Origin of the sequence: Butyricimonas sp. Marseille-P2440, assembly GCF_900091675.1 — a bacterium.
Lineage (GTDB): Bacteria > Bacteroidota > Bacteroidia > Bacteroidales > Marinifilaceae > Butyricimonas > Butyricimonas synergistica.
The window spans coordinates 57,672-114,527 of sequence record NZ_LT594608.1 but is presented as its reverse complement, the minus strand read 5'-3'; the positions used below and the strand labels follow the sequence as shown (position 1 = coordinate 114,527).

Here is a 56,856-nt window from a genome sequence, read left to right as displayed (position 1 = left end):
TCCTGTGGGGCGCTCCGACGGCACAAGCCGGTATAACAACTGGCTTGATAGTATATCCGATTGATTCGAGGTCGAGTCTGATTTGTTCGATGACGTATCGTTGTCGTTTCTCGTAAAACGTGTAACTCTCTCCGCAAACGTCCGTGTAACTTCCCACTTTAACCTCCTCGCCGGGGAGTACCATCGAGATGATTCCAGTAACGTTTTCACCAATAAACCAAGTGGGTCTAACCTCGTCGATGACACGAAACACCTCGTTCCAGAGGTAGCGGTCATCTTCCGCTCCATTTCGCTTTCCTGCGTAGCTAAATGGCTGGCAGTTATGGACTGCGATTCCGTAAACATTGTATGAGTGTTCTTCATTTACTGCTAAATTATAAACGGCATTACTTTCTTTTTCTTTTCTGATGCTCTTTACATTACACCAAACAAATCCATTCTCATAGAAACCATATCTATCACTACGAGATATTGTAATGCAAAATTGAGGACGTTCATTAACAACCCTTCCATCTATTATGCAAGTACGTTTTGATGTTTTTTTACTTATACTTACTGGACAATGGTAAACATCTCTTGCTATTTGAGCCATATCTAAGGATAATTTCTCGCTTACAGTCGTTATTTTTATACTACCATTTTGACAAACATAACCATCCGCAAACCATCCTTTAAGCAATGACTTCTTTCTCGCATTATCAAGAATAAAACATTGTGGAGATAGGTGTTTCCCGTGAGCGTATTTCCCGAAATCATTTAAGAAATCACAAAGCCATTCATCACAGATTATAGCCTTGTAAATAGACTTATCTTCTGTTAAGGTATATTTATACCCTGATCTTTGAATAACATGATGAAGTCTTGTGATATTATGTTTCCCACAACATATTATGGTTTTGTGATTATAACTATTTTTTCTACCAGAACGTTTATTGTTATCACACCACCCATCGGCTATCCACGTGCCTACTAATTCCCAAAAAGCTGGAGTGAAGGAAGTATCATCACCTTCATGTATTGGATATCCTATTTTATCTCCCTTTTTTAAATCAGAAGCATGTATATATTCAGGAAGCATGAATTTTCTTCCTTTTCTTGTTCGAACATAAAATGGATGATTTGGTGTACATTTTAGTTCTTTGAACATTCCTTGGGCACGTAGATAAATTATTTCATCTGCATCATGTTTCATAGTACATTCTACTGGATGATATGTTCTATCTGTCGTGAGTACTTCATCGCCAACTTGAACGTCTTCAATAGGCAAGAATCCTTTTCTAGTCAGTACTGGTGTTCCCGCCACGAAACACGGAAACCCTGCCGTGAGGACGTCGATTTTTCCTCTCCATTCTCTAAAATCTTGCTCGAATATGTTTCCATAATGTGTAGTGTTAGGGTAATGATAACTTAATACTTTGTTGCAGAACTCGTCTATTTCGCAAGAGAAGGCATTCTCCCACCCCATCCAAGTGGCAGCGAGTTCGCAGGCACCGATCCCGGTGCATAAAGAAGCGTGTATCATGTTGTTTGTTTTAAATTATTCTCCCGGGAAGCATTTATCCATTCCCCTGTTTTTAAACTTATCCGTGTGTATAACGCTATTCTCCATTCTTTCTCTGGTTTTAAAGAAGAATATAGCATTCCCTTTCTTTACCCTGTATTTCCCGAGTTTGGGAGAGGTTATACCCTTTTGTTTAAGGGTGTTCTTGTCCATGTCAGCCTTGTTTTTGGGGCTGGCAAAGTCATAATTGTCGATTAAATGCATAAATTACTTTGTTACATTTTTTCCATACTTGTGTTGAATCTCTGAAATTCGATACATCCGGTCTTCATTTTTGCTTCTAGAGGAAATTCGTTCGCTCGTGTCTGTCATTTTTAGGCGGTCGTCAATAGACTCGCAATAACAATGTTTATCTTGTGCGTATTGAGAGATCCACCCGTAAATGATATTCCCATCCACCCTGTCGTAAATCTTGCCGTAAACGCCTCGTTTGGCGTTATTGAAGCAAAGTTTAAAGTCGTCAATGTTCAAGTAATAAAAATCGTCGATAATTAGTTGGATTGTCCCTAGCAATTGCATCGCCCCAATTGTCTTGCCAACCGAGAAGAAATCAAGTACATCTTTCACGATTAGATAGAACATGGATTTTAAAGCGGCTTCGTCGGTAAATTTCTTGAAACTCGCTAAAGTTGGAGTTACGCTTGCCAATGTATCGTCAAAATCCCTCGGGCATAGTGCGGTGAAGTACCTGTCGGGCAATCTCGCCAAGAGCATCACGCTCTGCTCTCTTGTTTTCGGCATCATTCCGGCGGGGATTATTCCCGTTTCCGACGACTCCTTCTCGACCGCTTGCAGGTAATTCCTTGCTAGTTCGATTTCTGTTGTCATATTTTCCTTCATACACTTTCACGAAATTTGTCGGTTTAAAAATCCAGTCAAAATCTGCTATCCATCCCCTTTGGTTGTCCCCCGAGAGAAAATTAGATAATCCGGCTTTCTCTATCATCTCGGCAACTTTTTCTTTGCCATACTGCCGAATTCTTGCCATTACGGTAGATACGCGTTTATCCGTTATCGTCTTCACCGGGGCAAGGGCGGGACATTTCTCGTGATAGTAATTCACGACTTTGCTCACTAGCTCTCTTTCGGATTCTTTTTCTTTTTTCGCGGAACTTTTTTCTTTTTCTCCTTCATGTTTTATGGGAGATTCAAAATTTTCATCGATAGGAAATTCAAGTTCCCCCTGGGGAATATCTCCGTTAGGAGATAAATAATTACTTTTTTCTTTACTTTCTTTTCCTTCTTTACTTTCTTTATATTCTTTATTTTGGTTTGTCGGTGGTTTGTCTCTGGTTTGTCGGTGGTTTGTCGGTGGTTTGTTTTCCACATCATCACTGGTTTGCCTTGTATTGTAAGTGTCGTAATTACAAAGCGTTATTATGGTTTGTCCGTTGGTTTGTCGCTGGTTTATCATGCCTTCTTTCTTTAAGAAATCTAAAAAGTTAGTAACCTTTGTACTTCCCCATAACCACCTATTTTCCAAGAATCTACGACTAGCAACTATCTCTCCTCTTTGGACTTCTATCGCCCGGTTGTTCAGTATATATTTCGAGTCTTCAAATCCTGCCATTTGAATTAAATCTATCCAGGCTTCGGAACGGGAATACTGACGGGGTTCTTTCCAGAGGGCGTTTTCAAAAAACTTTCTGCTTAATTTTATAAATCCTTGGTCACGCATATCACAATTCTTTTTTCTTCTTCTCGATAAATTCCAGTAGGTCTTCAATTTCTTTATAGTCGAGAAGTATAGAGGTAATAGTTTGATTATCGTTGTCCTTCATAGATATTTTTAAATATCCTTCATCAACTCCAACTTCTAAAGCCGAAGTTTCGCCTTCTATTTTCAAATATGTGTTTGCCATAGCTATTCGATTTCTTCTATCACAAACAAAACCTTAGAGGCATTGTTAGCCTCCTTTTGTAAAGCTCTATAAGCTTCCACGTCTTCAACGATTTTATTTGGCTTGATCGTTGTTTTACTGCCGTCCTCCATCACGAGAACGACTCTTGTTATCTTTACTTTCATGTCTTCTTATTTTACTTTTTTGCCATTTTCTAAAATAACGCTTCCCGCTATTTTACTTTTCTCTTGTTTTCTATCATAACGATTCATCCGGGGACATTTCCCATCACACCCGATAGATATATGCCACCCGTTTGCCCCGTGGCTCTTCATGCAACACATTCCAGACATGGGGAGAAAGTGTTTGCACTTCTCCCGGTAGATTCGTCTTTCGGTGGATTCTTTCATTGAAATTCATTTTTTAATTGTTTGCTCTCGGCGATTAAACGGGATAAGATAACCTTCATATTTTCCGAAAACTGTTTCCCGTTTATTTCACCATTCTCAATTTCCCCGATCAACTTTCCTATAACTTCAGATTCGGATTCGATTCTATTTTTAACCCGGAATATAATAGACTTGTAGGCTTCCATTTGGTCTTGCATTAAACGGGCGTTTAAATTCTCCATGAATTTCTCGTATCCTTTTCGCATTTCGTCGAATATCTCTCGGGTATTGTCACAGGATTTAGAAGCATGCTCGATAGAATTGTTTATCTCTCGCAATATTTCGTTCTCTTTTTCTAGCATCTCGTAAGCAGCTAGAGAAACAAACTCGTCTTTTTCTGCCGGAATGTTTACCGGCGTGGGTTCTCTATCGAAAATACTTACAAGCTTACCATTCAAGAACACCCCGGTACATGTTTTTATCTGAATATCTCCACGTTTGCCTCGTGTCGAATTCGGGGTGTCGGCAGTAACTTTGACCTGTCCCATGATCATTTTATCGCCTTTAAACGTGACCCCTAGCCGTTCAAGGTATTCTCTTTCAAGATTTAACTTATCCGTTCTCAGTTTCAAGTTTTCTAGATCCTCGAGGACACGACATTTACTCTCTTGTATACCTTTTATCTCGGGAATTATATTCATGAAACAAGCCTTCGTTTCTATGTGGAAGTGATCTTTGAAAGTGTCGATGATACAGAATAAATGATCACTTAAAAAATCCCCAACAGCATAATCCGTTCTTCGGCATTCCGCCTTGGGAAATTTATCGTTATACTCCTTGTTTTGCTTGTTTAGCACGTTTGCACCGTATTTGGTTAATACCACGGTTACTCTGTCTTGTAATTCCATCGTTGTTTATTTTTTTAATAGTTTCATATTCAGATTCCATGATCCAGTAACCGCAATGCTCGCACTGGTGAGTGAAGTCATTAAAGGGGAATGATTCTTTCACTTCCGCTTGACATGGTTCCCCGCAATTAGGGCAAATTATCGTGTCTACTTGGGGTACTTTTTCGAGAAAATGAAATTCTATCCCTTTTTCTGGACCGCATAGCTTCGTGAGCCCGTAAGCCTGTCGTAGAGTGAAAGTGTAAGCCTTCGTCTTGTCTTTCGTGTACCCGCTTAGTCCGATACAGTATAGTCCATGTTCACGGGAATAAATATGTACCATTCTATTCCCATGCGCTTCAATAATATCAGCGTCATTCGTGCAGTTAATATATTCCAATCGTATGTATGATTTTTTAATTTTCTTCATCGTATAATTTGTTAGTAAGCACGCCCCGGTAATTAGAAATTTGTCACATTTAAAATACCACAAGTGGGACGTGCTGTAATTATTATTAATTTTGTGTTGTCACATTTAAATTTTATAAATCATGGAATTATCACAAGAAGATCAATTAAAAATTGAAAAGAAATTAAAAGTAGGATCATGTCCAAATTGTGGATTTGTTGGGAACAAGGAACTCTGCATGGAAGAATTTCATTTAACAGGATTCAATAGACAAGAATTACATACTGTTGGATTGAAAAGTATGGCAACATTCCCTGTTGTAATGGCGTATTGTCCACAATGCGGGTATGTATCACTGTTTAACAAGAAATTTCTCTGTAACGATATGTGATGTCTTATTAAACCCTTTATTATCTCGTGTTGTTTCCCCGCTATTATTAATTTGCTGGCGGATTTTTTCTGTTTCTAAAATCGTTTCATGTAATTTACGAATTACACTGTCAACTTGATTTAATAAGTCTTCTTTCATAGTTGTTTATTCTTTATAGTTTATACATGTAATGTTATTATCCTTGCAATTCGGTTGCGGGCAAATCCTGTACTTGCATTCGATTAGATTGTATTTCCAAATAGAATGGTGAATACAGGTTAGGCAGTCTGAAGGAGGGGATGTAGCGATGATCACTATACCTCGATCCGGTGGGTTAGAGGGTGGTTTGGGCGGTCTTCTCATCATAGTAATGTAAAACAAGAGCGACATTCTATATTGAAGTGTCGAATTTCAATTTTATCAAGTGGATAAATAGAAATGTCGCTCGTTAATTATTAAATTTGTGATAGTCGAATTTCAAATTATATTTTATCATGGAATTAAATGAATTTATCAAGGATGTTATAACAAGTATCTATAATGGCATCGCAGAAGCTAAGAAAACAACAGGAAAATCTATTCTCCCGTCAGGTGGTCTAGTTTCAGAAGGAATCCCATACGTGAAAAACGGTATTGGGCCAACAGCCGAAGCCAAAATGATTTCAAATTTAGAATTTGAAGTTTCCTTGACTGAATCAAACAAGGATGGTGTTAGTTCTGGAATAGGTGTTTTGCTAGGGTCTATTAACTTGGGAGCAAAAGGGAACACAGAATATCAACAAGCATCCTTGTCTAAAATCAAATTTAACATCCCGATTGAATTGAAATGAATCACTTGCTTTTAATCCAATCGTAAATCCATTTGGCGGTGGAGACTAATTCTTCACCGCTCTTGCATGATTTTGCCGATTCTTTAACGCATAAGCGTTTGAGTCTCGCATCTTGTTTTCTTTTGAAGTATTCAATCAGTCGTTTCATGTCTATTAAAATATTCGTTCACAACCTTCATGAAATCGTCAAGCGACCAGCACACGGCACACTTGTAACCTCTCTCTTTCAGCTTACCAATCATGTCCTTTTGCGTTTCTTGTAACCGTCCACCCTTCACCTTCATTTCTACGAATAGACCGTGATATTGTCCGGACGGCTCCGGGATGAACAAATCCGGGACACCTGATACAACTCCTTCCGCTTTCAGCTTGGCTGCGGTGACGATATTTCTAGCCCCACCGTTAGGGATAGCGTGTATCAATTTGCCGGGATATTGTACCCGGAACCAGTTCACGCAAGCCACTTGCGTTTGATGTTCTCTGTCTTTCATAAATATTCATTCTTGATTCGAGAACGAGGCGGGAGTCGAACCCGCACAAGTATCGTCAGCTTTCTACGTTCGTTCGTGATATTGGCTATTCTCACGTCTTACCTACTAGATGTCTGCTGCTGCACGGTCTTGATGACATACATTGCTATGTACACTTGCAACTTCCGTTCATTTGGTCTTAGCACCCTATGACTATTCTCGTTCGTGTGCCCGTGAAACCGGGCAGTGTTTATAGTGTCATGCAAGGCATTATCAAGCCAACGCAATTTGTCGAATCGATATCGTTATCCTCGCAGAGGATACTTTCGTTAACTCCCTTGAAAGTGAATTTTAATTCTCGTTGATGATACAACGCCTTATTAATAATTTCTATCAGTTTGGCGTTGATGGATATTTGAGGAGTGGGAACGGTAGACAAAGCGTATTTCTCTTCAACCAGTTCTTTCGCCTTTGGATATTTTAATGATCCGTCTGTGTTGAAGTAGAAAAAAGTTGTATTATTCCCTTTTTTGCACTGGATGCCCTCTTCCGATATATCGATAACATCGTACTTGAGAATCTCTTTGTAAGCGTCTTTGTGAAGCAATTTGCCGTTAAGGATCTCGATCTGCTCTTGCGAGATAGACGAGCAAACGGATAAATCATTTTTCACCAACACGTGAGCGTTTGAAGCGTAAGCGAAACCGTCTTGAAAATAGATGTGCTCCATCACTACCCTAAGATCGTCAGTAGCGCAAGCGAGGTGCATCTGTAATGATTTGTTGAAGTTTACTCTTCTAGTGTCTTTATTAGCCATGATTATAGTGTTTATTGTTTTAAAATTTTAATCATTCCTATCACGTCCATGCCACGAAGGACATAGTATTCATTTTCTTCTTTTGGAGATTGCTCAAGCGTCCAGCAGGTAGTCAACACGTGCCGGTTAATCTCTCGCTGCAACGCTTGCTTGTCTGCCGGGTAAACAATCTTGTTAATGTTGTTCCTCCCGAGGTTGATTAACTGTACTTTCATGTATTATGTCCTTACATCTTTCAAGTTTCCTTTTTAATAACGTTGCCTTTCTTTTGAATTCAAGCTCCCGAACAGATACCCCCGTCACGTGATCGGGTAACGATTCAAGTAACTTGATCAAGTCGGCGTGTAGGGTGTTGGGGATGGATTTCATAAGTATTCCTTGTGTCGTTCCAATTCATTCTCGATGTAATCTAAAAATTCTTGTTCGTTCGGCTCCGGGAGATATATTCCAGCTTCTGCTGAGGACCAGTTACGAAAACGCTGAATAGCCGTTGTCATCTCCCCTGTGTCTATATCACGTGAACTTTTCAACACTTGTATATTACCGAGGTAAGGGTCATTTTTCGAGATAATAAAAATTCGTGGATTGCAAAGTCTTTTAAAATATTGCTTTTTCACGAATTCCAGAGTGTTTCCTGTTTCAATAGCGAAGAATCCAAGAATCAGGTGCAAATACGAGTTTTGTTTTAATGTCCGTTTCTTTTTCTTTTCTACTATCTCGAATCTCGCTTCCCTATTACATAATTCATCAAGTCGTTTTTTCGCGCTTTCCCGGTCTTCTTTTTTCTTGCCGTTATAAATCATTCCACTATGCTAGCCTCTGTTACGTCATCCTCGTTAAAACGATCTCTAACGTTTGTTTCTTGCTGCTTTTTCCAGTCTTCAAACTCTTCCCGGTCATATTGCCCGTCAATTTCCATCGCCTTTAACACGGCATCAGATATGCCGGACTTCGGCAAAGATTTAAACGCCCTGTTTATTATCGTTTTCTTCGCCATTTCCTCGTAGTCCGTGTTCCAAGGTGTTTGTCCTCCGGATTTTGCCGATTCGCTTCTTTGCTTGATTTGATCTATGTCGTTTTTCGACATCACCCCGAAAACCTTTAACCCGTTCGGCATGGTGGCAATCCAGTAACCTCCTTGTACACCTCCACGGTCAGAAGCGAATACATCGGGAAAATGCGTGATCTCTTCTTTGCTACCTTTAACCACGTTAAAGGTATCTTTCTCGTAAACTAGATTGGCTTCAATCCATTTAACGATACCGGAACGGATAAGAATATCAACCTTGCCCATGTAAGAACTGCGGAAAGTTATTTTCCCTTTATACGGGATAAGATAACCAAGTCGCAATTCGGGATTAAGCGTCAAGCCTGTTAGAGCGACATTCTTTATCGCTTCAATAAGAAATTCCGGGTTGCTTTTAGCGCAATTTAATAGAAACTCGTTGTTCATCAACGCCTGCATAGAGAAGTTTACTTCCCTCGCGAATTGTTCTTTGCTGCCACCTGCCGCCAAAAATGCTTGCTTAGGCGCAAGAAAACAGGTCGCTAATCCAGCATCAACCAGTTTCTTTGGAATAGCGGGAAGATTTTCTTTTTTCGCTACCGGAGCCTCTTGCTTGTTTTCTACTTTAACTACCTTGTTATCCGATCCTTGTTCAAACGACATTTGTGCTTGTTGTTCTTTTGCTTGTGTCATGTTATTCATTGTAATAAGTTAATGATTTTTGCTTCTCGTACCCCGGGGGAGTGGGAACCATGATTCTTTTATTTTGGAATCCGGGTTGAATGAATACTTGTGCCCCGTCATACACGCTGGATGTCATGGCGTAAATATGTTGGTCTAACAATGCTTGAAACTTTAACGCTCCCGGACCTAACAACGTCATGTCGTCGTTCTCCTTGTAATTATAGGCGTACTCTTCTGCGCTTACTAGAACGGTATCATACGGGGCTTTTTTTTGTTGGAAAATCCAGTAGAATTCTTTCCATTGTCCTGTTCTTTCATGCTCGAAAAACTGATAGAAAGCAGCCGATATGTCGTACTTGAACTTCAAGATTGTTTTATTAATCGTGTCCTCGTGTAAATCATCAACTGATACTGTCTTCCAATCAACAATCTTGCGTTTTGTTTCTATATCAGGTCTATACTTGAATTTAGCGCCTTTGTACTCTATAAAATGGCTCACTTCTGCCTTGCCCCACCGGATTATTTGCCTAATACTGTGGGATGTTTCACGACAATTATTCAAGGCTTCGTTTATCATCACGTGAATAAGGTCTAAATCCGATTGAGAAACCAGCCTTTTGTCTGGATAAGCTGCCGTGAAGTCTTTTAACGCTTCCCTGTAAGCCGCCGTGTCGTACCCGTAAGGATTTCCCGTTCGTGGATTGATCGGGGGATTAAACACGATCACAGATCTCTCGAATTCTCTCGTGTCACCCGTATTCACGATGCTTGCCATGCAATCGTGGTACAGGCTGCCTTTCTCGCTCGCCTCCATACTAATCTCAAATTCTAACGGGTGTTCCCGCTTGTATTTAGCGAACTTGGGCGATACAAGGTAATCCTTTAGCTGAGTGGAAGACGCGTATTGTCTATACGGTTCCCCACGGTGATACAACTCGTTATCCAAATTGTACACCGTTTCAGGAACTTGTGTAGCAACTAAATCTTTCATATCTTTGTATCTGAATTAATTAATATTTGTCCCCGGCTCGCATCGAAGCGCACGACTGAATCGACCGGGGGATTAAACTGGTTAATCACTAAACGGGATAATTGATGTCACCATCACAACCCGTCGTTAACTGTATATTTTGACGATTCTCTATTACCATCATCCCGATAGTTAAAGAGACCCCTAATTATTTCAAAGAACCCAACCGCTGCTTTCAAGGAGGCGGTTTCTTTTTTTTAGTGGGAGCGGAGGGGCTCGAACCCTCGTGGGTGTGTGTATGTGTGCGAAAGTGTAGAAAAGAATGCTTCTCCAAGCTGTGCGCTCCCGTGTGCCGGGACTTCCACCCGGCTGTTTTTAATACAAACAAATAAAAGAACTACAGAACTTTGCTTAGAGTATTTATCGGCACTCTTACAAGTGTTTTACAGCCCCTCTGCTTTAACAGGGCAAAACCGTTGTTTTTATCCAAACTATTAATCGTGAACACTCCTTCGATATAGGAGCTCGTTACTTTGTCGCCTTTTTTCATATCTCTTAATTTTATTCGTTTACTTCCGTGAATACCCCGTTGACTAACTTGTAATAAGTGTCTTCTTTTATCTCGATACCATCAACTTTTTTGGTTACCACGTTTACAGGCACCCATTCTCCATTTTCATATTTATATTCGGCAAGTGTTATCCAAGAGCCAATTTTTGCCTTCGCTATCGAATTACACCCAGCACACATCACCACGCTATTTTTACCCGACGACCCGATCTTTGCGTAATCACCCGACGACCCGATCTTTGCGTAATCACCCGACGACCCGATTTTTGCGTAATCACCCGACGACCCGATCTTTGCATCATTACCCGACGACCCGATCTTTGCGTAATCACCCGACGACCCGATCTGTACATTATAACCCGACGACCCGATTTTTGCGTAATCACCCGACGACCCGATCTTTGCGTAATCACCCGACGACCCGATTTTTGCGTAATCACCCGACGACCCGATCTTTGCGTAATCACCCGACGACCCGATCTTTGCATCATCACCCGACGACCCGATCTTTGCGTAATCACCCGACGACCCGATCTTTGCGTAATCACCCGACGACCCGATCTTTGCATCATTACCCGACGACCCGATCTTTGCATCATTACCCGACGACCCGATTTTTGCGTAATCACCCGACGACCCGATCTTTGCATCATTACCCGACGATTTTTCTAACTCCTCTATATCATTTTTCGAGAATATAGTTTGTTCCTTCAACCATTCTATCCCCATTTTGAATAATCCAATAAATCCGATTTCGGCGTTTATTTTTATACGCTTGCCGCAGATTTTAGAATCATTATATTTTTTGTCGTTTGATACCTCGTCAAGTTCTATTTCGCAATATCTGTTATCTATATCTTTATAATAGTTAAGTACATCAAGAGGGTTAATACAGGCGTGGAAACCTTTTTCACATAACACCGCCTCTTTTTCCTCGTATTCCTTGCCTTCCTCGAACTGAAATCCTCTACATGTAAAATCTTTTTTAAAACCTTTGTACGCTTTCATGTTTATATTAGTATTAAGAAGTTTCTAAAAATTCGCCCTTTCGAGTATCGCTACTTTGTCCGGGCTAACCTTACATAAATCATTGCTTGTCAGGAAATGTTTAATCTCTTCCTCTATCCCGTCCCCGTGCTCTTCTATAGCCTTCAAGCATTCGTTGCAGAAAACCAAACCGTGTATAACCTCGCAATCTTCATCATTCACCATCTCCTCGCAGAATACGCACTTGTCTTGCAAGGGGAGATCGCTTGCTCCCGAGTTACCATGCCAAGGGCAATATGGATGGCTTTCCGATCCGAAAGGGGCGTTATAACTCATTCGCTTTCTCTTTTTTCCACTCCTTGTATATTTCTTCCCACATGGGAATTGCCACGATCAAGCAAATTACAAACATTGCAAACTGATGAGTTTTCCCTAATAATCCTGCAAATAAAGCAGCGATTCCCAAGCAGGATAGAAGAGCCGCTAGTGTGATTCCAAATTTTTTCATGGCTTTTGAATAAATTGTTCATTAACTATTACATCTACTGCATCCATGTATTGCTCGTCTGTCAAGTTGTATTTTACCTTTAGCCGATCAGCAATACATTCGACGTACTTTTGTACTTTAGTCATGCCTATCAAATAAGCTGTCTTGAACTCCCTGAATGATTTGTCTTTAACGGGAATGCCCTCTTTATCGAAATTTATAGTCATGCTACTTTAATTAAATTCCAACGTGCTTGTACTCTTCTTGCTCCTCCCTGAATGCCTCCATGAATCGTTGCAATTCTTGCAACGAGTAAAAAACCTTTTTACCGATCACTCTTCTAGTAAGACCTAGTTTCCTCCATTCTTCAAGCGTGTCATCACTAACACGCAATGTTTCTTTTATAGCCTCTCTCGGGACGTACCCGATTTCGTCAGCTTTTATTATCCTGGGGTTGCGTTTGATTGCCATGATCGTGTTATTTTATAGGTTTTTCAATCATCTTATTCGTGAAACAATAATTCCACTATCTCTCTGTGATGACGTTGCCTCGAAAGAGTAACCTTTCTTGTTCAGCTTGCTCACGGTTCTCCTGATATGCTCCGGGGAATAATCAACGTATTTTACAAGTACATTTTTCCCCATTTCAACATTTAGAAGCTGGTCTTCTAAAGTTTTCGGTTTCGTGATTGTTTTTCCCATAATTACTTTTTATATTTGAACATTATTTAATTTTATGATATTGTGTCGGTCACTGTGTCATGATTTCGAATACAAATATATAGTGAAATTGCACTATGTCAAAATTAAACACAAATATTTTAGTGAAATAGCGATAATTTATAATGAATAAAAATAATAATACCAATATGAATGTAAATGAAAGAATAAAATGTATTGTAGATGAGTGTTTTGATGGAAATGTGAGTGCATTTGCAAGAGCAATCGATATAAGTCAATCGACATTAAAAGATATTGTTGGAGGAAGGTTTAGTAAGCCGGGATATGATGTTCTTGAAAAAATACTTAGTGCAGAATCGCTATTTATTTCTCCTGATTGGTTGATGAAAGGTAAAGGGGATATGATAATTCAAAACGTCAACCAAACAAACGAACACGGGGATAATATCAACACGGCAAGCGGGAATATCTCCGTGAATAAAACGAATGACGAAAACATCAAGGCGTTAAAGGATCGAATAGATGAACTAATTCAAGAGAGGGATGAGTATAAAGACAAGGTGATAGCATTGCAGGAAAAGATAATCGAAATAATGTCAGAGAAAAACTAGAAGATAAATAATTTAAATTAATAATTATGGATGGATTAATAATTTTCACTGGAATTGTAATAACCGTTTTCGGTATTTTACAAATCATTCTATTTTTTAAAATCTGGGGCATGACAAATGACGTCAAACAAATTAAAAACAAATATTTGTCGGAAAAAAGAAATATAACACAAAAAGCGATCGCAAACTTCTCTGTCGGCAGTATTGTCACCGAAAGAAAGACTGGACGAAAGGTTTCTATATCCGAAATAAATCCTGATGGCACATACAAATGCTATGCGGATGGGGGGATTTGTATTGGAAATCTAAAAGAAGAAGAACTTAGTTATTAAATACTCTCAACACAAAAGCTAATATGAAATTCAATAAAATACATTAATATAGAAACAGGGGAAATAATCGAAAAATAATGATATATGAAAAATCTATTGTACTTATTTTTAATTGGGATTCTTTTCTCTTGCGGAGGTGCGGGAGAAGAAGAATTGAATCCAGAGGAACCGGATGTAAATGGTGAGCCGAAAGAATATATTGTTTCTCTTGGGATGACAGGGGAAATAGAAATTAGCGAATCTCCGTTATTAGGGCGTGCATCTTCGGATGATTTGTACGGGATTCAAGTGTACTCAAAAACCAAAACTACTGATTATTCTGCTTATGCATATGGATTATTTAATGACAAATCAAAAATAAAAATAAAACTACTTGATGGGTATCAATACCATTTTGTTGTATCAATGATTGTGGATGGAGTAAATAAAGTATCTCATTTAAATGATAGTTATAAACTACCATTCTTGGGAGGAAAATTATGTAATGAATTTATATATAGTAACGAAGAATTTATAACCGGCATAAGTTCTGGAACATCCTCACTACCTCCATCAGGTATTGAATATGGATTGCCGAATTTAGATCGATATTATGGAGAAGTTACAGATTATACACCAATAGAAAACGGTAAAATATCCGTAGATATGAAACGTGTTGTTTTTGGTGCAAAATTTATTGCAGAAGGATTGACGAACGGAAAATTAAAAATAAAACTACTCGGTTCACCTGAATTGTATATTGAACATGGGGTCAATACTGAAGTCGAAGAGATTTTCACTTTGGGTAATCACCAAAGTATCCAATGGACGTCTGATACATATACAGAAGTATGCACGTTGTCTGTTTCATGGGAGAAAGCAGACGGGGCGATTGTTCCTTTGGTTAGTCAAGACATCACATTTAAACGCAAAACTCTTACAACAATAACCATTAAAGTGAAAGACTCTTCCGTGAACAATGGAGTTGAAATAAGCCAAGAAGGCGGCGATTTGATTGCCGGCGACAATATCACCATTGAAAGCGGAACCGGGGTTGATAATCCAGTTGAGCCTGATATTTAGAAATACTGGATATATGAATGATAAGAGATAATTGTATGATAAAACCCGCTCACAAGGATGAAGTATTGAATTATATCGTGGCTGCGAAGTCAAGGGCTGTGGATCTGATATATGACGATATTTTCCCGAATAAAGATATTACAAGTTGGGAATTTGCTCTCGTTGTCAAACAAATGAAAAGTATGGGGTTGCTTTCTTCTGTAATTGATTGTGGAGGCGGGGTGGTGGATGTTTGTGTTACGGCTGATTTGTTTGACTATTTTTCCCATGGAGGATTCACGGTTCAAGAAGAAATTCTTCGTGCGAATCTTGAAAAGTTGGGAAACGAACTTGAGTGGCTTAGCAAACAATTAAATCCTTCTTTTACGGAGAAGGCTAAAGAGTTCGCAGAACTTGCAACTTCTATCGCAAGTGTCCTCAAATTGATTACCGGTTAAACGTGAAATGAAATTAAAAATAAAATCATTTTTATCATGAATGAAATCGCTATTACAAGAGTCTTTATAAACAATATCTCCATTAATCGTGACAGTTCTTTCCCGGAAGCCTTCTCCCGATTTGGATATTGTTATTTCAATTTTGGATAAAATTTTGTTTTCCATGGCAAGTAATATTTAGCGTGAAGCGTTCTTTATTTTTCGCATTAGTTCTTTTTGGTCGAAATAATAGTCAATAATTTCACGAGCTTGCTCTGGAGAAAGATTGAATTTCTTTTGCAATTTCTCGGTTTTTGACATTCTATCCTTAGAACACTTGAACGCTTTAAGAAGCGTAAGATTGATGAAAAGAAAATAAGTATCGTCTTGAATCGGAGTTCCATCAGGGTTAAAATGTATTGTGTATCTTTTCCTTGGGAATAGTTTACTGATGATTGATGAAAATGTAATTGCTATTGATTTAAACATGATGTGGAGTTTAAGTTATTAACAATACAAATATATAATTTATTTAGAACAAATAAAAATACATGGCAATGAGGTAGAAACGTAAATATAGATGTAACAATTAGCTTATTTTATATGTATAATTACGGGGTACGGTAGTTACATGGCAGGAGGTAGAATATGTATATAAAGAGAATCGAAGAATATTAACCATTAACAATCGGCGTTATGAATGAATTATAGAAGTAATTAATCATCAACATGGATCACCTATCTCCGGAACGAAATATTGTACAGAATAATACTACCGGGGATAACGTTTTTTCCCAAAATGGAAATGTTTACATTGACAGGAGCGTGCATATTTCTTTCTCGGGAAAAGAATGTGAACAGATAAGATCCTTGTTGGGTAATAATAATGATAATTACGTGCGTGAATTAGAAGAAGAAAACAAGAAATTATTGGAGGATAACAAAAGATTGACAGATATGGTACTGGAATTGCAAAGGCAGTTGATCGAGTGTTTGAGTTCTGGAAATTTGTTTGAAAAATAGTTGGGAATATTTATAGTTAAATAAAAAATGTAGTATATGTTTTTGATATTTTTTGTAATAGGTATATTGCTTACTGTAATCATTACGGTTATGGTTAAGAATGCGGAGTACAAACAACAAGAAAAAAAAGAGCAGGAAGAATTAAAAAAAATAAATTGCGAATACGAGAACAGAAAAAATACAATAGATAATAGGAAAAAAGATCGAATTGCTAAATATGGTTCATTTTCGTATGAAAAGTGTATTACTTTGGATATTATCACTTTATTTTTTGAAGTATATGAAGAAAAATCTATCTTGATCATTGGTCGAATGTATAACGATGAACCTTTTAAGGAGATTATCAATGTGTTATCTTTTAAAGATATAATTGATGCTAAAATTATGGAACAAGGAAGAGTTATTAATTCAACATCTACGTTATGTGGGGACATAAAATCTAATACAGGTAGCATGATAGGTAGAGCTGTTGTGGGTGGAGTTGTAGCTGGTGGCGTAGGAGCTATAATAGGGGGTACGACAGGTAATAAATCAACTAATACTTATTGTAACACTAAAACGCATGAAATCGTCAATTATAAATTAACCATAACTATGAATGACCTAAAGAATCCTATCGTATCGATAGATTTCGATAACCAAAGAATCAATTTCATGCAAAATTTATATTCGGTATTACAGGTGATAATAAATAGAAATAAAGAACAAGCCGTGCTATCAAAATAATATTATTTAGTAAATCATGAATCAACTCGAATTAATACAAAGCAAGATTCACGAGATCCGGGGGGGCAAATGGTGATACTATATTTTGACCTTGCAGGTTACCCGTGATGAGCTTTCAAGATGTCAATTTGGCATCTTGAACCGTGCTACCCGAATGATACCATTCTTGTGTAGAACGAAAATGAATAAATGGTAAAATGAATTTATTTTGATTTCAGGTGTTCGCGTGCAAAATGCGTGCAAATTTTTTAGAAGTGTCTTGTAAATAATTGAAATACAATACTACAATTACGCCTGGAAAGCGTGTAATCCTCTAAAGGGATTCCGGGGTTCGAATCCCCGTCTTTCCGCTGAAAATGAGAAAAATGAGAGCCGGACAAGAATCTGGCTTTCTTTTTCTTTTGGGGAATTCGAACGAAGATGGGGGGGGAAACTTTTGTTTCTATATTTTTCTTACTTTTGAACTGCTATTATTGTTACTTTAAGTGGCTTGAGAGTCTGATTTAAATGTTTTGCGAAGATGATGATTGCGGAAAAAATACTTCATATGTTTACTGAAACTGAGGAGGAGGCGTTTCGGTTGTTGTACGATACGTATTACAAGACGTTGGTGCTTTTCGCAAATCAGGTAGTGAATGATAAGGAGGTTGCAAAAGATATCGTGCAAGATTATTTTGTGAAATTCTGGATATCTAAACCTTATAAGACGTTGAAATTCGGTTTGGATAAGTATATCTTTCAGGCTGTTAAATTTTCCGCACTAACCTATCTGAAGGAATTGCGGCGAAAAGAGGATTGTTTTCAATCTTTTTCCCATGAAATGGGTGATGAAAAAGATATGATACAGTTAGAAGGGCAAGTGGATATTATTAAGGTCGTTTATCAAATAATTGATTTGTTGCCCGAGGAGCGCCGTCAAGTATTTATGATGGTTTTCGTCGATGGCATGTCTTACCAAGAGGTGGCGGATCGGTTAGCAATCTCTAAAAACACGGTGAAAACCCAATTGGCACGAGCTTTAAAATTTCTTCGTAAGGAAATGAAAGATAATGATATACCATTCCTTTTTGTTTTTTTGATAAGAAAATAAATTCTTGCTTGTCACCCTTTTAGCTACTTTTTATATGGATGGTTGTTTGTCGTTTATATAGGGCTTACGACTACTTGAAGGGGCGGACTCCCAAGGCAAAAATGGTTGTGGCGATTATTGATGCCGATGGGGATGTTATGCACAAGGATTTGAAGAATAGCCCGATGGACGGAATATGGATGCAACCGATGTGATGGATTGGGAGTTTTATTCTTTGGGGGATGATGTGAATAGTTTGAAGGTACGTAGTTACGGAAACAATACATTGTGTTATGGCAGTTTGATGCACGGGACACATGTTGGCGGTATCATGGGGCGGTGCTGACGGATGAATCGGGGGCATGCGGAATCACAGATGTGGAATTGATGTTCGAGCATATTCTGGGAGCAAAAGGGGACGAGTTGGACGAGGAGGAGGTATCGGCTATATGTTACGCTGTGGACAATGAGGCTCGTGTGATAAACATGAGTTTTAACAATTTTTTTCTCCGAACAAGAAGTTGGTGGATAAGGCTATGCGCTATGCCGAGGAAAAGGGGGCGGCGCTTGTGAATTCTGCCGGGATAGCGGTTGCCCGATAGATAAGTATCCTTGTTACCCGAATAAATTTATCGGAAAGAAGCGGGCGTTGCGGAATTTCATTTGTGTCGGTTCGCTGGGACCTAGCGGGGATGTTTCCCGTTTCAGCGATTATGGAAAAGTTAACGTGGATATTTTTGCTCCCGGGGAGAATATTTATTCCACGGTGTTGGATAATAAATACCAGTGAAGTCCCCGGTCGTGAATTTCGAAGAGTTATGTGGCTCAGGTGGAGTGCTGAATGCCTTGAATGCCGTAAAGTTGGCAGAAAAAATGCAAGGGATGTTGAAGAGTAAACGATGATGTCAGATTGATATTTCTAAGGTAAGATTATTTTTTTTGAAAAAATGTGGTGTCGGCTGTCACCCTTTGGCCTTTTTTTTTAGATTATAATAAAAAAGACGGTTCATGAGAGAGATTGAAGATATATTAATTGACTATTTTGAAGGCGAGGAATTGTCTGAAAATGATTCTTTGGAGCTTGAAACGTGGTTTGGGCAAAAGAAGGGTGTAGAGCTTGTCCGCGTGTTGGAAAGCATGCGGGGAGGGAAAGCATTGCGGGAGGAATTGGAGTGGGATGCTGAGGCGGGGATGGAAATGATCAAGCGTAAGCTGAAAAAGACGAGGCGTCGTCGTTTGTTATGGTATGGCGGGGTGGCGGCTGCCGTGTTGTTTCTCTTGTGTGGTTTGGCGTTTTTGTTCGAGGAGCCTGTAGTGAATAGAAGCGAATTAGCGGGATCCGAGGTTTCTAAATGCTGTACATTGGTGAAGCTGAAATTGGATAACGGGGAAGTGCTCCCGTTACGCGGGGGGCAGGTAGGAGAAGTGCTCGTGAAAGACAGTTGTGTGCGTATCGAAAATGATAACAATACATTGATTTGCACGAACGAGGGGGTTAGGGAGAAGATTGGGTTTAACACCATTTCGGTTCCTGTGGGGGCAGAGTACCGAGTGGTTTTGCCTGACGGGACAAAAGTTTATCTGAATGCTGATTCGGAGCTCCGTTTTCCGGAGATGTTTTCGGGGGAAACCCGGGAAGTGTTTTTGAAAGGGGAAGGTTATTTCGAGGTGGCGAAGGATTCGACCAAGCGATTTATCGTTCATGCTTTAAATATGGATGCGACGGTGTTGGGTACTGCTTTTAATATCAAGGCTTACCCGGAACAAGACGAGGTGATCGCAACCTTGGAGGAAGGACGTTTGCAAGTGGATTGCGAAGGTAGTGAGGGGTACGATTTGAGGGCGGGGGATCAGGTCGTGTTTAGCAAGTTGAGGGGGAACGCTGTAAAGAAGCAGGTAACGACGTTTTACTACACTTCATGGAAAGACGGTTTTTACTGCTTTAACGGGGAGAATTTGGAATCGATTATGGCGGTTTTAGCCAAGTGGTATGGCTTGGAGGTGTTTTACATGGGTGAAAATTTGAAGAAGAATAAATTTTCCGGGCGGTTGAAACGATATGATGATTTCCTCTATTTATTGGACAAGTTCGAGGAAACTGGAAATGTTGAATTCATAGTAAAAGATAAAGTGATAACGATAAAAGAAAAAAAATAGGTTGGAAATGTGAGTTCCCAACCTGTAATTCATATACTTTCCTGATTTTGGACAGTCGAAAAGTATATTTTTTATTTACTAACAAACAAAAGTATGGGAAAAAATCGAATGAAAGTCAATCTAGTGCGATTGATTCTGTATCGTAAGATGTTAATGAGTATGAAATTACTGAGTGTGTTGATGTTAGGTTTTTGTATGACGGTTCATGCAGAAATCTTGTCACAAGAGGCAAAGATCTCTTTACATGTAGAAGAGGCTTCTTTGAATGATGTGTTACAAGAAGTGAGTAAGCAAGTTGCTTGCGATTTTCTTTATGACTTGAATTTAATGGAAGGGAAAGTCGTAAAGAATTTGGACGTGAAGAACAAGGAGTTCTTGATTTTTCTGAACGATTTGTTACCTCGTTACGGCTTGATGTATTCTTATGACAATAATATTGTTGTCATCAAGGTGAAGGAGGAACCCAAGGAGGAGGAAAAGAAGATGATTATCATCAAGGGAAAGGTCACGGATGAGAAAAAAGTTCCGCTTCCCGGAGTGACGGTTGTGTTGAAGGGCTCAAGCCGTGGAACAGCAACGGACATGGAGGGGAGATATACTCTGCCCGTGCCGAAAGCGGATGTTATCGAATTGATGTTTTCTTTCTTGGGAATGGAAACGCAGACCGTGAGGTACACGGGTAAGGATTCGATCAACGTGGTATTGAAAGAGTCAGTGAACCAGTTGGATGAGGTTGTCGTGGTGAACACTGGGTACGAGCAGGTGGACAAGCGTAAATTGACGAGTGCTATTACTTCTATTAAGGCAGACGATATTCGGGTTCCCGGGTTGAACACGATTGATATGATGTTGGAAGGACACGTGCCGGGTATGATGTTCCTGCAGAATTCCGGACAGTTAGGTGCCGCACCGCGGTTAAGAATCCGGGGAACTTCCACGCTGTTGGGAAATCAGGAACCGTTGTGGGTGGTTGACGGTATCATCCGTACAGATCCTGTGAACGTGGATCCTAAAGATTTGAACGATTTGGATTTCGTGAATTTATTGGGTAACGCGATTTCAGGGTTGGACCCGGAGAGTATCGAACAGATCGACGTGTTGAAGGATGCTTCGGCTACTGCTATTTACGGGGCTCGTGCTGCCAATGGAGTGATTGTGATCACAACGAAAAAAGGTCGGCAAGGTCCCCCGTCGGTATCTTATTCTTTGTCGGGAACTTTTGCAAGACGTCCGCATTATGGTGACCGGACCGTGTATATGATGAATTCCAAAGAGCGAATTGCTTATAGCCGGGAGTTGGATGCGGCTATGGTGAAGTATCCTTCTTTCAATAGTTGGGTTGGGTATGAAGGTGTGATGAGGGATTATTATCAGAATCGCATCGATTTCGACGAGATGAACAGGCAGATCGGTTATCTGGAACAATTGAACACGGATTGGTTCGGTTTATTGGGACAGAATTCTTTCTCACACAAGCACACGATCGGTATATCCGGTGGTGGTGAAAACATGACCTATTATGCTTCTATCGGTTACAACGATGCTAAAGGAACCACGAAACGGGAGGGGAATAAAACCTATACGGCTAACATGAGTTTAGCGGCTCATTTTAATCGGTTCTCAGTTCAGGCAGGCATGGACGCTAGCGTATTGGAAAGGGAATATACGCCTACCGCGGTGAACGTGATGAATTATGCTTACCACACGAGCCGTGCGGTACCAGCCACGAATCCGGACGGTTCTTATTGGTTTTATAAAAAAGGTAACTATGCTGGTTCTTATTATAATATTTTGAACGAGGTGGAAAACAGTTCGTACGATATCAATCAATATTCGTTTAATTTTAACACGACTGTAGGGTATCAGATTATCGATCCTTTGAAGTTGACTGCAACGTTGGCTTATGGTTTCTCGAATTCTAATCAAGAAACTTGGTATGGTGAAAATTCCTATTATATAGGAGTGTTGCGTCAGGAAACAGAGGGTATAACCGATAAGGAACTGCTGGCGCAGACTAATTATTGCCCGATGGGTGGTGAAATTTCGAAGCAAAGCGATCAAAAACACAACTATATGTTGCGTTTGCAGTTAGGGTATACTCAAACTTTTAAAGAGGACCACAATTTGAGTGCAATGGCGGGATTTGAAGTTTCTTCGTCCGAATCGGATCAATTCAAACATATTCAGCGAGGATATATGCGTGATCGAGGAGGTGTTGTCGCTCAAATTGATAATATAGAAAAATATTCCGCTTTTGTAAGATGGATGAATAATAATCCTTCCACTCGTAGGGTGTCGAAAACGAATTTGTTGTCCGGATACGGAAGTGTGTCTTATGCGTATAAAATGTGGTATGTGTTGAATGCCAATATTCGTTTCGACCAATCCAACCAATTCGGTAGCAGGGCTAACGAAAAGCTTGCCCCGATCTGGTCATTCTCCGGTCGATGGAATGCTAAAGAACATATTTTGGAAGGAGCGAATTGGATTAATGAGCTTTCTCTTTTGGCTTCTTATGGTTATCAAGGAAATATGTTGGACTCGGAGAGTTCAAGACTGGTAGTTTCGAAAGGGGGAGAGACCAATGCTGCGGGTGAACTTTATTCAACAATCGTGACCTATCCGAATCCCGATTTGAAGTGGGAAAAAACCTCTTCAACCAACGTGTCGTTGACATTTTCGCTCTTCAACAAGAAATTGAACGGTACGGTGTCTTATTTCTATAAAAAGACCAAAGATGCCTTCCTGTCGAAGACGATTTCAACCGTCAACGGACGTTCGTCATACACGATGAATAAAGGAACCGTGGAGAACAAGGGTACGGAAATTTCCTTGAAAATTGTGCCGCTTGATTTCCGTTCATCCGGAAACGTTCGGGGATTTCATTGGTCGATAGATCCTCAGCTCGGATCGGTGTTGAATCAATTGATTAACAAAAAGAAAGTAAAAGACAATACCTTACAGAATACGCCGACTTACGATAAATATTTGAATGGAAGCGTGCTTATCGTGGGGCGTCCGGTGAATACGTTTTATTCTTATCGTTTTGCTGGTCTGAGTGGTCAGGATGGGCGTCCGATGTTCTATAATACCGGATCGATGATAGGAGGTGAAGGTCGTTATGTGGATGCTAATGGTATGCCCTTGTTTGACGTTAATGGAGAAACGAAAGGTGCGGTGGATTTACGTGAAAAGTATCGTAATATGGATCCGGAGGAAGTGTTTATGGAAGTGATGGAACATTCCGGAACTCGCGTACCGACTATTCAAGGTGGAATCAGTAATACCTTCTCTTACAAAGGGGGCACGTTATCATTTAACTTGGCGTATAGCTTGGGGGCGAAGGTGCGTTTGTTGCAAATGTATCCTAACATGAATGATGTAAGCGGAACTATAGCTCCTGTTCCAACCGAGAATGTTCGAAAAGAATTCACGAATCGTTGGCGTCAGCCCGGTGACGAGAGGTTCACGAATATTCCCGGGGTGATATCCGGGGTGGCCTTTACCACATCGACAAAAAATCCGTGGTGTGATAATAATGATTACAAGTTCGCGGAGAATATCTGGGAAATGTATGACAACTCGAATATTCGGGTGGCAAGCGGAAATTTCCTGAAGATGCAATCGCTTTCTTTGCGTTACCAGTTTACGGATGCGTTTTGTCGGAAATTATTTATGAAATCGGCTTATGTCGGCTTTGCTTGTACGAATCTGTTTATGATTTGTGACAAGAAATTGAAAGGACAGGATCCTGCCACACAGTCGGGAAGTGCTCCTCAGTTGAATATGTCATTGCGTCCGACGTTTTCGTTTAATTTGAATGTTTCATTTTAGTTGATGATTATGAAGAAGATTTTATATTTAGTTGTATTTCTGGTATTCGGATGGTCTTGTAGCGACTTTCTGGAGGAGGATGCACAGAATTTGACCTATGTGAATTCGATCGATGATTTGGACCAGGTGTTGATAGGAGAAGGGTATGTGGTAGCATCTTATCAAGAGAGAGTTAAATGGAATAGCTCGGTACCTGCTTGGATACATCTTTTGGATGATGATGTGGAATTTGCAGGAGCGGGAGCGCTGTCGGATTATTCCTCATGTTCTGCAATTTATGCTTGGCAAAGGGATCCTTGGAAAGGTGGTTTAACAGATGATGACCTCGGTGCTAGGGATAATCAGGCATGGAGTGAATTGTATAGGCATATCAATGCATTGAATATCATACTGTATGAGGCGGAAGGGTTCAAGAATGAGCCTGATTATAATCGGATTAAAGGCGAGGCATATTTTTTGCGTGCCACGTATTACTGGTGGTTAGTCAATATCTATTCGAAGGCTTATGACATGAAGACGGCAGAGAAAGACCCGGGAGTACCTTTGAAGTTGAGTCCCTTTGTGGAGGATTACGAGGAAGAGGGCGGATTTTCCAGAGCCAGAGTGGCAGAGGTGTACGAGCAGATTGTTGCCGATTTGAAAGATGCCGTTCGATTGCTTGCTGGATACGAGAGAAAATCTGTTTATCGCGCATCGAAAGAGGCAGCCCGTTTGTTTTTAAGCCGGGTTTATTTGCATATGGAGAATTACGAGGGTGTGATTAACGAGTGTGATTCGTTATTGCAAAATAATTCTTATCATTTGGATGATTATACTTTACTTGATGATAATTCGCAAAGTCTTATAACGAGTTATTCGCCGGAGGTCATATTTTCTCAAGGCGGTTATCGGTTGCGTAATTTTTTCGGTAGTGGGACTACGAGAGGAGAAGAAATAGATTGGAGCATGGCTACCATGTTTTATATGCCATATGTGCCATATTATGGTGTTTCCGATAATTTGCAAGAAGCATTTAATAACTCTACCTTGGTTCCGGACCAGTCACAAGAAAGTGATACTCGTTATCAGTTTGGTTTTTATAGTGTTATGGATATAATGAATGGATCAAATACATTACCTGCCAAGTTAAAAAAATGGAGTGATGGTGGAGTCTCCGATTGCTTCACGTTACGTTTGGCAGAAGCCTATCTGAATAAAGCAGAAGCGTTAGCAGCCGTGGGACGTGAGGAGGAGGCAAACCAATTGTGGCAGGAATTACGTCAGTATAGAATATGGGAACAGGAACCGGTTGTGCTGCAAGGAGAGAACTTGATGACAGCTATTCGTGCGGAGCGTAGGTTGGAATTTAATTTTGAAGGATTCCGCTGGTTGGATTTACGTCGATATGCCGTGAATAGCAAATATCCGCAAAAGAAAGAAATTACTCATATTTGGTCTTGGCGAGAAAATGAAGAATTGGGAACAACCGGAGGACAAGAAACTTATGAATTAGCTCCTTATGGAGAAGATCCGGCTTGGGTGTTCCCTATTCCGGCTGACGAACATCGTTTGAATAGTCGATTGGAATTCAATGAAGAACGTAATGAAAGAGAAGCGGTAAAATAGATTAATATTAGGTTATGAAGATAGTATATTCTTTGTTATTAGGTGTTGCATTATGCTTTGCGGCGTGCAATGATGATGATAAGAATTTATCTCCCACGGGAGAAACGAATTGGTTTGCCTTGGAAGATTCGGATGATGAATTGGGGCATTTGGCTTATGAGATTTATAAAGAAACGGGTGTTACTATTTTTTATAACGATACAATTGCCAAAGTTCTGCGTGGGGTGAATCCCGAGGGAGAACCGGTGTATCGTTACGAGGTGTTGGGGGTTAATTATAACGTGACCGGTCTTTATGAATACTCGTATCCGCTACTTACGGATCGGGAACGGATAAAGAAGGGAATGGAGTTTTTACGTGATGAAGTGATACCGGGATTGTTGAATGGTTTTTTTCCTCGTAGTTTTTTGTTAGTGGATTCTTTGATAAATAGGGCTAATACTACTAATGTGGACATTTTGGGACTTTATTTGCGGGATGTATTTAAAGCTAGAAGAACAACTTGTGTCGCTTTGTACGAGAAAGAGGCGGCAATAGATGAGGAAAGCTTGAGAGCAACGGTATTGGCGGAAGAGTATGCGACTTATCTTCAGAAGGTAGAGTCAGATGAAATAAAAGTTTTTTATTCTTTTTCCACAGGGAAAGTAAATAAGGTGATGGGGCAACCGTTGTATGGTGAGAGATTGCTGTATAGTAATAGAAGTACTACTGCTTGGAGTGAGGATTGGCGGGAATTCGGTTTTTTATCGTATGATAGAGAAAAGAATTATACCCTGGATAGGAATGGTAAGGTATCGGGATACAATTGTCCTACAAAAATGCGGGATATTGCCGATTACGTGAAAGAAGTGTTGTTGGGAGATGATGCAGCGTTTGAAGAGAAGAATGGGAAATTTAAACGGTGCATGGAGAAATACAAAGTGATGAAATCGATTGTAGCGGAATTGCAAAAAACACTTGGAAAACGTTCGAATCAATGATGAGATTTGGAATAATTTTTTGGTTTATATTTTGGGCGGGATGTACTACTCCGGAGACTTGCCGGATAGATTTGACGGGTGAGATTGAAGGATGTAAATACGGAACGGCACTTCTAGTAAGTGCCGATTCCGCCCGGAATATTCTTTTTTCTTCCGAGATAGATGGCGGTAAGATTTCGTTGGAAGGAGATTTGCCAGAACCGGGAGAGTATATATTGAAAATAAATCACTTGGAATATCCTTTGCTATTGGAGGCAGGGAGGACGAAGGTCGCTCTTGACATCGCGAGCGATAGGGTGAAGCTGACGGAGGGGAAGGTGATGGAGATGGAACAGTTGTTCAAGAAATGGATGGATGAGAGATACAAGCCGGAACAGGAGCGTATCGGACGGGAGTATTGGGAGGCGCAGAAACATCCGGAAGATAAAGTTAATTTGGATAAAAAGACATTCGAGTATTTCGACCTGGAAAAATTGAAGTACAATGTAGTCCGAGATTTTATAAAGGAGTATCCCGATCGTGTTTTCTCGGTGTACCAGGCATTGGAAATGTTGGATAGGGATTACGAGCGAGGGATGGAAATGTACGCATTGCTCTCGCCGAGAATGCAGCAGTCCGTGTTAGGGAAACGATTGTATGCCGAAACTCAAGTATTTGCCGCTTCTGCCTTGGGGAATGAAATTCCCCCGATCGAGGTGGAAACGGAAGAGGGGGAAGTTGAAGTGATAGAACATTTCCCGGGGATATGGGTACTTGACTTTTGGGCATCTTGGTGCGGACCTTGCCGGAAGGAAATGGTTTACCTGAAAGAGATGTACCCGGAGGTGCATAAATTCGGAGTGAATATGATTAGCATTTCCATGGATGATAAGGTAGCGGCTTGGAAGAAGGGGAACGCGGAGGAACAGATTCCTTGGAAAAGCGTGCGGAATAAATACGGCTTTAAGAGTGGTGTGGGGATTTGCGGGCACTTGCAATTTAATAGTATACCTTATATCGTTTTGGTAAAAGACGGTCGTATCGTTGCCCGCAATTTGAGAAGGGGGCATTTGAAAGAGAAAATCATGGAGTTGTTACAAGAATAGTACGAGATGAGAGTATATTTTATTGGTTGTATATTATTGGTTGCTTGTTGGTTGATGCCACACTCGCTTCTTGCGCAAGAAGAGGAGCGGTATGCCGAAATGGTAAAGAGTTATCAACAAGCGAGTGATGCGCATGATATTGCCGGTTTGGAAAATGCTTTGAGAGTTGCGCATATTCGAACAGAGGAATTAATGGATGCTCTTCCCAAAGATGCTGCCCGTGTCATGAGAATTAGAGAAATAAAGGAGGTTTTCGCGAATGTGATTCATTTCATGGGAAAAGTGAAAAACGCAAAACGGGATAGTTTGCAAGGGGTGTTGGAGCGTTTGTGCCCGGGATTTGATTTGGATAGCCCGGATATGGAGTTGCTGCCGCAAGAGATGCTGGTGGAGTTGATCGAGGATTATTTCAAGGTGTATAATGTGGAGCGAATGAACGTGAACAAGTATTCGTACGTGTTATTTAACGTGAAAAGCGAGAAAGTGCGTAATGCTTACATATTGCCTTTTGTGCGGATTGCTTTCGAGCAAAGGGGATACGGGAAGGGATTGGCTGAGGTTTGCGAGGATGTGCGCTGGTGTTCCAAGACTCCGGAAACCGTGAAAGAGGTGGAAGCGTTGGTGGAGCAATACCGTCCACTTCAGGCGGGGGCTGCTGCTCCTGAATTCGTGTTGGAAAACCGAAAAGGGGAGAGCGTGAAACTCTCGGATTTCAAGGGTAAGCATGTATTTATAGGTGTCTTCCCGGCTGAAATGAATGAGAATGAGGCAATGAGCCAGTTCGTGGCTTTGCCCGATGAATATAATAATACCGATCGGTTCGTGTATCTCTGTGTTTGTTTTGGGAAAGCGGATGCGCGGGGTGACTGGAGAAAACAGGTGGGTGATAAGACGGGAAAAGTAGACTTTCTTTTCTGTGACGTGGAGAGGTGTTCTTTCGTGCGGGATTATTGTATATCCCGAGTGCCTCGTTACGTGTTTGTCAACAAGGATGGTTCCTTGAGAGATGCTTGGTATATAGCCCCGGGGATGCCTGAGTTTTCTTATCAATTTGGGGATAAGGCTCCTTCGAATCTGTTTGATATGTTAAAGTAAAATAGAATTTGTTTGATTATGAGATTAGTGATAATAGCTATATGGTTGTATTGCGTGTGGGGATGCTCTGAAGCCGGGGGATATCGTTTTACTATGAAAGGGCGTGTGCCGGGTATGAAGTATGGTACGGTGTTTATTCGCACGAATGATACCGAATCACGTGTTTTGGCTTCCGCGGATTTAGATAATTATGAATTCACTTTGAAGGGAGAGTTGGAGGAACCGGGATGTTATGTATTGCAGGTGAATGATAAGAGAATGACGGTGCTGTTGGACGGTCAAGAGTTGGTTGCAGAATTTCTTGAAGGAGCTTTTTTGAAGAATCTGAAAGGATCCCCCGCCCAAGACTGCTTCAAGAGATATGAAATGGAGATTGGAGAGAAGGTAAGTGAGATGTCGGAAAAGAATGTTGGAGAGGAAGAGGTATTTTCGTTTACAGCTCAAGATAAGATTCAGCAATTGAGGTTTAAAGTAACTTGTAGTTTTATCGAGGAGAATCCGGATAATATCGCTTCTGCCCGTATCGCATTGGAGGAGATGAAGAATGATTACGATAAGGGGATAAAGATGTACAACTTGTTGTCGGAGAGAGTGAAACAATTGGAGATAGGTAAGGTGCTGAAACGAAAATTGGATCAGGTGGAAGGTGCGGCTAACGGGAGAAAGTTTCCCGAAATAGAGGTGTATTCGATAGAAGGAGATTCCTTGACGTTGAAGGATTGGAGCGGGAGCGTGTGGGTGATTGATTTTTGGGCGTCTTGGTGCGGGCCTTGTCGGGAGGAGATGCAATATTTGAAGACGTTGTATAAGGAATTGGAAGGGAAAGGCGTGAAGTTCGTGAGTGTGTCGTTGGATAATTCGCCGAAGGCTTGGGCGCGTGCCAGCGCAGCAGAGAAGTTGGAGTGGTTAAGCGTTCGTAACCGTTATGGGTTTAGTCAGGAGCAAGGAATATGTAGAGCATTGGATATTAAAAGAATTCCTTTTATCGTGGTATTGGATAAAGATGGAACTGTTGCGGGGAAATCTTTGCGTCGGGAAGTTTTGCGGAATAAATTGTTGGAGATGTTAAAATAATGAGTATGAGAAGTGTAGTATGCTGTATCGTAGCGTGTTTTGTGTTGCTACAAGGGGAGTTATATGCCCAAACGTCTTACCCGGAAATAAAGAAGATTTACGAGAACGTGGATGGTTCGCTTTCGATAGACGGCTATACGCAGGCATTGCAAGCGATGGACGCCCGGGCGAACCAACTTGTGAGTGAGATTGACGACGCTCAAGAGAGAGGGCGTGCCACGTTGTTGTGGCATACGTATCAGCGGGAAAATATTTTTCGATTTTGGCAGGCTATAGGCAGGCGACCGGCAGATTTGAAAAAATTGCGTTCCTGTCAATTGAGTACGGATCCGGATGTACCCGAATTGGAGTTGTTGTCACCGGAGGAATTGAAAGAGGTGTTGGATTGGTATTTCCGGGTGAATAAGAGCGCTACAAGTTATGTGCGAATGAAGGAGTGTTTATATGGCATCAAGAGTGAAAAAGTGCGTCAGATTTACGCGTTCGGATTGTTGGAGCGGGAGTTGCAAGTGAATGGGATGAGTAAAGACCTGGAGTCAGTATTTGAAGTTTTCAGATGTTGTATGAAAAATCGGGAAATCGTGGAGCGGGTGAATGAATGGGAAAAGATGTACGCTCCTGTCCAAGAGAATGCGCATGCGCTTGAAATTGAGCTGCCGGACGATAAAGGAAATATATTTCGTTTGACGGACTTTCAGGAGAAATATGTGTTTATTTGCGTGTGGGCGTTGGATAGCGTGAATGGTGCTGATGAGTTGGATACGTTTGCCGAAGCGAGAAAAGTGAATGAAAAATGGGGTGAAGCCGGTATCGTGTTCGTGAATATTGCCGTGGGAACAAGTGAAAATATGAACAAATGGAGAAAAATATTGACGGAGAAAAAGCAAACGGAATGGATGATAAATTTGTTTTGTGACAAGGCGAAAAGTGCTTTCGTGAAAGATTACGTGATAGACTCTCTTCCGCGTTATATTTTCGTGGATATGGATAATGTGTTGCGCTCCGGGTGGTTTATTTCTCCCGCTAATCCCTCGTTGTTCAAACAAGTGTTCACGAAAAATCTCTTCAACTATAAACGAGTTGGAATATAGTATGTTGTTTTAATGATAAATGTTTGTTTTTTGTATTATCACAATGTTTAATTTTAAATTTTAAAAAATGAAAAATTGTTTTGTATTAATGTTATTGCTATCCTTGCTTATTCCTTCCGTGGGAGATAGTTATGCAGGGGAGTTGTTCAAGAAAAAGAAGAAGAAAAAAGAAACGACAGAGGAGGTGAAACTGCCTGTTGCCAAGAAAAAAAATAAATACCAAACTTTGATGAAAAGCCCGGGAATCGTTACCGCGAAAGGTGATTTTTTGACGATTCACAAAGTGGGACAGAAGATTTATTTGGAATATCCTTTGAAATATGTGGATCGAGAGATATTGGTGGGTGGAACTGTGTCTGCCTGTTCGGAGCCTTTGTTGCTTAACGTGGGGTATAAATACAATGCACCTGTTCTTTATCGTGTAGTTAAGAAAGATTCTTCGATTGTTTTCAATAAACCCAATTTAGCGGCTACAGCGGGAGAAGATAAACCTTGGGTAAAGAAAGCGATGGAAAAGAGTTACATAGATATACCGGCAAACACGTTCTCGATTCATTCGTATAATGCGGATAGTTCTGCTGTGGTGATTGACGTGACTTCCTTTATAAAGGATAATAAGAGCTTGGCTCCGAAAATTCGTGCTAGAGGTATTACTTCTTCTCCGATTTCAAGTAAGTTTTCTTTTGAAGGGGTAAAAGCATTTGAAGATAATGCTTCGGTGGAAGTTGCTCAACCTGTGGAGGCTGGTATCCAGACGTTGTTTGCCAATGTAAGTTTGGGACATGTGTCAACACGTTCCGTAATTACTTTCCTGTTGTTGCCGGAAGCCAAAATGCGTCCTCGTGTACAAGATTCCCGTGTCGGAGTTTTTATCACGGTGAATTCGGCAAGTGATATGATGCAGTTCCCTATCCGGAAATTGTCTCAGGAAAAAGACGGATTTGATACTTACATTTTAGCGAACCGTTGGCGTTTGGAGCCCAAAGATGTGGAAGCTTGGAAGCGCGGAGAGCTTGTTGAGCCTGTAAAACCGATCGTGTGGTATGTGGATGATGCTTTCCCGGATGAGTGGAGAGGTCCGATCAAAGAGGGGGTTTTGATCTGGAATAAGGCTTTTGAGAAAATCGGTTTCAAGAACGTGATGGTTGCAAAAGATTTCCCGAAAGACGATCCTAATTTTGATCCGGACAACTTGAAATACACATGTATCCGTTACTGCCCGAATGCAGAGGCAAATGCCATGGGACCGTCGTGGGTAGACCCGACAACCGGAGAGATTATCAATGCTTCCGTGATTGTATATAACAATATTGTTGAGTTGATTAATAACTGGCGTTTTGTTCAAACCGCACAGCTTGATCCTCGCGTTCGTGCAGCTAAGATGCCGAAAGATGTTCGTGATGAGTCTATCGTTTATGTTATTTCTCACGAGATTGGACATACCTTGGGATTGATGCACAATATGTCTGCTTCTGCTTCTATTCCTGTGGATTCGTTGCGTTCCGCTTCTTTCACTCAAAAATACGGGACAACGACTTCTATCATGGACTACGCTCGTTTCAATTATGTGGCACAGCCGGAAGATAAAGGGGTGAAATTAACTCCTCCCGAACTTGGTGTTTATGATTATTACTTGATTAAGTGGTTGTATGCTCCTGTTCCGGAAGCTAAGGATATGTGGGAAGAAGCCGAGATGGCACAAAAATGGATTGACGAGAAAGCCGGAGAGCCTTACTATCGTTACGGACGTCAGCAATTGACGCTTCGTATTGACCCGAGTGCATTGGAAGAAGATTTGGGAGATGATCCGTTGAAAGCAAGTACTTACGGGATCAAGAATTTGAAATATATCTTGAGCCATTTGAACGAGTGGATTGAAGATGATGTGGATTACACTCACAGAATGCAACTTTACAGCTCTATTCAGTCGCAGTATATGCGTTATTTGTTGAATGTGCTGTATCAGGTTGGTGGTGTGTATTTGACTCAAGTGAAAGGTGGTACGGCTGGTGAAGCAGTGGTATCTGTGTCACGTGCAAAACAAAAAGAAGCGTTGGCATGGGTGATTAAAGAATTGAGAAATAGCGACTGGATTGATCTTCCCGAATTGATTAATCAAACGGGATTGGCTGTATATCCGTCTGCAAAGATTGTTGCCGCAATCAGTAAAGCAATTGTTGCTAAGAGCGGACACGTAATTTTGTCTTCTCATGTGTCAAAAGAGAAAAATCCTTATACTATCGGAGACTTCTATGACGATTTGTATGCCGGAGTTTTTGCTTCTACGATTCAGGGAAGAAAATTAACTGCAGCAGATAGAATAATGCAGGAAAATATTTTCAAGAATTCGGTTGCTGTTGCTGCTAAGTACTTGAAAAATAGTAAAGGTATTCAGGGTTTGAATCCTTCTTTGGCAGAAATCGAGGCTTACGAGTTGTGTCCTAAAGGGATGATGGAGATGTTGCGTGATCGTTTCTCGAATATTGAAGAAGAATTCGATATGAACATTTTGGCAAATGAAGGGTTGCCCGTGGGATTTGGGCAAGGTGTTTCGCCTTTCCAAGAAGAGGTGAAAATCAACGCTATTGATAATAGTTTCGGGTATAATCAGGCTATGTTGAAACGGATTGTTACTTTGTTGAAAGGTAAGTTAGCATCGGCTAACCGTGACGATAGGGCGCATTACGAAGGTTTGATATCCATGTTGGAAGACATGAAGAAAGGTAAAGAGTAATTTCACGTTTTATTTTATAAGGTAAGGAGGTTGTTCCGAAAGGGGCGACCTCCTTTTTTGATGATCGGTTTGGGCGTGTCGGGGAAAAAGAAAGCGACCTCGTCGCGAGGTCGCTATGTCAAGGAATCAAACTAAGATCACTTTTTTTGGTGCGTGCTTCAGTGACCGATTGATTAAAAACATTAAATAATCGTAGTGTGCTTTTCGTATCAAGATTACTCACTCCTTGACAAATACAAATATAGTAATTTTTTATTATTCAACAATGGAAATTTCTTGCAGTATATTTGATGCTCCGGCATAATTGTCTAAAATCCAGAGAACAAAGCGAATGTCCACGCAAATACTTTTATTGTATTCGGGGTGGAAGTACAGGTCGCCAGCCATGGATTCCCAGTTTCCGTCGTAGGCGAGCCCGATGATTTCTCCTTTGGCATTCAACACGGGACTGCCGGAATTGCCTCCCGTGATGTCCAGGTTGCAGGCGAAACTCGTGTATAGTTTCCCGTCTTTATCGGCATAACGTCCCCAGTCGCCTGTTTGGAGGGCTGCCAGGACTTTGGGTGTCAGGTCGAATTCCGGGTCGTCTTTCACGTATTTTTCTTTATAGCCGTCGACCGATGCCCGGTAGGAGTACGTGACCCCGTCCTTGGGCGAGTAGCCGCCGATGTTGCCGTACGTGATTCGCATGGTCGAGTTGGCATCCGGGGGAAGAGTTTTATCCCGGTTCATTTCGAGCAGGGCTCTCGTGTACAGTGTGCGTAAGTAAGCATTCTTTTTCTCGTTGTCCCGGATGCCGTCCCGTAGGTTTTGATTGGTTTCCCGTGTGATGCGGGAAAGTGAATATACCGGGTCGTTTGCCAATAGTTCAAGAGTGAAATTTTCCAATGCCGCGTACAGGCGCTCCTGGTTTGCCAGAAAAGAGCGGGCGTACAGGGAATCGGCTAAACGGGCGTAGTCGCCGTTGTATTCTTTTACCAGGTTGGCGACTTCCGCGGGTAGATGTTCCGGTTTCACTTTTTTCACGTAAATCGGGAAGATGGCGGCGAATACTTTTTTGTCTGTCGCTTCGTCATAGTCCTTGAAGTATTTCTCGCAATATTCCCGGAAACCGTCACATTGCGTACTTTTGGGGTCTAACGTGGTGATTTTTTCCCGGATCATGGAAGATTCCAGCCCCCGGACACGCATGGCAAGGCGCATGATGTCGGCACCGTTGACCACGGCTTCCTTGTAATAGACGTCCGACGTGATGTAAGGTGATATGTTGTCGTAAGTGGCTTTCAATTCTTCCAGTAGGTTGCCATAGCGGGCTTGACGGTCGGGATCGGCTTTTAGCCAGCGAGCAAGACGTTGTTCCTCTTCCGCTTTCCGGGCGGCTACCCGGTAGCGTTTCACGTACTCGGTTTCCCCGATGGTGAATTTCCACGGGTTGCTGATGGAGAATGCCTTGTAGGCGTACTTGATGTTGATTTCCGGATCGGCGTTCATCGCCTCGTTGAGGATGTCGAGCTTTTTGGTTCTGACTTCGATCATGGCGGGATTGGAACGTTCGATTTTTTCGCTGACCCCCCACGAGGGAGTGTAGCGGGAAGTGGTGTACGGGTAACCCAAGATCATGGCGTAATCGCCTTCTTTTACCCCTTTTGTCGATATCGGCAGCACGTACCGGGGGGTGATCGGGGTGTTTGACGGGGAGTATTCTGCCGGATTGCCGTCTTGATCCCCGTATACGCGATACATGGTGAAGTCCCCTTTGTGTTGTGGCCATGTCCAGTTGTCCGTGTCTTTCCCGAATGCCCCGAAGCACGTGGGGGGAGCGAACACCAAACGTACATCTTTGAAAATACGATAAAAATAGAGGTAATATTTATCCCCTTTCATGATAGCGTTGCAGGAAACTTCGTAGCCTTCTTTGGCATAACGTTTCTCGAGCATAAAGTTTACTTTCCGCATGGAATAAATGGGAAATTCTCTTTCCGGCGCGTGTTTCTTCAGTTCTTCCCGGTATTCGTCGGTAACGTCGATTACCCGGTCGAGAAACAGTACCACTTTGCCGGGTAGGGGAATTTCTTCAGCTTGGGTCTTTGCCCAGAAGCCGTTGCGCAGGTAATCATGTTCAAGGGTACTTAATTTTTGAATATCGTTGTAAGCGCAGTGGTGATTGGTGATCATCAGTCCTTGCCGGGAGATCATGCTTCCCGTGCAGGTGCCGTAGTCGATGGCGACAATGGCGTCTTTTATCGAGGGTTGTTCCTCGTTGTATATCTGCGAGGCTTTTAGTTTCAGCCCGTGGGATTTCATTGCCTTGTAGTTGGTCTGTGCCATGAGTTGCACGAGCCACATCCCCTCATCCGCGGAAGCGATTGACGGGAAGGCAAGACATAGGATGAGTATCAGACTTTTAATCTGGCGTATTGGTGACATGGTGATAGATTTAATGATTTAGTGATTCGGTGATTTAGCGAGGGTGTGCCACAAGTCCCGTTTGTCATCCTGAACGTAGTGAAGGATCTCTTGCAAGTCACTATTGGCGGGAGATTCTTCGCTCCGCTCAGAAGGACAACGGCTGGGGAAATGACTTTTGACACACCTTTGTCAATTGTTAAATCGCGGGATCTATTGTTTTGCCCGGTTGTTTAAAACTGAGGGTCGGATCCATATCTTTCACGGAGCCGTCCTTGAAGTGAATTGTCCATTGTGGCGATTGGAGATATTCCCATATCTTGTTGTCATCAAGGACGTCTTTCACGTAGGTGATGCGGATAACGGACATATCGCCGCGGAGAGCCGTTTCGTAAGCCAGGATACCGGGGTTATTGGAAAGGAAGCTACCCAGGTAAGGGAGTTGGCGTTGGATCAACGGTTTGTCGATTCCGGGGTAGTCCATCTCGTAGACGGCTGTGGCGACCTCTGCATCGTATTTCTCCCGGTTGCCTTTGAACGCGGAGGATGTTTTCGGAAACATATATTCCAGGAACTCCTGGCGTCCTATCGTGTCCACTTGGTCGGATACGCTGGTCAACTCGTAGTTGCAGATGATCTCCTTGACACCGCCGCCGTGTACCGGCATTTCAAACTTGCGGGTTTCCACGATTCCTTGCAGTTCTTTTTTGTCGATCGGTTTGTTCACGTCCATGTATAACTTTACTTTCACCGGGCAGCCGTATTCGGACACGATGCCGTAGAAGCCTTCTCTTTCCTTGATGATGTTGCCCAGGAAGGTAATATCCATCCGGTCGAAAAGTTTATCCACCTCGAGGGTGACAATCTTGAGTTGCTCCACGTTTGCCGGGGGCGTGTTCAGTTTGCGTTTCGTGGGGGTGAACATACTTTCCTCCACTTTTTCTTTGGTTGTTTCGCTCGGGTCGTAATGAATCACGACGGCAAAACGGTTCACGTAGGTAGTTACCCCGTAGACTCCCGGTACGGTACGCATCTTGTTCGCGAAGGCTTTCGAGCTGCCGAAACATTTCACGGTGCGCATTCCGTCCCGTTCAAAGGATTCCAGGCGTTCGATCTTTGCTTCGTCACCCCAGCGCTCGTCGATAGTCGGTAATTCCCAGTGTTGTGACATCCACAAGGCAAGGAAGAACAGGACGATTACCAGGATAACCGGTACCCAGCGCAAGCCGGGACGGCGATTGATATTCAGTGATTTTTCGGGACAAGAGGCGATACATTCGCCGCATAGGGTACAATCCACGTGTTTTACCACTTTCATGCTCTTCACGTCGATCTGCTGCGGACATTTCCGGCTACAAGCCCCGCAATTGTTACACGTCGATTCGTCTTTCGTGATGCGAAGCAAGGGGAACACTTTGCTCTCGTAGTACACGATCTCGAAGATATAGCATATCACGCAAGCAACACCTAGCAACCAAACCCACGGCATGGATAAGCCGAGTGCCCCGGCGATCAGTGAAAGGACTACCAGTCCGGCGAACGTGAGGGTGAATTTGAAAATATTGCTCAACGCTCCCAGCGGACAGATGTATTTACACCAGAACATATTGATGAACAAGCTGCCGAGGAAGAGCAGGAGCATGGAGATAACCGTCATCCAAGCCGTGATTTCTCCTCTGAACCCGGTAGCCATAGCGTAATAGGGGTCAAAGTTCTTGCAGAAAAGTTCACTTGTCGTGATGGTCATGTAGAATATCCAGAACAGGATGATGTACTTGAATACCCGCAACACTTTGTCCGCCACGGAACCCATGGGAATTTCAAATTTAATCTTCATTTTTTTGCGAAGGACGCTCATCCACTCCGTGATGGTGCCGAGAGGGCAGACGTACCCGCAGAATAGTTTGCTGAACAGGATGACCCCGATTGCTAACACGATACCTATCATGATCTGCACGATAGACATACTACAAGCGAGAGTATTTGAATTCAGGAAGGTTGCTAGTGATTCCAGTCCACCTAGCGGGCAGTATGCTTCAACATCGGCGGGCTTCCCTCCAAAAAATACTTTCACGATAAATCCGACAATGAGTGCAATCACACCTAATTGCAGTACATGCCTCCATAAATTCTTTTTAATTTTGCTCATGATGTTTCTTTAGTTTTATGTTATTTAGAATGAAAATCCTAACATTACTTTGACCGTCGTCCGGTCGTCGTTTTTGAAACTGCCACTCAGCGCCCTTTTCCACGTGGCGTGGGCGTCCGCGTACAGGTTCATGCCTTTCTCCTTGTTCAAGAAGTAGGTATAGCGGGCTTTCAGTTGTCCCGTGAATTTGTCTGCCGTGATGTAATCGAATTCACGTTGCAGCAGGTCGGTACGTTGTTTGTAGAGGTCTTCCCCCGTGATCTCGTCCGACACGCTCTTTACTTTCAACATGGTGCCGTCGCCCACGGCGTAGGCAACACCGATACCGCAGTCGAACATCCCTTTTTTGCATTGGAAATTCTTGTTAAAGGAGGCGTATCCTTCCGTGTTTTCCCATTTTTGGGAATATTCCACCGGGTAGAGGCGATACGTGTTTTCCACGTTGAAACCTTTCACTCCCACGCTGGCGTTCCACGAGTTGTCGAGCGTGGCACGATCCCGGTAGAGGGTGTAGCTCACGTCGTAAGTGGTGGCGTCCTGCGTGTTTTTGTTTTTCTTCCCGTATTGGATCCAAGTATTGTAACCGTCGACGAGTTCATTTTTCTGCATATTTTCAAATCCGTGTGTTTCATTGAAATGGGCTTCCCCTTTAATCACGTGGTGAAAGTTATTCCCGTCGATATTCATTTGTCCGTTGTAGGAATAAGTGGTGCGTTCCATGTTGCCGCCCCTTTGTCCCTGCACGTAGTTTATCCAAATAGATTGCTCGGCTTTCTTCCCGGTAAACTGGTTCAGGAATCTTACTTTCCCGGTTGTCAACTCGAGTTGGGCTGATCCTCCGTAAGTATTCGTCGTGTAATTGCGGTCTTCCGAGTAATTACTGGTTGTGATGGAAGAGGTGTAAAACCATAGCCCCTCGAAATAATAGACTTCGTGGTTGATGCCTTCCCCGAAAAGTTTGTTGGTCACTTTTTCCGTCATGCGCTGGTACAGGAAGTTTGCTCCCAAGTTGAAATATTTCGATTTGTACATGACTCCCGGGTAGATCTCAAATTCCATGTAGGTGTTGGTGTTCCGCACGTCCTTTTTCTTGGAATTGGAGGCTGCCTGATAATGGACGTAGCTGCCGACAGCCCAATGTTCGCCGAACGTGGTACCCACTCCCGCGTCTAGTATGTAGGATTCCAACGTCTGGCGTCCGGGTACGGAATCAGCGAGGAAGAACGGTGTCGCGTAGGGATCGAGTACGCTCGACCACGATTTGTTTTGCCGGTGGATGTAGTCGAAGGCGAATTTCCCGTAGAAGTAGACTTTGTCGATCTTCCGGTAAGATTCAGCCAAGATCTTCGTGCCGAAGGCAGAAGTCGGGTCGAACACGTTTCTGAAATCCCCTTTATCGTATTGGAATCCGATTTCGGCAAGGGAGAAGTCTGAAAAACGGTTGAACGTCAATCCCGAGGCATTGTGCGAGTTAATCCACGGGTTGTCTGCTTTCAGACGCTCCATGTTGTAGATGTTTTTATCCTCTTTTTGAGCTGAAAGCGATAATGTGCTGCCCAAGATGAGGCTTAAACCTAAGGTATATATTTTATTGAATTTCATAATACTTGCGTTTTAGGGTTATGACCTCATTTGTTTTTCCAGGAAGGTACTGTTGTTTCCAGGTCTAAGGTTGAATTGTTCGTGTCCTGGTAAATGATCCTTCCATCCACGACTTCCTCGACTTTCCTGATGGCAGCCAGACCACATCCGGCGGCACCACCCTCGATGAAGAAGTATCCGGCGTCGACATGGGTTACCAGGCGTTTGTTGTTCTTGTCGGCGCTGGTGACACACTCGATTCCGTCGAGAACCCATTGTTTTGGTATTCTCAGGTAATCCAATGATGATGAGGTTCCGCCCGGTGCTTTAGTAATGTTTTTGGGGTTCGCCACGTATTGGGCGGCGGTTACTCCTTCTATCTTGAATAAGATCATTGCTTTAGCGGCATTTGCAATCGGGAATGCTTTGGTATTTTCCTTTGTCCTCCATATGCACTCCAGGTGTTTTACGCCGATGGCTGGTTTCTGTACTTGGGCGGAACTCATATCGAATTTCTCTGTCCAGAACGCGTAATCTGCTTTTGACAGGTCAATGGAATTGGGATGAAGTGCCTTGTGATTTATTGCCGAGTAAGCGATCACGCACTCTTCTCCCGGTTGCAGGGGATAATCTTTGCCGGTTCCCGGGAATTGCCATGCCATTTGATCTAATGGTATCGAATCCATGAGGACGCCATTATCGTAAACGAATTTGCTGGGCGAGTTACTAGTCATCGGGGTTACCATCCCGATACAAATACTATCGAGGTAAGCCACTTTGTTCGAGTTGTTGTAGATGCTCAGGTACGTGTCGTACGTGTAATTTTTCCCGTCATTGCCGATGCATCCGAAGTGATAGAATTCTTTGATAATTACTTGAGCCGTGGTCGCCGTGATAATTTCCATCGGGAAAGGTGTGGCGGCTTGTGCCTCTGTTTCGCGGGAAAGGACGATGTTCTCGAAACGCCCGTTAAAGATGTGGATGACCCCATCGTCCGCGATATGCTTGTGTTGGAAACTCGCTTCGTAGAATCCGTATTCGGCGTTGAACGAGGCGGTGCCATTCGCGTTACAGTTGCTCTTGTATTGTACGCCGTTCGACGTGTTCCGCAAGGTCACCACGATCGGAGTCCGGTCCATATCGGCAAATTCTTCCGGGAAATCCAGTTGGACTTGAATGCCCGTGTATATCTTTTCGTCTTTAAGACAGCCTGTCATAAAGAATAGAGCCAAAAGAGAGTATATATATTTTTTCATGGTATTCAGAGTTTAGAATTTTAACTTGAGTTCTGCGCCGAAGCTGATGTCGGAGTTCATTTTCTGGTGTTGTCCCGTGGAACGGTAGTAGCGTTTCGGGGACGAGTTCGTCAAGTTGTTCACGTAGAACGAAAAAGTCGTCTTTTTGCCGATCTCTTTCGTCAAGTGTAGATTCATCATGAAATAGGGATCTAGGTTATCCTGCAACAAGAATTTCGGTTTGGAGCTGAGGATCAGGTTCTGGAACTCGGGCATCTTGGCGTGTTCGTCCGTGAAGGTATAGACATTACCCGCGAGATCCATGTAATGGGTCGGGTTGATGTACTTGTTATGTTGCGAATCCTTGTTCGGGTTGCCGGGGACGATGTTGCCTGCCTCGTCTTTCATGTAGATCATGTTCTTCCCGTTGTAACTGAAGGTACGTTTACTGTTGTCTACCCACACGCATTGCGTGGTGAGGCTTATGATGAACCGCAGTTTGGGGATGTGCGTGATGATTTGGAAATTCGTGTTGAAACGTTGGGCTGTTCTTCCGTTGTCGACACCGTTGTCCGTTCCGGCGTAGATACCGGCGTAGGCGTAAGAGGTGGTCGACTTGTCACGCATGAGCGGGCTTTGGTCAGTCCGCTTCTCGTAGCGGTAAGCCCCGGTAGCGATCAAAGAAGTCCGTATAGCGGGTATCATCCCGAAGTCGAGGGTGTATTCCACACCCCATTTCTTGATGCGGTTGCCGTTGCTGGGACTGTCGTAGGAGATAAAAATGGAGTCCTGGTATGATTCCGCTATTTTGCCGTCGTCATAGACGATTTCCCCGTTGATGTATTCCGGTTTGGTCACGATGTTCAGGTCTTTGTGTCGTGTCCAATGGAACGGAATCACTTGTTTGCTGGTGCTGAACGCGTCTTTCAGGTTCTCGCGGTAGTACGCTATGTTTGCCCGTATCCCGTAGAGGTTGACGTCCACACCGAATTCCATGTTGGTGCTGACCGGGGTTTTCAAGTCGGGATTGTCCGTCGGGGTGACCTGTGTGTGATACACCGCGAGCGTCGTGTCGCCGTTTATATATTGGAAAGCGATCCTGTCCGTGTATCTCGGGTCGGGGTACAGGTAGTACATGGTAGGCATCTTGTGCTGTATTCCCCAGCCTCCCCGTACACTCAGGTGTTGCAAGCCTCCTTTTTTCCATTTCTGGTCGTAGAGTACTACCCGGGCGTTGAAACGCGGATCGACCATGATGTCATAGTCCGCGGCGTCCGTGCTGATATTGGACAGGCGAACCCCGGTGGAGAGTTCAAAGAATTGTTGTTTACTCAAGGGAATGGTCAATTTGTTCTCCGCGAAAAAGGAATACTCGTGGATGGCAGGAATGTCTTTGAACGAGCGGGGACGTAATCCCGAAGCGGGTTGGTATTGCCCGTATTGTTTCCCGTCGCCTTCATTGCCTTTTACTTTCCATTCGGCACCGATCAGAGCACTGTTGTAGAGAGAGCCGTATTTGCCGGACAGGTTGGCAACCACTTTGGCTTGGGCGCTGTAAGGTTTTCCCTCTACCCAAAACGTGCTGAAGTATTGTGCCGGGAGGAATGTCCCCACGTTGGGACCCGTTTCGGTTGCCGACGTGGTCGGTTGCATACTCCCGGAGTTCCATTTCTTCTCGTAGTTGTATTGTTTGCCGTATGACCCGGCTAACGTGTATTTCAGGTTCGTGATCCATGCCTTGTTCAGCATCCAGTTCCCGTAGAGGTTCAGGCTTGCCTGTTTGTCCTCGGCTTTGTACAACCGATCTTGTTTCATGTCGGGGTCTTCTTTCTGCTTGTCGAGGGTCATGTGACCGTTGAATTTGGCGTTGAAGCTAAGCGGTGTCCGGTCTTTGTTGAAGGTGTTGGAATAGCCCAGTCCCAGCGTGATCCGGTTGAAGGTCGTGGAGGGCGAGCGGTTGTCTTTGTTGGAGTAGGAGTAGTCCATGTTGGCGTTGAAGAATCCTTTGTTCTCCCCGAGGGCGAATCCTTTCGTGGCGCTCACCTGTTTGATGTTCGGGTCGGTTTTGAACCCGACTTCGAGGGGAGCCTGTCCCGCTCTTGTCTTCACGATAACGGCTCCGGAGGTTAAGTCCCCGTATTCGGCGGAAGCGACCCCGCTGATGACTTCTATCGACTCGACATTGTTGATCGGAATCTGACGGGTGTCGATACCTCCCTCGCTGCTCGTGGAGAAAGCGTTGTTGTCCGATGAGCGAGTCTGCATATTGGCGTCATTCGAGAGTTGTGCCCCGTCGATGATGATGGCGGTTCCCAGTGCGTTGGTCGTGTTCGGGACAGCCGTTCCGTTCGTGATAGGGGGCAAGTCGCGGATGGTGATCTGGTTGATCTTTGTCAACGATGGGTTGAAGGTCAACACTCCGGGGAGCAGCTGCATGATGTCGGTGAGGCTGGTCGCCTGCAAGTGGTCGATAGCCGTTTTGTTGATCGAGTAGGAACTGTTCAGTTTTCCTCCCGATTTGGCGGTCACTGTCACCTCGTTGATAGCGAGCGATTCTTCTTCCAGCCGCAGTTTGTAGTTCAACACGTCTTTCGTGAGTACCATTCTCATCTCGTAATCCTTGTACCCGAGGCACGAGGCGGTGACGGTGTATGTCCCCGGTTTGATATTTTTGAAAGTAAATACGCCTTCGAGGTTCGAGGTCGTCCACATATTCAGTTCTTTGATATGGACTACCACGACCGGGAGGGTTTCTCCGGTTTTGGAATCAAGGATAGTACCCTCGAATTTTACCTTTTTTTCCGCTTCCTGTGCAGTTACAGGAAGTTGACTTGTGATAAAAATGCACAAGCATAGAAAAATGAAACGATAAAGACTCATAGTTAATTGTGTTTGTAGGTTAAGTTGGTATTAGGTATTCGTCAAAACAGATTGATGTCCATTTTCTCTAGGTTCATGTCGTCGAGATGGTATTGCCCGATCCATTCTTTGAGCATCGAGTCACGGCTCTGCGTGTGCTCCACGTAATGTTGCAACCCGAGCATAATCATCCCCATAATGATGCCGGCTGCCACGCTCATCCCGAGGTAACGTTTCTTGAACCGAAACTCGTGTACGCGCAGTTTGGAAAGGCGGGCGATCACCTGATCCGTGAAATCGGGCGATACCGTCCTGACTCTATCTTTTTGAATTGCATTTTCCCACTTCATGACGCTTGATATTAGGTATTTGTTTGTTTAGACAACGGGTGGCAAGATTACTTGCGCGGGGTATTCGTTTTTTTTACAGCAGGGAATCTCTTTCTTGCTGTCGGAGCCTGTCCTCGGCTTGGTTGTCGTAAGTATAGGCTTTCGTGCAGCGTCGGCATTTTTCCTTTTTCTCGCTTTTGCTGCATTTGGTTTTGCACTCCGTGCAGTGTTTGTCGATCTCCAGAATGTCGATAAATATCTTGTTCAGTTTCTTGGACTGTTCCGGGGTACAGATTTTTTTCACGTTCAGCAGGTGGTATATGGTCTGCTTTTTCAATGCCCGGTGCAGGAACCCGACCGACCTCGCCGTGTTGGTCAGTTCTTCCATGGAGGGTTCAGGTTTTGCCAGCTCGTGCAGTAGCCGGTAGCGGTTCTGGCAAAGCAGTTTCAGGACGGTTTCGTGCCTCTTGAGCACTTGTTGGTCCAGTTCCATGAGTTGGGCGTATTGCTCGTCCGTCAACTCGAGTTCTTCTCTTAAAAATTCCATGTTCAATTCTTGGCTCGTGTTCTCTGCCGGTTGTTCCCGGCTCGTGTTCTGCCACAAGAAAACCAGAAGAGCGGTATTTACCATCAGAAAGATGATATTAAACCAGTAAAATAACTTGTTCTTGCTACCCGTTGTCATGTCAAATCGTTTTTATAGTTACTGAAATATTTTTCCAAATAGCTTTTTGCCCGGAACAGGAGGGATTCGACGGAAGCGAGGGAGATGCCCATAATTTCCGCGACTTCCTTGTAGGGGCGTTCTTCATATTTATTTAAAACCAGGGCGATCCGCTGCCTTTCGGGCAGGTTCTTGATCGCCTGGTGGAGATGTGATATGATTTCTTCTTTCTCTATTTTCTCTTGTGCCAGATCGTCTTTCGAGGCGATGGATATGGAGGTGTCCCCCTCGAGGCGTATCCTTTTCATCTTGTACCGGACGGATTTCTTGTAATTGATGGCTTTGTTGACGGCTATGCGGTATAACCACGTGGAGAGTTTGCATTCTCCCCGGAATTTGTCGAGGGATTCGTACACTTGTATGAATACTTCCTGCGCGAGGTCTTCGGCTTCTTCCTTGTCGTGAACAAAAGCGTAACAAGTGTTGACGACGATCACTTTATAATCGTCTACCAAATCCTTGAAGGCTCGTTGGTCGCCTTCAAGGATAGCTTTTATTCTCAATTTCTCACACATGCACAACTTCCGGGTCAAAAAACAGTCAATCGATGGTATCGCCGAACGCGATATTTTTAGTCTTTACAGCTACACGGCTGTTCCTTGTATTGTTTTGTATATTAGAATGTTGATGAATCGATACGATGCAAATATAATAGAATTATTCAAAATAAATTGTTAACGGGAAGCGGAGTGCCGGCTCGCTTTCTTTCTTTACTTCCGCCTTTTTGATTTCAATATCTTCCAGCAAGAGGGCAGATGGGTAGATAATGGACGACATCACTTCCCCGTCGAGCAGGTAATTTGCCACGTTTTCTTTGTTAGAGATTGCGCTCAATCTTCTCAGGTGCGACAGCGTGATCGGCATGATCTCTCCCGTGCGCACGAGGGTTTCGCTGCCGTCTTTCACGTTTACCTTATAGATACGGGTGGCGTTCCCGGCTATCTTGCGCACGATGTAGGCGTGCGGCAAACCTTCTGATTTGGCTATTTTCAGCAGGTTCTTTTTCAGCGTTTCCGGTTTCACTGCGTTCCTCGCCGACACGTGGATGGTGCCGGGGGCTGTCTTGTACGCTATCTCCCGAGCGGAAACGATATACCTCGAACTTCCGGTCGTGTTCTCGCAATTCAGCGTGGGAACTCTCCCGTTCAGCAGATTTTTCAGGATGCCGTTCTCTACCAGCGTGACTTCCTGTGGCGGGACTACTCCCTCGGCGTCGATCTCGTAGGCTCCGTACAGCGGGGTGTTGTTGTATTTGCCCAGCGTGCTGTAATTCTTGACAGTCAACCGGTTGTCGATGATCTTCAGACCCATGCGGGGTGCGATGGAGTTCACCTTGTATTGCGATGCCGTGCGGGGATCTTGCGGGGTGCGGTAGGCGAACAGTCCTTCCTGGCTCAGCAGGTTCTCCCGCAGGATGGAAGCAGCAGCACTTCCCTCGAACAGGACGGGACCGCAGTAATACGGGTCAATGGTTTCCGCCTTTTTCAGTGCGGTGAGTTGTTCGGCGAATTTCTCGATTCTGCTTTTCAATTCTGCCAGCGACGGCAATTCTTCCGGTACGCGAGCCGTGATCCCGAGGGCATCTTTGATTTGCATACCGTCTTCCGTGCGGGTGGTGGCTTCGGCATGAAGGGTCACGATGCGTACGGGCTGTTTTACCACGCTGCCCTCGGAGGTCGTGAGGTACACTTCCATGTCCGTACCCGACAATTGCACGGAAGAGTTATACAATTCCGGGTAGGAAGCGAAGATCGCCGATAACGCCCGCAGGTTGTCTTCCCATAGTTCCCGGTTGTAAACGAACGGCACTTGGGGTGTGATGATCTTTTCCCGGGCTTCTATCTGCACGAGGTCGGGGAGCCGGGTTTCTTCGCCCGTCTGCACGTTCCGTTTCTGCATACTTCGTTTGGTAATCCACTCGCGGGAGGCATTCTTGTAGGCGTAGTCCGTGGCGAGCCAGTAATCTTGGCGGAGCAGGTCGTAATCCGGTTCCATGGACAGGATTACCCGGGTATGTCTGCCGAGGTAACGGCTGTCGCTGTTTTCCTTGTAGTCGCCCAGCAGTAGTTTGACGGAACCTACCAGCTGGTTCGGTTTCTCGGTCGATCGTGTGATGGCACCCAGCGTTGCCTCTATCTCGAAATGTCGGGATGCCCCGGTAGCGTACGAGATGAAGAACGGTTTCTGCACCTTGGGCAGGCTCAGTTGTTCCATGCTACGTTGCAACTCGTCCTGCATGGCTTTGATAATAACGTTGTCTTTGTCCGTTTGTGCGGTGACCGGGGACAGGCTTCCGAGAAGGAAGAGGAATACTATATAGAGGATAAATCTTTTCATGTCATCAAGGGTTAAAGGTTTGTACTTCGGTTATTCTCATGGTTTCTCCAGGATAGGGGGCAGGTCGGAGGCTTTCGCCTTGCGCTGCATTTCTACTTTTTGGACGAGAATAGTCGGAGAGGTGGCTGTCACCGGAATTCCTCCCGATTCAGCCCCGCACGTCCCGGTAAATATCTCGGGCACTTTGCCGGCGTGGATGATGTTCGAGAACATGGAGAGGGGCGTCCCGATGAGGTCTACTCCCCGCACCAGTTTGTCGGGGCGACCGTCGGCATATACCTCGTAAACCTCGAGGGGCGTGACGTTGAAGGCATTTGCCCCGCGGCGGTTGGTCATCGTGAAGCCTCCCGTCACGCTTTTGAAGAAATAGCCCCGGTCTTTGCCTTGTTTCTTGATCTCGGCAACCAGCAATTGGCGCAGTTCTTCGTCTGTTTTCGGGTCGGAACTCTCTACCACAAGGTTGGATTGCCGCGACACGGGATCGTAGCCGATGTCGGCACGGGCGTGCCCGTTACTGCGGGGATGCGCGTCGAGGGGCGTCCGGGTCATCAGGAAGTCGTTTAGCTTGCCGTCGATCACGACGTCCACTCTTTCTGCTTTTACACCTTGGTCGTCATATTTATAATAGCCGTTCATGTCCTGCGCGGCGTAGTTCTTGAGTGTCGGGTCGGAGAATACTTGCAGGTGGGCGGGCAACACGTATTCGCCTACCATTTTCTTGAATGTCTGGGCGTCCTTGTCGCTTTTCATGCGTTGTCCCTCGATGCGGTGACCGAATATCTCGTGGAAGAATACCCCGCTGGCACTGCCCGACAGGATGGCGGGTCCCGTGTAGGGATCGACGATCGGGGCGTCCCGCAAGGCGATCAGTTTGTCCGCCATCGTGTTGGCGTCCTTCACGATTTGCTCGTTCGAGGGGAGTCCCTCCGGTGTATGGGCGAAATAGGAAAGTACGAGCGGCAATTCCATTCCGTCGTCCGCTTTCGTGGCTCCTTGCACCATGATGCGGGCATACGTGAGGTTCTGCACGACTTCCGTTCCCTCGGTGTTTAGCACGTAGATGCGTTTCACCGTGTAGCGGAAGGAGGCGTCCCCCCGCAATATCTTGGGGTGTTTCTTGAATATTGCCGAGATTTCTTTCAGCCGCTTTTCCCATGCATCGAGGTCTACGGTCGTCCGGTCGGCGGGAAGCGGAGCCTCGTAGTATTTTTCCGCGGGTGCTCCGGAGAAACAGGGCGCCTTGTCCTCTTCCGCCACGTTGATCGTGGTTTCGGCTCTTGCCGTCTGGTAGGCGTCGATGGCGAACTTGTAACGATTGTTTACCTCGTGCCAGATGGCTTGCCGTGTGGCGTTCTCGCCGTCCTCGTCCGTGGGAAGCACTGCGTATGACGGTCCGTGGAAACGGGAAATGGGGGTTCCCATCTGCTTGATCTTGAAGTTGTCAAACTCGGGACTACCGATTCTGATTTGTGGTACCAGCGTGCGTTCCCGGTTATTCTCTTTTGCGGTCAGTACCCCAAAGGAGGTGACCACCCGGGCATACTGTTCGTCTACCACCCGGTAGTTCATGTAGTACGGGGGAAATTCTTGCTTTTTCAGCTCGTCCATTTGGGCGTGTAGTTCTTTTCTCAGAAAATCCGTGAACTTGTCCTGTGCACCGGACAGGGAGGGAATCAGAAGGATGGATAGTATCCCTAAAATAATGAAACTGGTTCTTCTCATGGTTTATGTTGTTAGTTTTTTCTCTTTTCGTCACGGGTTTGGACAACCGGGAGAGATAAAACTTGCGCGGGAATAGGATAAAAAAGTTATATCTGTGCATTAGTAGCCCTATTTCCCGGGATGAGCTGGCTTTTGGGGTGAGTTTTGAGTGGCTATTAGGCGGGTTTCTACAGGCATCGCCTACTGTTCGCCCGTTTATCGCCTACTGTTCGCCCACGTTTTAGTATAAAATAAGTAAATTTAACGTACTCGATATTTCAGTCGTTTCGGGCAATTCCCGGTTTATTCATGGGTTAAAGAAATGCTTGCGGATAGTTCAACGCGGGTATTAATTACGTGTAACGCCGGAGTGTGGGTATGTGATTTATAGAGGAGCGTGTTGCTTGAGGTAGGTAAGCAGGGTTTCTATGACGGAAATTTCCGAGTGTATCCCGTTGCCTTTGCCGGGGAAGTCGTAGCGGGCGTTTATGTAATCGTTGAGGGCGACTTTGTAACGTTTGTTTGGCACGAGGGGAGTGCCGGACGGGTCGCAGAGGAGGACGTCGATGCCTTTGCCCGAGGAGTCCCGGACGATGGTGAAAGTGCCGCCGCCCATGAAGAGGTCGTCGAAGACAGTGGGGAGGAGTTCGTTGAAGCGATTGAGTAGCAATTGTTTTATGTCGTCGACAGTCATCTCCTGGACGACGATGTGATTGCCGAAAGGTTCGATGGCGAGCAGTGTCTTCAATGTGATGTCACCAGCCGGGATGCCCGATACGCGAATTCCCCCGCAGTTGTAGAAGGCGAAGTCGCAGAGGACGGCTTGCCGCATGGCGGAGGTGAGGAGGCGGGCTATCGCCTCGACGGTGAGGGGACGGGAGGTGGTGCCGACGATGGTGTCGAACCGGGGGGTGTCACGGAAATGCCTCACGAGGGCAAGGGTGGCGGGATGAAGCACGGTGATGGTGTCGATAGGAACGCTGCGATACGAGCGTTGGGTGAGTTTTTTGCCGGAGAATTTCAGGATGGTAATCCCGGCGTGGGTTAATGTCGCCCCCGTCTGTCCGATCATAACGTTGTTTACGATCTTGGGCTTGTCGAGCAAGGTGTGGGTGTGCCCGCCGATGATGACATCCAGCTCGGGCATATGCGTGGCTAGGATGGAGTCGGAGTGGATGCCGAGGTGGGTAAGACCGATGAGGGCATCGCATTCTTGTTTTAAATACTTGTAGCGGGAGGCGGTCTGTCGGAAGTCGTCGAAGGTGATGCTGTCGAAGTGCGTGGGATTGGCGTCGGGCGTGCCCTTGCTGGTTTCGACGATGCCGAGGAAGCAGAGCCGTAGCTCGCCGACGGTGATGGTGTAGTAAGGCGGGACGGTGTCTAGCTTGGCTCGGGAAGAGTTGATGTTGGCACAGACAATGGGGAAGGATGCCTCGTTGATGCGTTGGCGGAGAATCCGCTGCCCGTAGTCGAACTCGTGGTTGCCGAATGTGCCGACGGAATAGCCGAGCGAGTCCATGATGGTGATGATCGGTTTACCCCGTTCGTCGGCGTAATCGACGTAGGGATCACCCGTGAAACGGTCGCCGGCATCGACGAGGATGACGTTCGGGTGGCGTGCCTTTACGCGCTCGACAAACGTTGCCAGTTGCGGGAATTGGTCGATGTGCCCGTGGATGTCGTTGGTGGAGATGATGACAATTTCCTTCTCCGTGGGTTTACATCCGGCAAGCAGCAGGAGGAAGAACAAGAGAATGTCCCGGAAGTAAATACCGGGACGGTGTGTTGCCCGTTTGTTCATGTGTTTGCTTTTCATGGCTCGTTTTATCGGGCGGCAAAGATAATCAAAATTAGTAGAGGAACAGCTCCTTGAAGCGGGGGATGTCTACATTTAATTCTTTGACGAGGAAATTCTCCACGGTGCCGTGGTCTTGTTTTATCCGGTCGATTGCGGCTTGCAGGAATTCCCGTTTTACCGTGAGCACGGATTTAAGACTGGGGTTCTGCGCCAGTTCCTTGGCGTATTTATCGCCGAGGTAATGGTTGGAGGCGAGGTAATCATTCATGATGACCGCCTCGTCGACGCCCAGTGCGTAGAGAATGAGGGCGGCAGCCGTGCCCGTGCGGTCTTTTCCGGCAGAGCAATGGAATAGTAGGGGGGTGCGGGTGCTGTCTTGCAAGAAGCGGAAGAACGTCCGGTAGCGGTCGATGAATGCCGGTTCGGTGACGAGGTGGACGTATATCTGTGTCATGAGGCTGTCCAGTTGCACGGGATCGAGTTCGGAGAAACTGACGAGGGACAGCACGTTGCCCGGCTCGATGGATAGTTTGTCGGCGTGGCGGATGGAGGCAGGCAATTTGTCGGGAGCGTTGGCGATCTCGTTAGGTCCCCGGAAATCCACGACGGAGGTCACGGGGATACTAGACAAGTAGTGCAGGTCGTCTTCCGTGAGGTGATGCAGGTCGTCGGAACGGAACAGCTTGCCCCACTTGACGTGCCGCCCGTCACGGGTGGGAAAGCCTCCCAGATCCCGGAAGTTGTAACCGCCTGCCATGGGGAGTTGCCTCTCCGAGAAAGTGAACGTTTCTTTCGGGGTGACGAGCCGGTAATATTTTTTTTCCGGGGTGGGAATGGTAATGCGGTGGGGCATTTTGCTACCGGAATTGCCCTTGGTGAGAGGGGATTGCATGGCGTCGAGCGCATCAATGGAAGAAGCCTCGAATAGTGCCCACTCTCCATCTATTTGTAGGATGATTGTTGTTTCTTTGGTATTTTTATTGGCAGTGATCTCTGCCATGCCAGGCAGGGCGTGCCCAATAGTGATCGTTTTGTCAGGTGTCTTGTCTTTGCATGAATGGCATACGATGGTTGTGGTAATGATAATGATGGCTATTCTCATAGTGTGTTAATCGTGTTGGTTTTTACAAATATGCGAAAAATATTTTAGATACCTGCGGGGGAATGTCATGTATCTTTAAAAGTTTACAATAAATTCTTAATGTTTTCATAACATGGGTTTCGTGGTGTGATTTTTGTCATAAAGGTATGTATAACCCCTTAAAGATAAAGTTATGAAAGCAGCTTTGTTCCTTGAAAATGACCGCCTTTGCAACCTCGACGAGAACGTGCGCAGAAAGGAAATCAGAATCTCAACCATTACCACTGAAGAAGATAAAGTTGTTTCTATTAAAAACAGCGAGGTGAAGATCCGTAACTTTAATTCTTTTATATCGTGGCTTGTTGATCGCGGGATTAAGATGGTTTACGTTTCCGGTATTGACGAGAAGATTAAGCGTTTTTTTGAACAAGTCAAGATTATCGTGAACGTGAAGGAGAAGTCGGATCAGACGCTTTTGCTGTCAGAGATTACTTCAAGGGACTGAAAAAATGTCCCTTTTTTACAATACATCAAAGGTGTAATGCGTTATCTTTGTTGTATTGTTTAAAAATCTGTTTTTGAATGCAATCATTCCGAATGATAAAACCCGCCCCGGCTTTGGCTCCTTATGTCCGGCATTACTGGATTTTGGAGATTGACGGGGTTGTGCCCGTCCGTGAACGGGTGTTGCCTATCGGGTGCGTGCAGCTGGTGTTCCACAGGGGGGAGTCGCTGTTTCTGCCAGAGGAGGGACGGTTGCAGCCCCGGACGATGATCTGCGGGCACACGGTGGGGTTCTCGGATGTCCTCTCGACGGGACGGCTGGAGATGATTACCGTGGTCTTTCAGCCTCATGCCGCCAAGGCTTTCCTGCATATCCCGGTGCGGTTGTTCCACGGGCAGAGCGTGGCGATGGACGAGGTGGAAGATAAGGAGTTCAAGGAGCTGACGAGGCAAGTAGGCGACGCGGAGGAGCATGATGATTGCATCCGATTGATAGAGAGTTTCTTGATTCGCCGTTTATACACGTTCCCGGGGTACGAGATGAAGCGGGTGGCAGCCGTGTTGCACGAGATCGAGGTTTGCCCGCGGGTGGATATTCCTCGCTTGTCGAGTGTCGCTTGTCTCGGGGACAAGCAGTTGCGGCGGGTGTTCACGGACTACATGGGAACGACACCCAAGGAATTCGTGCGAATCGTGCGGATGCAGCGGGCGTTGTTTATGTTGCAACAAGACGTGGCGACACCCTTCGCACAGGTGGCTTACGCTTGCGGGTTCTCCGATCAATCCCACATGATCCGAGAGTTTAAACTTTTTTCCGGTTATACCCCGGCGGAATATCTTGCCGTTTGCGCACCTTATTCCGATTATTTCTCCCGTATGTAAAGGAGATAACCAATAAAGAAAGCTATATGAAAAATTTAATTGCGTTTTTTGAGATTCCTGCTGTCGATTTCCAGCGGGCTATCGATTTCTACGAGAGTGTACTCGATCTGGAACTTACTATCTTTGAATATGAGCACGAGAAAATGGCGTGTTTTGTCGAAGACGGGCAAACGATGGGGGCAATTGCCTCGGTTCCTGATTTCAATCCTTCCGCGGGCGGGGTGCTCGTGCATTTCCGTTGCAAAAGTATCGAGGAAAGCATCCGGAGGGCGCGGAAAAAAGGGGGAGAAGTGGTCATCCCGAAAACAAGGATAGAATCGGATTACAAGGGACATTTTGCCGTGTGCATGGATAGCGAGGGGAATCGCTTCGGGCTGTACATGGATAGGTGAGGTCTGTAAAGTCTTACAGGCTTTACAGACCTTATGGACTTTATAGACTCTTTTTTAAATACAGGTACGACTGAATGCCCAGCATGGCAACAAACACGTACTCTGCCATCAAGTACACCGCTAACGGGGCGGTGAAACAATAACAGAGCAGGTAGAGATAAATCAGGTAGACGGCGATGGTGGTCACCTGGAAGATGAAAGCCGTTTGGGTGTCGCCCGTGCCGGATAAAGCACTGATATACACGTAGCCGGGTACCGCGAAGATGTAGTTTAGCAGCATGACGATGAACGGGGTGAAGGCAATTCCGACCAATAGCGGGTTATCCGTGTAGCAGCCTATGATTTGCCGGTTGAGCAGTATGGCAAGCGCAATCAGTGGCAAGCCGATGGCGTACCCCAGCTTTAGTATCTTGCGGCAAAGCGGGAAAAGTTGGTCGCTCTTGCCCTCGCCGATCAAGTTACTCACGAGAGATGCCGTCGTGGCTCCCAGCGAATTGACGATCACGAAGAAGATCGTGGAAACGCTTCTGGTGATGTTGGATACCGCCAGTTGGACTTCCCCGAGGCGTTCGATGGCGATAAAAAACAGAAACCACGGTGCCACGCTGACGAAGGAGTGCATCATGCTCCACTTCGAGAGATGGAGTACGGCTTTCAATAGTTTTCGGTCGTAGACGGCTTGCAGCCCGTATTTTACCTTGTCCGTTTTGCAAAGCGTGTAAATGACCACGATGAGCAAAGAACCTGCCTCCGCGAAGGAGGACGCCATTGCCGCTCCCGATATGCCGAGGTCGAACGTGAAAATGAGCAGGTAGTTGCAAGGGATGTTGATGAGTACGGCGATTATTGCCGCCAATGTCAGAACCGTGGTTTTGGTGATCCCGACGTAAAAGGAACGGAATGCCAAAAATGGAAACGAGAAGAGTAGCCCGAAGCACCGCCAGTCGAGGTAATCCACTACAGCCCGGTAGATTTTGGGCGAACGGATAAAGTATTTCAAGAGAGTTGGGGACACGAGGGCGGAGATGAAGATGAGGGTTACTGCCAGTCCACCGAGGAAGAACAAGCCTTGAAAGAATGTCCTGCCTGTCTTTTCATATTGTTGCTCCCCGTTGCGGCGTGCGATCATGACTTGCAGCCCGAGGCTGAACCCGAACCCCAGTATATAGATAGCCATGTAATAGACTCCTGCGAGGGCGGATGCCCCCAGTTCCACTTCGCCGACGTGCCCGAGAAAAACGGCATCGGTGATATTGATTAATTGCTCCATTAATATGCTCATCATCACGGGATAGTTGATGAGCCAGATTTGTTTGTAAGTATAATTCATCGCTCAATGAGAATAGCACGAATGATATAGGGTCATTCGTTGATGTAAATAATTGAATATAAAACTCTCTGCCGGATCGGGATGATCCGTTACGGCTGAATAGCTTTGTTTGGTAAGTGCTATTCGTGGAGCGTAGCTATATGCAGAGTTTCATAAGTCGATGAATGTTCTTTTGTTCAATGTTCGCGCTACAAATGTAGCGATAATTTGTCAAACCTGCTATCCATGCAGGCGCTGATGTCCGTCGTGATGAATTTGCCGTTGTAGAACAGGCTGAATATCGTGGCGGGAGTCGGGGCATTTTGGGCTTGCTCCATGGTTTCCAGCTTGATGATTTTCAGCGGGATGTTTCTGTTCCGAGCCGTTTCGACCAGTGATTCCCGGATATGGTATTCCGTGAAAGGACAACGATTGGAGTAGTAGACGACCAGTCCCTCTTTGTCCGGACATTCGCCGCTTAGCACGCTGGCGTTGAATTTGGGGGTTGCCGCTTTGGGGGTGATCTTTTTCACGAGAAGGCTAAATCCGGAAGGGAGTTTCTCCACGGCTTCGAATCCTTGCAGGAGGAACCATTTGGTGTCGCCCATGAACGGGAATTTCTTCGTGCCGACCACGGTCGCCAAACCGTCTTTGCCTTGTGCTATGGCATCGTTGATGGCGCTTTGCAGCAAGGCTTTGGCGTATCCTTTGCCCTTGTATTGCCCGGCAACCCAAAGGCAGTTGATCATCAGATAGCCGGGAGCCTCCACCGGGAGCCATGCTTTTTCCGCGGGACCGTATTCAATGAAGACCTTTGCCCGTTCGTCAAGTCGGCGGAAGACGTACCCGTTGTCAAATTCCTTTTTCAGCCATTCCTTTTTCAGCGCGTAGCTGTCCTTGCATTTCTTGTCGGAAAAAGCGCAACAGATATGTTCTTTGTCGATGTTCTCCCGGGTCAGGGTAATGAATTGTGCTTCCATGCGTTCAGCAATTTTGTTCCCGGCAAAGGTAGTTTATAATTGTCTGATTGCCTATATTTGCCAGGTAAAATAAAGAAGAGAGGTTCGCTTATGTCATTGGAAAAAGTAAAACAATACTTCGATACCCTCGGTTTGGGACAGCGGGTGATGGTGCTGGATCAATCGAGTGCTACCGTCGAGGAAGCGGCTGTTGCGGTCGGTTGTGAGCCGGAACGGATAGCCAAAACGATGTCGTTCCTGCTGGGCGAGGAAGCCATACTGATCGTTACTGCCGGGGACGCCAAGATCGATAATAAAAAATATAAGGCACATTTTCACCAGAAGGCGAAAATGATTCCGGGAGAACTGGTGGAACAATACGTGGGACACGCTCCCGGAGGCGTGTGCCCGTTCGTGATTCCCCCGGGGACGAAGGTGTTTCTGGATGTATCCCTCAAGCGCTTTGATGTGGTTTATCCGGCAGCGGGAACGAGTAACAGTGCCGTCGAATTGTCGATCAAAGAACTGGAAGATTGCTCCGGGTGCACGGGGTGGATTGACGTGTGCAAAGACTGGTCGGAGGAATAAAACGGCTCGCTTTCCCGTGGCAAGTGAGTGTCAGCCGGTGCATTGCCCGGGTGGCGGCGACGTAGAGCATACTCCTGTCGATGGGGGTGTTGTAGTTTTTGTCGTCCGTCCGGGGGACGATTACCTCATCGAATTCCAGCCCCTTTGCCATGTGGGCTGATGTGACGAT

General features: G+C 44.6%; 61 protein-coding genes (2 of these 61 running past the window's edge). 24 read left to right on the top strand and 37 right to left on the bottom strand.

Translation table 11 applies throughout. The annotated features are described in order from the left end of the window. The 10 genes from BN8899_RS21065 to BN8899_RS20635 form a co-directional block, all read right to left on the bottom strand. Positions 1-1,522, bottom strand: the 5' portion of a protein-coding gene (locus BN8899_RS21065; RefSeq protein ID WP_065218420.1) for a DNA cytosine methyltransferase. It extends 533 nt beyond the left edge of the window; 1,522 of the gene's 2,055 nt are visible here — the first part of the coding sequence; its start codon is at positions 1,520-1,522; the stop codon falls past the left edge of the window. 15 nt (positions 1,523-1,537) lie between these two features. Continuing rightward, positions 1,538-1,765: a hypothetical protein gene (locus BN8899_RS04060; RefSeq protein ID WP_065218045.1), complete on the bottom strand. Its 228-nt coding sequence runs from the start codon at positions 1,763-1,765 to the stop codon at positions 1,538-1,540. A gap of 3 nt (positions 1,766-1,768) precedes the next feature. After that, the gene (locus tag BN8899_RS04055; RefSeq protein ID WP_148375223.1) at positions 1,769-2,305 is read right to left on the bottom strand and encodes a hypothetical protein; all 537 of its coding nucleotides are present in this window, start codon (positions 2,303-2,305) and stop codon (positions 1,769-1,771) included. Further along, positions 2,217-3,239, bottom strand: coding sequence for a hypothetical protein (locus BN8899_RS04050; RefSeq protein ID WP_065218043.1), 1,023 nt, complete (start codon positions 3,237-3,239; stop codon positions 2,217-2,219). The genes BN8899_RS04055 and BN8899_RS04050 overlap by 89 nt, the downstream gene beginning before the upstream one ends. A gap of 1 nt (position 3,240) precedes the next feature. Beyond that, a complete protein-coding gene (locus BN8899_RS04045; protein WP_065218042.1) occupies positions 3,241-3,423 on the bottom strand; it encodes a hypothetical protein in 183 nt (60 codons plus the stop codon). A gap of 2 nt (positions 3,424-3,425) precedes the next feature. Continuing rightward, positions 3,426-3,587, bottom strand: coding sequence for a hypothetical protein (locus BN8899_RS20645; protein WP_157237421.1), 162 nt, complete (start codon positions 3,585-3,587; stop codon positions 3,426-3,428). Positions 3,588-3,593: 6 nt separating this feature from the next. After that, positions 3,594-3,812, bottom strand: a complete 219-nt coding sequence (locus tag BN8899_RS04040) for a hypothetical protein (protein ID WP_065218419.1) — start codon at positions 3,810-3,812, stop codon at positions 3,594-3,596. Then, a complete protein-coding gene (locus BN8899_RS04035) occupies positions 3,809-4,699 on the bottom strand; it encodes a hypothetical protein (protein ID WP_065218418.1) in 891 nt (296 codons plus the stop codon). Before BN8899_RS04035 ends, BN8899_RS04040 begins: the two co-directional genes overlap by 4 nt. Next, positions 4,620-5,108 (bottom strand): hypothetical protein, encoded by a 489-nt coding sequence (locus BN8899_RS20640; protein WP_148375265.1) that lies wholly within the window; start codon positions 5,106-5,108, stop codon positions 4,620-4,622. The genes BN8899_RS04035 and BN8899_RS20640 overlap by 80 nt, the downstream gene beginning before the upstream one ends. 331 nt (positions 5,109-5,439) lie before the next feature. Then, entirely contained in the window at positions 5,440-5,616 is a 177-nt protein-coding gene (locus BN8899_RS20635) for a hypothetical protein (protein WP_157237425.1), read from the bottom strand. A gap of 335 nt (positions 5,617-5,951) precedes the next feature. Between BN8899_RS20635 and BN8899_RS04030 the strand changes: the two genes are divergently transcribed. Then, the gene (locus BN8899_RS04030) at positions 5,952-6,287 is read left to right on the top strand and encodes a hypothetical protein (RefSeq protein ID WP_065218417.1); all 336 of its coding nucleotides are present in this window, start codon (positions 5,952-5,954) and stop codon (positions 6,285-6,287) included. Positions 6,288-6,418: 131 nt separating this feature from the next. Here the strand turns inward: BN8899_RS04030 and BN8899_RS04025 are convergent, their stop codons facing one another. The 11 genes from BN8899_RS04025 to BN8899_RS03970 all read right to left on the bottom strand — a co-directional run bounded on the left by BN8899_RS04025 (position 6,419) and on the right by BN8899_RS03970 (position 12,980). Further along, complete coding sequence (locus BN8899_RS04025; RefSeq protein WP_065218416.1) at positions 6,419-6,778, bottom strand: VRR-NUC domain-containing protein; 360 nt, start codon at positions 6,776-6,778, stop codon at positions 6,419-6,421. Positions 6,779-7,007: 229 nt separating this feature from the next. Continuing rightward, a complete protein-coding gene (locus BN8899_RS04020) occupies positions 7,008-7,574 on the bottom strand; it encodes a hypothetical protein (protein WP_082986896.1) in 567 nt (188 codons plus the stop codon). A gap of 11 nt (positions 7,575-7,585) precedes the next feature. Beyond that, positions 7,586-7,789 (bottom strand): hypothetical protein, encoded by a 204-nt coding sequence (locus tag BN8899_RS04015; protein WP_065218415.1) that lies wholly within the window; start codon positions 7,787-7,789, stop codon positions 7,586-7,588. 150 nt (positions 7,790-7,939) lie between these two features. Then, entirely contained in the window at positions 7,940-8,377 is a 438-nt protein-coding gene (locus BN8899_RS04010) for a NinB/YbcN family protein (protein ID WP_065218414.1), read from the bottom strand. Beyond that, positions 8,374-9,273, bottom strand: a complete 900-nt coding sequence (locus BN8899_RS04005) for a recombinase RecT (protein WP_187376767.1) — start codon at positions 9,271-9,273, stop codon at positions 8,374-8,376. The genes BN8899_RS04010 and BN8899_RS04005 overlap by 4 nt, the downstream gene beginning before the upstream one ends. A 1-nt stretch (position 9,274) precedes the next feature. Then, positions 9,275-10,255 (bottom strand): PD-(D/E)XK nuclease-like domain-containing protein, encoded by a 981-nt coding sequence (locus BN8899_RS04000; protein ID WP_065218412.1) that lies wholly within the window; start codon positions 10,253-10,255, stop codon positions 9,275-9,277. A 540-nt stretch (positions 10,256-10,795) separates the two neighbouring features. After that, on the bottom strand, positions 10,796-11,812 hold the full coding sequence (locus BN8899_RS03995) for a DUF7666 domain-containing protein (protein WP_065218411.1): 1,017 nt from the start codon (positions 11,810-11,812) through the stop codon (positions 10,796-10,798). Between the two features lie 24 nt (positions 11,813-11,836). Next, entirely contained in the window at positions 11,837-12,127 is a 291-nt protein-coding gene (locus tag BN8899_RS03990; protein WP_065218410.1) for a hypothetical protein, read from the bottom strand. Beyond that, on the bottom strand, positions 12,117-12,299 hold the full coding sequence (locus BN8899_RS03985) for a hypothetical protein (protein ID WP_065218409.1): 183 nt from the start codon (positions 12,297-12,299) through the stop codon (positions 12,117-12,119). Before BN8899_RS03985 ends, BN8899_RS03990 begins: the two co-directional genes overlap by 11 nt. 216 nt (positions 12,300-12,515) lie before the next feature. Then, entirely contained in the window at positions 12,516-12,749 is a 234-nt protein-coding gene (locus tag BN8899_RS03975; protein WP_065218407.1) for a hypothetical protein, read from the bottom strand. Positions 12,750-12,776: 27 nt separating this feature from the next. Continuing rightward, positions 12,777-12,980, bottom strand: a complete 204-nt coding sequence (locus BN8899_RS03970) for a hypothetical protein (protein WP_065218406.1) — start codon at positions 12,978-12,980, stop codon at positions 12,777-12,779. 167 nt (positions 12,981-13,147) lie between these two features. Between BN8899_RS03970 and BN8899_RS03965 the strand changes: the two genes are divergently transcribed. The 4 genes from BN8899_RS03965 (at position 13,148) to BN8899_RS03950 (ending at position 15,401) form a co-directional block, all read left to right on the top strand. Next, entirely contained in the window at positions 13,148-13,570 is a 423-nt protein-coding gene (locus tag BN8899_RS03965) for a helix-turn-helix domain-containing protein (protein WP_148375263.1), read from the top strand. Positions 13,571-13,596: 26 nt separating this feature from the next. Further along, the gene (locus BN8899_RS03960) at positions 13,597-13,902 is read left to right on the top strand and encodes a hypothetical protein (protein WP_065218404.1); all 306 of its coding nucleotides are present in this window, start codon (positions 13,597-13,599) and stop codon (positions 13,900-13,902) included. A gap of 84 nt (positions 13,903-13,986) precedes the next feature. Further along, positions 13,987-14,964: a hypothetical protein gene (locus BN8899_RS03955; RefSeq protein WP_065218403.1), complete on the top strand. Its 978-nt coding sequence runs from the start codon at positions 13,987-13,989 to the stop codon at positions 14,962-14,964. Positions 14,965-14,999: 35 nt separating this feature from the next. After that, positions 15,000-15,401, top strand: coding sequence for a hypothetical protein (locus tag BN8899_RS03950; protein ID WP_065218402.1), 402 nt, complete (start codon positions 15,000-15,002; stop codon positions 15,399-15,401). 177 nt (positions 15,402-15,578) lie between these two features. Here BN8899_RS03950 and BN8899_RS03945 read toward each other — a convergent pair whose 3' ends face one another. Continuing rightward, a complete protein-coding gene (locus BN8899_RS03945; protein WP_065218401.1) occupies positions 15,579-15,869 on the bottom strand; it encodes a hypothetical protein in 291 nt (96 codons plus the stop codon). Between the two features lie 240 nt (positions 15,870-16,109). On the opposite strand from BN8899_RS03945, the gene BN8899_RS03940 reads away from it, so the two are divergent. The 15 genes from BN8899_RS03940 (at position 16,110) to BN8899_RS03880 (ending at position 33,853) form a co-directional block, all read left to right on the top strand. Next, positions 16,110-16,403 carry a hypothetical protein gene (locus BN8899_RS03940; protein ID WP_065218400.1) on the top strand — a complete coding sequence of 98 codons (294 nt, stop codon included), beginning with the start codon at positions 16,110-16,112 and terminating at the stop codon, positions 16,401-16,403. 36 nt (positions 16,404-16,439) lie between these two features. Beyond that, complete coding sequence (locus BN8899_RS03935) at positions 16,440-17,129, top strand: hypothetical protein (RefSeq protein ID WP_065218399.1); 690 nt, start codon at positions 16,440-16,442, stop codon at positions 17,127-17,129. Positions 17,130-17,676: 547 nt separating this feature from the next. Continuing rightward, the gene (locus BN8899_RS03930) at positions 17,677-18,219 is read left to right on the top strand and encodes an RNA polymerase sigma-70 factor (protein WP_187376765.1); all 543 of its coding nucleotides are present in this window, start codon (positions 17,677-17,679) and stop codon (positions 18,217-18,219) included. Positions 18,220-18,257: 38 nt separating this feature from the next. Next, entirely contained in the window at positions 18,258-18,413 is a 156-nt protein-coding gene (locus tag BN8899_RS20625; protein WP_157237423.1) for a hypothetical protein, read from the top strand. A gap of 73 nt (positions 18,414-18,486) precedes the next feature. Next, entirely contained in the window at positions 18,487-18,771 is a 285-nt protein-coding gene (locus BN8899_RS03925) for a S8/S53 family peptidase (RefSeq protein ID WP_065218397.1), read from the top strand. A 76-nt stretch (positions 18,772-18,847) separates the two neighbouring features. Then, the gene (locus BN8899_RS20620; RefSeq protein ID WP_157237422.1) at positions 18,848-18,988 is read left to right on the top strand and encodes a S8 family serine peptidase; all 141 of its coding nucleotides are present in this window, start codon (positions 18,848-18,850) and stop codon (positions 18,986-18,988) included. A gap of 218 nt (positions 18,989-19,206) precedes the next feature. Further along, the gene (locus BN8899_RS03920) at positions 19,207-20,355 is read left to right on the top strand and encodes a FecR family protein (protein ID WP_065218396.1); all 1,149 of its coding nucleotides are present in this window, start codon (positions 19,207-19,209) and stop codon (positions 20,353-20,355) included. 93 nt (positions 20,356-20,448) lie between these two features. Further along, the gene (locus BN8899_RS03915; RefSeq protein WP_065218395.1) at positions 20,449-24,189 is read left to right on the top strand and encodes a SusC/RagA family TonB-linked outer membrane protein; all 3,741 of its coding nucleotides are present in this window, start codon (positions 20,449-20,451) and stop codon (positions 24,187-24,189) included. A gap of 9 nt (positions 24,190-24,198) precedes the next feature. Then, on the top strand, positions 24,199-25,794 hold the full coding sequence (locus tag BN8899_RS03910; RefSeq protein WP_187376763.1) for a RagB/SusD family nutrient uptake outer membrane protein: 1,596 nt from the start codon (positions 24,199-24,201) through the stop codon (positions 25,792-25,794). 14 nt (positions 25,795-25,808) lie between these two features. Then, a complete protein-coding gene (locus BN8899_RS03905; RefSeq protein WP_065218393.1) occupies positions 25,809-26,774 on the top strand; it encodes a hypothetical protein in 966 nt (321 codons plus the stop codon). After that, positions 26,771-27,859 (top strand): TlpA disulfide reductase family protein, encoded by a 1,089-nt coding sequence (locus BN8899_RS03900; RefSeq protein WP_065218392.1) that lies wholly within the window; start codon positions 26,771-26,773, stop codon positions 27,857-27,859. Before BN8899_RS03905 ends, BN8899_RS03900 begins: the two co-directional genes overlap by 4 nt. A gap of 6 nt (positions 27,860-27,865) precedes the next feature. After that, positions 27,866-28,954 carry a thioredoxin domain-containing protein gene (locus tag BN8899_RS03895; RefSeq protein ID WP_065218391.1) on the top strand — a complete coding sequence of 363 codons (1,089 nt, stop codon included), beginning with the start codon at positions 27,866-27,868 and terminating at the stop codon, positions 28,952-28,954. Positions 28,955-28,972: 18 nt separating this feature from the next. Then, positions 28,973-30,028, top strand: coding sequence for a TlpA disulfide reductase family protein (locus BN8899_RS03890; RefSeq protein WP_065218390.1), 1,056 nt, complete (start codon positions 28,973-28,975; stop codon positions 30,026-30,028). Positions 30,029-30,033: 5 nt separating this feature from the next. Then, a complete protein-coding gene (locus BN8899_RS03885) occupies positions 30,034-31,119 on the top strand; it encodes a peroxiredoxin family protein (protein ID WP_187376761.1) in 1,086 nt (361 codons plus the stop codon). Between the two features lie 67 nt (positions 31,120-31,186). Further along, a complete protein-coding gene (locus BN8899_RS03880) occupies positions 31,187-33,853 on the top strand; it encodes a zinc-dependent metalloprotease (protein ID WP_065218388.1) in 2,667 nt (888 codons plus the stop codon). Positions 33,854-34,108: 255 nt separating this feature from the next. Here BN8899_RS03880 and BN8899_RS03875 read toward each other — a convergent pair whose 3' ends face one another. The 12 genes from BN8899_RS03875 to BN8899_RS03820 form a co-directional block, all read right to left on the bottom strand. Continuing rightward, a complete protein-coding gene (locus BN8899_RS03875) occupies positions 34,109-36,280 on the bottom strand; it encodes a S46 family peptidase (RefSeq protein WP_065218387.1) in 2,172 nt (723 codons plus the stop codon). Between the two features lie 178 nt (positions 36,281-36,458). Then, the gene (locus BN8899_RS03870) at positions 36,459-38,408 is read right to left on the bottom strand and encodes a 4Fe-4S binding protein (protein WP_065218386.1); all 1,950 of its coding nucleotides are present in this window, start codon (positions 38,406-38,408) and stop codon (positions 36,459-36,461) included. A gap of 24 nt (positions 38,409-38,432) precedes the next feature. Beyond that, positions 38,433-40,010: a DUF6850 family outer membrane beta-barrel protein gene (locus tag BN8899_RS03865; RefSeq protein ID WP_065218385.1), complete on the bottom strand. Its 1,578-nt coding sequence runs from the start codon at positions 40,008-40,010 to the stop codon at positions 38,433-38,435. Between the two features lie 26 nt (positions 40,011-40,036). Then, the gene (locus BN8899_RS03860) at positions 40,037-41,245 is read right to left on the bottom strand and encodes a DUF4876 domain-containing protein (protein WP_065218384.1); all 1,209 of its coding nucleotides are present in this window, start codon (positions 41,243-41,245) and stop codon (positions 40,037-40,039) included. Between the two features lie 12 nt (positions 41,246-41,257). After that, positions 41,258-44,104 carry a TonB-dependent receptor gene (locus BN8899_RS03855; RefSeq protein ID WP_065218383.1) on the bottom strand — a complete coding sequence of 949 codons (2,847 nt, stop codon included), beginning with the start codon at positions 44,102-44,104 and terminating at the stop codon, positions 41,258-41,260. Positions 44,105-44,145: 41 nt separating this feature from the next. Further along, entirely contained in the window at positions 44,146-44,433 is a 288-nt protein-coding gene (locus BN8899_RS03850; RefSeq protein WP_065218382.1) for a hypothetical protein, read from the bottom strand. A 73-nt stretch (positions 44,434-44,506) separates the two neighbouring features. Continuing rightward, entirely contained in the window at positions 44,507-45,097 is a 591-nt protein-coding gene (locus BN8899_RS03845) for a Spy/CpxP family protein refolding chaperone (protein ID WP_065218381.1), read from the bottom strand. Further along, entirely contained in the window at positions 45,094-45,651 is a 558-nt protein-coding gene (locus BN8899_RS03840) for an RNA polymerase sigma factor (protein ID WP_065218380.1), read from the bottom strand. The genes BN8899_RS03845 and BN8899_RS03840 overlap by 4 nt, the downstream gene beginning before the upstream one ends. 142 nt (positions 45,652-45,793) lie before the next feature. Then, positions 45,794-47,473: a metallopeptidase TldD-related protein gene (locus BN8899_RS03835; protein ID WP_065218379.1), complete on the bottom strand. Its 1,680-nt coding sequence runs from the start codon at positions 47,471-47,473 to the stop codon at positions 45,794-45,796. A gap of 36 nt (positions 47,474-47,509) precedes the next feature. After that, positions 47,510-49,195 carry a TldD/PmbA family protein gene (locus BN8899_RS03830; protein WP_065218378.1) on the bottom strand — a complete coding sequence of 562 codons (1,686 nt, stop codon included), beginning with the start codon at positions 49,193-49,195 and terminating at the stop codon, positions 47,510-47,512. Positions 49,196-49,559: 364 nt separating this feature from the next. Continuing rightward, entirely contained in the window at positions 49,560-50,990 is a 1,431-nt protein-coding gene (locus BN8899_RS03825) for a bifunctional metallophosphatase/5'-nucleotidase (RefSeq protein WP_082986895.1), read from the bottom strand. Between the two features lie 34 nt (positions 50,991-51,024). After that, positions 51,025-52,074, bottom strand: a complete 1,050-nt coding sequence (locus BN8899_RS03820; protein WP_082986894.1) for a tyrosine-protein phosphatase — start codon at positions 52,072-52,074, stop codon at positions 51,025-51,027. 172 nt (positions 52,075-52,246) lie between these two features. On the opposite strand from BN8899_RS03820, the gene BN8899_RS03815 reads away from it, so the two are divergent. The 3 genes from BN8899_RS03815 (at position 52,247) to BN8899_RS03805 (ending at position 53,831) form a co-directional block, all read left to right on the top strand. Next, positions 52,247-52,558: a hypothetical protein gene (locus tag BN8899_RS03815; protein ID WP_018338209.1), complete on the top strand. Its 312-nt coding sequence runs from the start codon at positions 52,247-52,249 to the stop codon at positions 52,556-52,558. Positions 52,559-52,635: 77 nt separating this feature from the next. Further along, the gene (locus BN8899_RS03810) at positions 52,636-53,439 is read left to right on the top strand and encodes an AraC family transcriptional regulator (RefSeq protein ID WP_065218376.1); all 804 of its coding nucleotides are present in this window, start codon (positions 52,636-52,638) and stop codon (positions 53,437-53,439) included. 26 nt (positions 53,440-53,465) lie between these two features. Next, on the top strand, positions 53,466-53,831 hold the full coding sequence (locus tag BN8899_RS03805; RefSeq protein ID WP_065218375.1) for a VOC family protein: 366 nt from the start codon (positions 53,466-53,468) through the stop codon (positions 53,829-53,831). A gap of 40 nt (positions 53,832-53,871) precedes the next feature. Here the strand turns inward: BN8899_RS03805 and BN8899_RS03800 are convergent, their stop codons facing one another. Further along, positions 53,872-55,161, bottom strand: a complete 1,290-nt coding sequence (locus tag BN8899_RS03800; protein ID WP_065218374.1) for an MATE family efflux transporter — start codon at positions 55,159-55,161, stop codon at positions 53,872-53,874. A 188-nt stretch (positions 55,162-55,349) separates the two neighbouring features. After that, on the bottom strand, positions 55,350-56,120 hold the full coding sequence (locus BN8899_RS03795; protein ID WP_065218373.1) for a GNAT family N-acetyltransferase: 771 nt from the start codon (positions 56,118-56,120) through the stop codon (positions 55,350-55,352). A gap of 90 nt (positions 56,121-56,210) precedes the next feature. Between BN8899_RS03795 and BN8899_RS03790 the strand changes: the two genes are divergently transcribed. Next, on the top strand, positions 56,211-56,687 hold the full coding sequence (locus BN8899_RS03790) for a YbaK/EbsC family protein (protein WP_065218372.1): 477 nt from the start codon (positions 56,211-56,213) through the stop codon (positions 56,685-56,687). Here BN8899_RS03790 and BN8899_RS03785 read toward each other — a convergent pair. Continuing rightward, positions 56,617-56,856 carry the final stretch of a HelD family protein gene (locus BN8899_RS03785; protein ID WP_065218371.1) on the bottom strand. It continues 1,881 nt past the right edge of the window, so only the last 240 of its 2,121 coding nucleotides appear in the window; its start codon lies off the right edge, out of view; it ends in the stop codon at positions 56,617-56,619. The two genes, BN8899_RS03790 and BN8899_RS03785, sit on opposite strands and share 71 nt — an antisense overlap.

Coding starts and splice junctions, on each gene's coding strand:
- BN8899_RS04060 (WP_065218045.1), bottom strand. CDS start 1,765: ATGCATTTAATCGACAATTATGACTTTGCCAGCCCCAAAAACAAGGCT.
- BN8899_RS04055 (WP_148375223.1), bottom strand. CDS start 2,305: ATGATGCCGAAAACAAGAGAGCAGAGCGTGATGCTCTTGGCGAGATTG.
- BN8899_RS04050 (WP_065218043.1), bottom strand. CDS start 3,239: ATGCGTGACCAAGGATTTATAAAATTAAGCAGAAAGTTTTTTGAAAAC.
- BN8899_RS04045 (WP_065218042.1), bottom strand. CDS start 3,423: ATGGCAAACACATATTTGAAAATAGAAGGCGAAACTTCGGCTTTAGAA.
- BN8899_RS20645 (WP_157237421.1), bottom strand. CDS start 3,587: ATGAAAGTAAAGATAACAAGAGTCGTTCTCGTGATGGAGGACGGCAGT.
- BN8899_RS04040 (WP_065218419.1), bottom strand. CDS start 3,812: ATGAAAGAATCCACCGAAAGACGAATCTACCGGGAGAAGTGCAAACAC.
- BN8899_RS04035 (WP_065218418.1), bottom strand. CDS start 4,699: ATGGAATTACAAGACAGAGTAACCGTGGTATTAACCAAATACGGTGCA.
- BN8899_RS20640 (WP_148375265.1), bottom strand. CDS start 5,108: ATGAAGAAAATTAAAAAATCATACATACGATTGGAATATATTAACTGC.
- BN8899_RS20635 (WP_157237425.1), bottom strand. CDS start 5,616: ATGAAAGAAGACTTATTAAATCAAGTTGACAGTGTAATTCGTAAATTA.
- BN8899_RS04030 (WP_065218417.1), top strand. CDS start 5,952: ATGGAATTAAATGAATTTATCAAGGATGTTATAACAAGTATCTATAAT.
- BN8899_RS04025 (WP_065218416.1), bottom strand. CDS start 6,778: ATGAAAGACAGAGAACATCAAACGCAAGTGGCTTGCGTGAACTGGTTC.
- BN8899_RS04020 (WP_082986896.1), bottom strand. CDS start 7,574: ATGGCTAATAAAGACACTAGAAGAGTAAACTTCAACAAATCATTACAG.
- BN8899_RS04015 (WP_065218415.1), bottom strand. CDS start 7,789: ATGAAAGTACAGTTAATCAACCTCGGGAGGAACAACATTAACAAGATT.
- BN8899_RS04010 (WP_065218414.1), bottom strand. CDS start 8,377: ATGATTTATAACGGCAAGAAAAAAGAAGACCGGGAAAGCGCGAAAAAA.
- BN8899_RS04005 (WP_187376767.1), bottom strand. CDS start 9,273: ATGACACAAGCAAAAGAACAACAAGCACAAATGTCGTTTGAACAAGGA.
- BN8899_RS04000 (WP_065218412.1), bottom strand. CDS start 10,255: ATGAAAGATTTAGTTGCTACACAAGTTCCTGAAACGGTGTACAATTTG.
- BN8899_RS03995 (WP_065218411.1), bottom strand. CDS start 11,812: ATGAAAGCGTACAAAGGTTTTAAAAAAGATTTTACATGTAGAGGATTT.
- BN8899_RS03990 (WP_065218410.1), bottom strand. CDS start 12,127: ATGAGTTATAACGCCCCTTTCGGATCGGAAAGCCATCCATATTGCCCT.
- BN8899_RS03985 (WP_065218409.1), bottom strand. CDS start 12,299: ATGAAAAAATTTGGAATCACACTAGCGGCTCTTCTATCCTGCTTGGGA.
- BN8899_RS03975 (WP_065218407.1), bottom strand. CDS start 12,749: ATGGCAATCAAACGCAACCCCAGGATAATAAAAGCTGACGAAATCGGG.
- BN8899_RS03970 (WP_065218406.1), bottom strand. CDS start 12,980: ATGGGAAAAACAATCACGAAACCGAAAACTTTAGAAGACCAGCTTCTA.
- BN8899_RS03965 (WP_148375263.1), top strand. CDS start 13,148: ATGAATGTAAATGAAAGAATAAAATGTATTGTAGATGAGTGTTTTGAT.
- BN8899_RS03960 (WP_065218404.1), top strand. CDS start 13,597: ATGGATGGATTAATAATTTTCACTGGAATTGTAATAACCGTTTTCGGT.
- BN8899_RS03955 (WP_065218403.1), top strand. CDS start 13,987: ATGAAAAATCTATTGTACTTATTTTTAATTGGGATTCTTTTCTCTTGC.
- BN8899_RS03950 (WP_065218402.1), top strand. CDS start 15,000: ATGATAAAACCCGCTCACAAGGATGAAGTATTGAATTATATCGTGGCT.
- BN8899_RS03945 (WP_065218401.1), bottom strand. CDS start 15,869: ATGTTTAAATCAATAGCAATTACATTTTCATCAATCATCAGTAAACTA.
- BN8899_RS03940 (WP_065218400.1), top strand. CDS start 16,110: ATGGATCACCTATCTCCGGAACGAAATATTGTACAGAATAATACTACC.
- BN8899_RS03935 (WP_065218399.1), top strand. CDS start 16,440: ATGTTTTTGATATTTTTTGTAATAGGTATATTGCTTACTGTAATCATT.
- BN8899_RS03930 (WP_187376765.1), top strand. CDS start 17,677: ATGTTTACTGAAACTGAGGAGGAGGCGTTTCGGTTGTTGTACGATACG.
- BN8899_RS20625 (WP_157237423.1), top strand. CDS start 18,258: ATGGTTGTTTGTCGTTTATATAGGGCTTACGACTACTTGAAGGGGCGG.
- BN8899_RS03920 (WP_065218396.1), top strand. CDS start 19,207: ATGAGAGAGATTGAAGATATATTAATTGACTATTTTGAAGGCGAGGAA.
- BN8899_RS03915 (WP_065218395.1), top strand. CDS start 20,449: ATGGGAAAAAATCGAATGAAAGTCAATCTAGTGCGATTGATTCTGTAT.
- BN8899_RS03910 (WP_187376763.1), top strand. CDS start 24,199: ATGAAGAAGATTTTATATTTAGTTGTATTTCTGGTATTCGGATGGTCT.
- BN8899_RS03905 (WP_065218393.1), top strand. CDS start 25,809: ATGAAGATAGTATATTCTTTGTTATTAGGTGTTGCATTATGCTTTGCG.
- BN8899_RS03900 (WP_065218392.1), top strand. CDS start 26,771: ATGATGAGATTTGGAATAATTTTTTGGTTTATATTTTGGGCGGGATGT.
- BN8899_RS03895 (WP_065218391.1), top strand. CDS start 27,866: ATGAGAGTATATTTTATTGGTTGTATATTATTGGTTGCTTGTTGGTTG.
- BN8899_RS03890 (WP_065218390.1), top strand. CDS start 28,973: ATGAGATTAGTGATAATAGCTATATGGTTGTATTGCGTGTGGGGATGC.
- BN8899_RS03885 (WP_187376761.1), top strand. CDS start 30,034: ATGAGAAGTGTAGTATGCTGTATCGTAGCGTGTTTTGTGTTGCTACAA.
- BN8899_RS03880 (WP_065218388.1), top strand. CDS start 31,187: ATGAAAAATTGTTTTGTATTAATGTTATTGCTATCCTTGCTTATTCCT.
- BN8899_RS03875 (WP_065218387.1), bottom strand. CDS start 36,280: ATGTCACCAATACGCCAGATTAAAAGTCTGATACTCATCCTATGTCTT.
- BN8899_RS03870 (WP_065218386.1), bottom strand. CDS start 38,408: ATGAGCAAAATTAAAAAGAATTTATGGAGGCATGTACTGCAATTAGGT.
- BN8899_RS03865 (WP_065218385.1), bottom strand. CDS start 40,010: ATGAAATTCAATAAAATATATACCTTAGGTTTAAGCCTCATCTTGGGC.
- BN8899_RS03860 (WP_065218384.1), bottom strand. CDS start 41,245: ATGAAAAAATATATATACTCTCTTTTGGCTCTATTCTTTATGACAGGC.
- BN8899_RS03855 (WP_065218383.1), bottom strand. CDS start 44,104: ATGAGTCTTTATCGTTTCATTTTTCTATGCTTGTGCATTTTTATCACA.
- BN8899_RS03850 (WP_065218382.1), bottom strand. CDS start 44,433: ATGAAGTGGGAAAATGCAATTCAAAAAGATAGAGTCAGGACGGTATCG.
- BN8899_RS03845 (WP_065218381.1), bottom strand. CDS start 45,097: ATGACAACGGGTAGCAAGAACAAGTTATTTTACTGGTTTAATATCATC.
- BN8899_RS03840 (WP_065218380.1), bottom strand. CDS start 45,651: ATGTGTGAGAAATTGAGAATAAAAGCTATCCTTGAAGGCGACCAACGA.
- BN8899_RS03835 (WP_065218379.1), bottom strand. CDS start 47,473: ATGAAAAGATTTATCCTCTATATAGTATTCCTCTTCCTTCTCGGAAGC.
- BN8899_RS03830 (WP_065218378.1), bottom strand. CDS start 49,195: ATGAGAAGAACCAGTTTCATTATTTTAGGGATACTATCCATCCTTCTG.
- BN8899_RS03825 (WP_082986895.1), bottom strand. CDS start 50,990: ATGAAAAGCAAACACATGAACAAACGGGCAACACACCGTCCCGGTATT.
- BN8899_RS03820 (WP_082986894.1), bottom strand. CDS start 52,074: ATGAGAATAGCCATCATTATCATTACCACAACCATCGTATGCCATTCA.
- BN8899_RS03815 (WP_018338209.1), top strand. CDS start 52,247: ATGAAAGCAGCTTTGTTCCTTGAAAATGACCGCCTTTGCAACCTCGAC.
- BN8899_RS03810 (WP_065218376.1), top strand. CDS start 52,636: ATGCAATCATTCCGAATGATAAAACCCGCCCCGGCTTTGGCTCCTTAT.
- BN8899_RS03805 (WP_065218375.1), top strand. CDS start 53,466: ATGAAAAATTTAATTGCGTTTTTTGAGATTCCTGCTGTCGATTTCCAG.
- BN8899_RS03800 (WP_065218374.1), bottom strand. CDS start 55,161: ATGAATTATACTTACAAACAAATCTGGCTCATCAACTATCCCGTGATG.
- BN8899_RS03795 (WP_065218373.1), bottom strand. CDS start 56,120: ATGGAAGCACAATTCATTACCCTGACCCGGGAGAACATCGACAAAGAA.
- BN8899_RS03790 (WP_065218372.1), top strand. CDS start 56,211: ATGTCATTGGAAAAAGTAAAACAATACTTCGATACCCTCGGTTTGGGA.